Source organism: Stenotrophomonas indicatrix, assembly GCF_050573115.1.
Classification (GTDB): Bacteria; Pseudomonadota; Gammaproteobacteria; order Xanthomonadales; family Xanthomonadaceae; genus Stenotrophomonas; species Stenotrophomonas lactitubi_A.
In genome coordinates this window covers 54,303-111,973 of the sequence record NZ_JBNYZT010000002.1, presented here as the reverse complement: position 1 = coordinate 111,973, position 57,671 = coordinate 54,303, and the positions used below count along the sequence as shown (strand labels likewise).

The 57,671-nt window shown below is 65.4% G+C and carries 42 protein-coding genes, 11 tRNA genes and 1 other RNA gene (1 of these 54 only partly in view); 19 read left to right on the top strand and 35 right to left on the bottom strand.

All coding sequences use genetic code 11. The annotated features are described in order from the left end of the window. Window positions 1-31 precede the first annotated feature (31 nt). On the top strand, window positions 32-475 hold the full coding sequence (locus ACQ5SA_RS06375; RefSeq protein WP_499313516.1) for a GNAT family N-acetyltransferase: 444 nt from the start codon (window positions 32-34) through the stop codon (window positions 473-475). A 54-nt stretch (window positions 476-529) separates the two neighbouring features. On the opposite strand, the gene ACQ5SA_RS06370 is transcribed toward ACQ5SA_RS06375, so the two are convergent. Both ACQ5SA_RS06370 and sugE read right to left on the bottom strand, forming a co-directional pair. Then, window positions 530-9,787 (bottom strand): autotransporter-associated beta strand repeat-containing protein, encoded by a 9,258-nt coding sequence (locus tag ACQ5SA_RS06370; RefSeq protein WP_499313515.1) that lies wholly within the window; start codon window positions 9,785-9,787, stop codon window positions 530-532. Between the two features lie 368 nt (window positions 9,788-10,155). Next, on the bottom strand, window positions 10,156-10,473 hold the full coding sequence (gene sugE / locus ACQ5SA_RS06365) for a quaternary ammonium compound efflux SMR transporter SugE (protein ID WP_499313513.1): 318 nt from the start codon (window positions 10,471-10,473) through the stop codon (window positions 10,156-10,158). 299 nt (window positions 10,474-10,772) lie between these two features. On the opposite strand from sugE, the gene ffs reads away from it, so the two are divergent. Continuing rightward, window positions 10,773-10,869, top strand: an RNA gene (ffs, locus tag ACQ5SA_RS06360) — signal recognition particle sRNA small type. 78 nt (window positions 10,870-10,947) lie between these two features. Here ffs and ACQ5SA_RS06355 read toward each other — a convergent pair. The 3 genes from ACQ5SA_RS06355 to ACQ5SA_RS06345 are packed head-to-tail and all read right to left on the bottom strand — an operon-like array spanning window position 10,948 to window position 12,850. Further along, entirely contained in the window at window positions 10,948-11,337 is a 390-nt protein-coding gene (locus ACQ5SA_RS06355; RefSeq protein WP_478031698.1) for a nuclear transport factor 2 family protein, read from the bottom strand. After that, window positions 11,334-12,101: an MBL fold metallo-hydrolase gene (locus ACQ5SA_RS06350; protein WP_100463386.1), complete on the bottom strand. Its 768-nt coding sequence runs from the start codon at window positions 12,099-12,101 to the stop codon at window positions 11,334-11,336. Before ACQ5SA_RS06350 ends, ACQ5SA_RS06355 begins: the two co-directional genes overlap by 4 nt. After that, the gene (locus tag ACQ5SA_RS06345; protein WP_499313512.1) at window positions 12,101-12,850 is read right to left on the bottom strand and encodes a 3-deoxy-D-manno-octulosonic acid kinase; all 750 of its coding nucleotides are present in this window, start codon (window positions 12,848-12,850) and stop codon (window positions 12,101-12,103) included. Before ACQ5SA_RS06345 ends, ACQ5SA_RS06350 begins: the two co-directional genes overlap by 1 nt. A 20-nt stretch (window positions 12,851-12,870) precedes the next feature. Between ACQ5SA_RS06345 and ACQ5SA_RS06340 the strand changes: the two genes are divergently transcribed. Further along, the gene (locus ACQ5SA_RS06340) at window positions 12,871-13,917 is read left to right on the top strand and encodes a glycosyltransferase family 9 protein (RefSeq protein WP_230109579.1); all 1,047 of its coding nucleotides are present in this window, start codon (window positions 12,871-12,873) and stop codon (window positions 13,915-13,917) included. Window positions 13,918-14,035: 118 nt separating this feature from the next. Here the strand turns inward: ACQ5SA_RS06340 and ACQ5SA_RS06335 are convergent, their stop codons facing one another. After that, window positions 14,036-14,440: a DUF6165 family protein gene (locus ACQ5SA_RS06335; protein WP_049468383.1), complete on the bottom strand. Its 405-nt coding sequence runs from the start codon at window positions 14,438-14,440 to the stop codon at window positions 14,036-14,038. A 494-nt stretch (window positions 14,441-14,934) separates the two neighbouring features. Continuing rightward, window positions 14,935-15,025, bottom strand: a tRNA-Ser gene (locus tag ACQ5SA_RS06330). Window positions 15,026-15,193: 168 nt separating this feature from the next. On the opposite strand from ACQ5SA_RS06330, the gene ACQ5SA_RS06325 reads away from it, so the two are divergent. Then, window positions 15,194-15,898, top strand: coding sequence for a PP2C family protein-serine/threonine phosphatase (locus ACQ5SA_RS06325; protein ID WP_099819184.1), 705 nt, complete (start codon window positions 15,194-15,196; stop codon window positions 15,896-15,898). Window positions 15,899-15,997: 99 nt separating this feature from the next. Here the strand turns inward: ACQ5SA_RS06325 and dnaQ are convergent, their stop codons facing one another. From dnaQ to ACQ5SA_RS06310, 3 genes are read right to left on the bottom strand one after another with little or no spacing between them, the layout of a single operon-like run. After that, on the bottom strand, window positions 15,998-16,726 hold the full coding sequence (dnaQ, locus tag ACQ5SA_RS06320; RefSeq protein WP_499313508.1) for a DNA polymerase III subunit epsilon: 729 nt from the start codon (window positions 16,724-16,726) through the stop codon (window positions 15,998-16,000). Window positions 16,727-16,730: 4 nt separating this feature from the next. Then, window positions 16,731-17,183, bottom strand: a complete 453-nt coding sequence (rnhA, locus tag ACQ5SA_RS06315; protein WP_025878155.1) for a ribonuclease HI — start codon at window positions 17,181-17,183, stop codon at window positions 16,731-16,733. Window positions 17,184-17,195: 12 nt separating this feature from the next. Continuing rightward, window positions 17,196-17,840: a class I SAM-dependent methyltransferase gene (locus ACQ5SA_RS06310; RefSeq protein ID WP_229979223.1), complete on the bottom strand. Its 645-nt coding sequence runs from the start codon at window positions 17,838-17,840 to the stop codon at window positions 17,196-17,198. A gap of 11 nt (window positions 17,841-17,851) precedes the next feature. Here ACQ5SA_RS06310 and gloB point away from each other — a divergent pair, with 11 nt between their 5' ends. Then, a complete protein-coding gene (gloB, locus tag ACQ5SA_RS06305; RefSeq protein ID WP_108265121.1) occupies window positions 17,852-18,616 on the top strand; it encodes a hydroxyacylglutathione hydrolase in 765 nt (254 codons plus the stop codon). Next, complete coding sequence (locus tag ACQ5SA_RS06300; protein ID WP_089239116.1) at window positions 18,613-19,815, top strand: lytic transglycosylase domain-containing protein; 1,203 nt, start codon at window positions 18,613-18,615, stop codon at window positions 19,813-19,815. Before gloB ends, ACQ5SA_RS06300 begins: the two co-directional genes overlap by 4 nt. Window positions 19,816-20,179: 364 nt before the next feature. Here the strand turns inward: ACQ5SA_RS06300 and ACQ5SA_RS06295 are convergent, their stop codons facing one another. The 17 genes from ACQ5SA_RS06295 to ACQ5SA_RS06215 form a co-directional block, all read right to left on the bottom strand. Continuing rightward, window positions 20,180-22,135 (bottom strand): peptidyl-prolyl cis-trans isomerase, encoded by a 1,956-nt coding sequence (locus ACQ5SA_RS06295; RefSeq protein ID WP_499313501.1) that lies wholly within the window; start codon window positions 22,133-22,135, stop codon window positions 20,180-20,182. Window positions 22,136-22,319: 184 nt separating this feature from the next. Further along, window positions 22,320-22,396, bottom strand: a tRNA-Asp gene (locus tag ACQ5SA_RS06290). Window positions 22,397-22,503: 107 nt separating this feature from the next. After that, window positions 22,504-22,580, bottom strand: a tRNA-Asp gene (locus tag ACQ5SA_RS06285). A gap of 89 nt (window positions 22,581-22,669) precedes the next feature. Further along, window positions 22,670-22,746 (bottom strand) — tRNA-Asp (locus ACQ5SA_RS06280). 25 nt (window positions 22,747-22,771) lie between these two features. Continuing rightward, window positions 22,772-22,846, bottom strand: a tRNA-Val gene (locus ACQ5SA_RS06275). Window positions 22,847-22,857: 11 nt separating this feature from the next. After that, window positions 22,858-23,130, bottom strand: a complete 273-nt coding sequence (locus tag ACQ5SA_RS06270; RefSeq protein WP_004146343.1) for a non-specific DNA-binding protein Hbs — start codon at window positions 23,128-23,130, stop codon at window positions 22,858-22,860. Window positions 23,131-23,348: 218 nt separating this feature from the next. Next, the gene (lon, locus tag ACQ5SA_RS06265) at window positions 23,349-25,802 is read right to left on the bottom strand and encodes an endopeptidase La (RefSeq protein WP_089239112.1); all 2,454 of its coding nucleotides are present in this window, start codon (window positions 25,800-25,802) and stop codon (window positions 23,349-23,351) included. Window positions 25,803-25,944: 142 nt separating this feature from the next. Further along, a complete protein-coding gene (gene clpX / locus ACQ5SA_RS06260) occupies window positions 25,945-27,234 on the bottom strand; it encodes an ATP-dependent Clp protease ATP-binding subunit ClpX (RefSeq protein ID WP_099819177.1) in 1,290 nt (429 codons plus the stop codon). A 126-nt stretch (window positions 27,235-27,360) separates the two neighbouring features. Next, window positions 27,361-27,987 carry an ATP-dependent Clp endopeptidase proteolytic subunit ClpP gene (gene clpP / locus ACQ5SA_RS06255; protein WP_025878142.1) on the bottom strand — a complete coding sequence of 209 codons (627 nt, stop codon included), beginning with the start codon at window positions 27,985-27,987 and terminating at the stop codon, window positions 27,361-27,363. 76 nt (window positions 27,988-28,063) lie between these two features. Further along, window positions 28,064-29,359, bottom strand: coding sequence for a trigger factor (gene tig, locus ACQ5SA_RS06250; RefSeq protein WP_089239108.1), 1,296 nt, complete (start codon window positions 29,357-29,359; stop codon window positions 28,064-28,066). Window positions 29,360-29,550: 191 nt separating this feature from the next. Beyond that, a tRNA-Leu gene (locus ACQ5SA_RS06245) sits at window positions 29,551-29,635 on the bottom strand. Window positions 29,636-29,758: 123 nt separating this feature from the next. After that, window positions 29,759-30,088, bottom strand: coding sequence for a hypothetical protein (locus ACQ5SA_RS06240; protein ID WP_230112917.1), 330 nt, complete (start codon window positions 30,086-30,088; stop codon window positions 29,759-29,761). Between the two features lie 252 nt (window positions 30,089-30,340). Beyond that, window positions 30,341-30,416 (bottom strand) — tRNA-Lys (locus ACQ5SA_RS06235). A 150-nt stretch (window positions 30,417-30,566) separates the two neighbouring features. Further along, a tRNA-Lys gene (locus ACQ5SA_RS06230) sits at window positions 30,567-30,642 on the bottom strand. Between the two features lie 79 nt (window positions 30,643-30,721). Further along, window positions 30,722-30,798 (bottom strand) — tRNA-His (locus ACQ5SA_RS06225). A gap of 173 nt (window positions 30,799-30,971) precedes the next feature. Next, a tRNA-Arg gene (locus ACQ5SA_RS06220) sits at window positions 30,972-31,048 on the bottom strand. Window positions 31,049-31,086: 38 nt separating this feature from the next. Then, window positions 31,087-31,163 (bottom strand) — tRNA-Pro (locus ACQ5SA_RS06215). Between the two features lie 181 nt (window positions 31,164-31,344). Here ACQ5SA_RS06215 and ACQ5SA_RS06210 point away from each other — a divergent pair. After that, entirely contained in the window at window positions 31,345-32,103 is a 759-nt protein-coding gene (locus ACQ5SA_RS06210; RefSeq protein WP_353100058.1) for a Bax inhibitor-1/YccA family protein, read from the top strand. 95 nt (window positions 32,104-32,198) lie between these two features. Continuing rightward, a complete protein-coding gene (locus ACQ5SA_RS06205; protein ID WP_499313490.1) occupies window positions 32,199-32,831 on the top strand; it encodes a flavin reductase family protein in 633 nt (210 codons plus the stop codon). Window positions 32,832-32,835: 4 nt separating this feature from the next. On the opposite strand, the gene ACQ5SA_RS06200 is transcribed toward ACQ5SA_RS06205, so the two are convergent. The 7 genes from ACQ5SA_RS06200 to grxC form a co-directional block, all read right to left on the bottom strand. Next, window positions 32,836-33,597 (bottom strand): sulfite exporter TauE/SafE family protein, encoded by a 762-nt coding sequence (locus ACQ5SA_RS06200; RefSeq protein WP_363730099.1) that lies wholly within the window; start codon window positions 33,595-33,597, stop codon window positions 32,836-32,838. Between the two features lie 26 nt (window positions 33,598-33,623). Next, window positions 33,624-34,532, bottom strand: a complete 909-nt coding sequence (locus tag ACQ5SA_RS06195) for a LysR family transcriptional regulator (RefSeq protein ID WP_499313482.1) — start codon at window positions 34,530-34,532, stop codon at window positions 33,624-33,626. Window positions 34,533-34,585: 53 nt separating this feature from the next. Further along, window positions 34,586-35,329, bottom strand: coding sequence for a cysteine hydrolase family protein (locus ACQ5SA_RS06190; protein ID WP_499313480.1), 744 nt, complete (start codon window positions 35,327-35,329; stop codon window positions 34,586-34,588). A gap of 122 nt (window positions 35,330-35,451) precedes the next feature. Next, window positions 35,452-35,862 carry a hypothetical protein gene (locus ACQ5SA_RS06185; protein WP_499313476.1) on the bottom strand — a complete coding sequence of 137 codons (411 nt, stop codon included), beginning with the start codon at window positions 35,860-35,862 and terminating at the stop codon, window positions 35,452-35,454. 131 nt (window positions 35,863-35,993) lie between these two features. Then, entirely contained in the window at window positions 35,994-36,998 is a 1,005-nt protein-coding gene (locus ACQ5SA_RS06180) for an isocitrate dehydrogenase (protein WP_230112922.1), read from the bottom strand. 327 nt (window positions 36,999-37,325) lie between these two features. Then, window positions 37,326-37,718 (bottom strand): carboxymuconolactone decarboxylase family protein, encoded by a 393-nt coding sequence (locus ACQ5SA_RS06175; RefSeq protein ID WP_005408260.1) that lies wholly within the window; start codon window positions 37,716-37,718, stop codon window positions 37,326-37,328. Further along, entirely contained in the window at window positions 37,715-38,005 is a 291-nt protein-coding gene (gene grxC, locus ACQ5SA_RS06170) for a glutaredoxin 3 (RefSeq protein WP_025878124.1), read from the bottom strand. Before grxC ends, ACQ5SA_RS06175 begins: the two co-directional genes overlap by 4 nt. A gap of 146 nt (window positions 38,006-38,151) precedes the next feature. Here grxC and ACQ5SA_RS06165 point away from each other — a divergent pair, with 146 nt between their 5' ends. The 10 genes from ACQ5SA_RS06165 (at window position 38,152) to lpxH (ending at window position 55,205) form a co-directional block, all read left to right on the top strand. Beyond that, a complete protein-coding gene (locus ACQ5SA_RS06165) occupies window positions 38,152-39,798 on the top strand; it encodes a M48 family metalloprotease (protein ID WP_499313468.1) in 1,647 nt (548 codons plus the stop codon). Window positions 39,799-39,914: 116 nt separating this feature from the next. Beyond that, entirely contained in the window at window positions 39,915-40,604 is a 690-nt protein-coding gene (phoB, locus tag ACQ5SA_RS06160; RefSeq protein ID WP_089239076.1) for a phosphate regulon transcriptional regulator PhoB, read from the top strand. Window positions 40,605-40,709: 105 nt separating this feature from the next. Continuing rightward, entirely contained in the window at window positions 40,710-42,041 is a 1,332-nt protein-coding gene (phoR, locus tag ACQ5SA_RS06155) for a phosphate regulon sensor histidine kinase PhoR (protein WP_089239075.1), read from the top strand. 4 nt (window positions 42,042-42,045) lie between these two features. Continuing rightward, entirely contained in the window at window positions 42,046-44,133 is a 2,088-nt protein-coding gene (gene ppk1, locus ACQ5SA_RS06150; protein ID WP_499313466.1) for a polyphosphate kinase 1, read from the top strand. A gap of 367 nt (window positions 44,134-44,500) precedes the next feature. Continuing rightward, window positions 44,501-46,027 carry an exopolyphosphatase gene (gene ppx / locus ACQ5SA_RS06145; protein ID WP_353102082.1) on the top strand — a complete coding sequence of 509 codons (1,527 nt, stop codon included), beginning with the start codon at window positions 44,501-44,503 and terminating at the stop codon, window positions 46,025-46,027. A gap of 313 nt (window positions 46,028-46,340) precedes the next feature. Next, window positions 46,341-49,310 carry a TonB-dependent receptor domain-containing protein gene (locus ACQ5SA_RS06140; protein ID WP_108267916.1) on the top strand — a complete coding sequence of 990 codons (2,970 nt, stop codon included), beginning with the start codon at window positions 46,341-46,343 and terminating at the stop codon, window positions 49,308-49,310. A gap of 332 nt (window positions 49,311-49,642) precedes the next feature. Further along, the gene (locus ACQ5SA_RS06135) at window positions 49,643-52,567 is read left to right on the top strand and encodes a TonB-dependent receptor plug domain-containing protein (RefSeq protein ID WP_499313464.1); all 2,925 of its coding nucleotides are present in this window, start codon (window positions 49,643-49,645) and stop codon (window positions 52,565-52,567) included. A 166-nt stretch (window positions 52,568-52,733) separates the two neighbouring features. After that, complete coding sequence (locus ACQ5SA_RS06130) at window positions 52,734-53,879, top strand: glycosyltransferase family 4 protein (protein ID WP_499313462.1); 1,146 nt, start codon at window positions 52,734-52,736, stop codon at window positions 53,877-53,879. Beyond that, window positions 53,860-54,399, top strand: coding sequence for a phosphatase PAP2 family protein (locus ACQ5SA_RS06125; protein WP_180163719.1), 540 nt, complete (start codon window positions 53,860-53,862; stop codon window positions 54,397-54,399). The genes ACQ5SA_RS06130 and ACQ5SA_RS06125 overlap by 20 nt, the downstream gene beginning before the upstream one ends. A gap of 59 nt (window positions 54,400-54,458) precedes the next feature. Next, complete coding sequence (gene lpxH, locus ACQ5SA_RS06120; RefSeq protein ID WP_353101443.1) at window positions 54,459-55,205, top strand: UDP-2,3-diacylglucosamine diphosphatase; 747 nt, start codon at window positions 54,459-54,461, stop codon at window positions 55,203-55,205. Window positions 55,206-55,292: 87 nt separating this feature from the next. Here the strand turns inward: lpxH and ACQ5SA_RS06115 are convergent, their stop codons facing one another. After that, window positions 55,293-56,546, bottom strand: a complete 1,254-nt coding sequence (locus tag ACQ5SA_RS06115) for a zinc-dependent metalloprotease (RefSeq protein WP_499313458.1) — start codon at window positions 56,544-56,546, stop codon at window positions 55,293-55,295. 220 nt (window positions 56,547-56,766) lie between these two features. Here ACQ5SA_RS06115 and ACQ5SA_RS06110 point away from each other — a divergent pair, with 220 nt between their 5' ends. Then, window positions 56,767-57,671: the 5' portion of a T6SS phospholipase effector Tle1-like catalytic domain-containing protein gene (locus tag ACQ5SA_RS06110; RefSeq protein ID WP_353101447.1), read on the top strand. Its footprint extends 568 nt past the window's final position; only the first 905 of its 1,473 coding nucleotides appear in the window; it begins with the start codon at window positions 56,767-56,769; its stop codon lies off the right edge, out of view.

Here is a 57,671-nt window from a genome sequence, read left to right as displayed (position 1 = left end):
AATGTGTGGACCACCGCGATGACGCTTCTTCATGACACCCCGCCCCTACCGCTGCAGCGACATCACCGCCTGCCTGTCGATCTTCGACAGCAACGTGCCCACCTACTTCGCCCCCCAGGAGCGAGGAGACTTCGAGCGCTTCCTGCACGAACATGCCGTGCAGCGCGCCTTCCAAGTGATCGAGGTCGAAGGCCAGGTGGTGGCCTGCGGCGGCCTCTGGCACTGCGGCAATGGCAGCGCCAGCTTCTGCTGGGGCATGGTTGAACGACATCGCCACAAACAGGGGCTGGGACGCGCGCTGGCAGTGGCCCGCTTGCATCAGGCTGCAGCAGACCCGTCGATCCGATGCATCACGCTCAGCACCAGCCAGCACACGCAGGGCTTCTATGCCGGCCTCGGCTTCCAGGTGGTACGCGTGGTGGCCGACGGCCACGGCGCCGGGATCGATGCCGTGGAGATGGAGCGGGTGCTGTAGCCCCCGCTCCTGACGGATCCACGCTTGGCGTGGATCTACCGTTGGCACGCCGGCTTAGAACCCGACGCGCAGGTTCAACTGGCCACCGATATCCTTGCGACCGTCGCCATGCTGGCCCTGCACGAACAGCGACAGCTGGCTGCTGCGTCCCAGGCCGACCGCTACGCCGACCTGGCTGACCAGCGCGTTGCGCGCCATCACGGCACTGTAGGCATCGAACGCATTGCCACCGACGGCGAAACTCTGCCGGCTGGCTACGTCGGTGTCACCAGATGCGTGCTGCCAGCCCAGCCCGACCGTCAGCTGTGCCGGATAGCGCTCGCCGCTGCCCACGTCCCAGCGGCCGCGTACGCCGACGGTGCTGACATTGAGCGTGTCCTTGCCGCCCTCGAGCACCAGCGCTGCGCTGCCGCCCTGCTCCACCGCGCGATCACTGTCCACCCAGTGCTTGGTGAACTGCACGTACGGCTGCAGCTGCGTACTGCCATGGGTCCAGGTCCAGCTGCCTTCGATCTGGCCGATGGTGACATCCGAGTCCTGGCGGCTGTGCAGGGTCTGTGCCAGCAGCGGCACTTCACGCGTGGTGCGCGTGCGGTAATCGCCGCGCGACACACTGCCACCAACCGCAAACCCGTTGTTCCACTCACCCTGCGCATACAGTCCATAGGTGTTGCCACGCAGGTGTGCACGCGACTGGCGATCGTACAGCCGTGTGTCCAGCCGCTCGCTGCCCGCCGCCGCACCCAGCACCACATGCTCGCCGAGCTTCCAGTCGACGCCGGCCATCAGTGCATTGCGGTTGGCACGGATCTCGTCACCGTTGCCATCGCCATCCTGCTTGAACACCTTGCCGCTACCGGCCAGCCATGCCGAAGCGCGTTCGCCACGCACGGTCGGCAGCTCGCTGCCCAGACGCTGGCGGATGCCCTCTTCCAGGTAGTTGTCGTACAGCAGCACTGCACGGCTGGCCGCATGCACTTCACCGGAGAGCTGGTTGAAGGCGTTGCGCGCGGTGGCGGTGTCGTAGGCCAGCAGCGTGTTGTACAGGCCCAGCGCCGCACCGGTCTGCGGCAGGCTGTCCAGCGCCGATGCCACGCCCAGCTGGTTGCGGGTCTGCGCCGCCGTGACGAAGGCCGCTGTCTGCTTCACATCGATCTTCAGCTGCGCGGCATTCGGTGTGTAGACCGGGCTCAGTGAGAGGAACGCAGAGGTGGTGGTGGGCGGCACGAACTGCCCGCTGACGCCGCCGCCCGCATTGATGATCGTGTACTGCTGGCCCTGCTGGTAGCTGGTGTTCGGGTCGATGGCGTTGACCACCACCTTTGCACCACCGATGTTCGCGCTGCCACCCACCTGCACCACGTCACTGCCGGTTGCACCCAGGTCGACCGACAGCGTGCTGCCCGGTGCCAGGGTGAGATTGCCACCCACGGTGATCGTGCCCGCACCGTTACCGCCACTGCTGCCATTGCCTGGGCCGTTGCCCGGCGACAGCACGCCGCCATTGCTCACGGTGACGCCGCCAGCGCTGCCACCGATGGTGCCGGTACCTGACAACGTGGTGCCGCTGCCGATGGTCCATTGGCCACCGATGGTGCCGGTGACATTCAGGCCACCGCCGGTGACCTGGCCGGTACCGGTGAATCCACCACTGTTGCCGCCCAGGTTGAGCGGACCCGGGCCGGCCTGCACGATGCTGCCCGTGCCACTGATGCTGCCACCCAGTGTCGTGGTGCCGCCGGTATTGACCACCAGGCCACCGTTGTTGGTGATGTTGCCGGTGATCGCGCCGCTGGCGCCGCCGTTGCCGACCTGCACGGTACCGCCAGCGTTGATCGTGGTGCCACCGGTATAGGTGTTGTTGCCGGTCAGGATCAGCGTGCCGCTGCCTGCCTGGGACAATCCGCCACTGCCACTGACCACGCCGCCAAGCGTGGTGTTGCCGCCGACATTGAATACCAGGCTGCCGTTGTTGTTGACGTTGCCGGCGATCGCGCCGCTGGCACCGCCATTGCCGACCTGCAGCGTACCGCCGGTGTTGATGGTGGTACCGCCGGTGTAGGTGTTGTTGCCGGTCAAGGTCAGCGTGCCGGTACCGGCCTGGGTCAATCCGCCGCTGCCACTGACCACACCACCGAGCGCGGTGTTGCCTCCGACGTTGAACACCAGGCTGCCATTGTTGCCGACGTTGCCGATGATCGCCCCCGTGGCACCGCCGTTGCCCACCTGCAGGGTGCCACCGCTGTTGATGGTGGTACCGCCGGTGTAGGTGTTGTTGCCGGTCAGGGTCAGCGTGCCGCTACCCGCCTGGGTCAGGCCACCGCTGCCGCTGACAGTGCCGCCGAGTGTCGTGTTGGCCGACAGGTTGACCACCAGCGCGCCGTTGTTGGTTACGTCGCCGACGATCGCACCGGTCGCGCCGCCATTGCCGATCTGCAACGTGCTGCCACCGTTGATGGTGGTGCCACCGGTGTAGGTGTTGTTGCCGGTCAGGGTCAACGTGCCGGTACCGGTCTGCACCAACCCACCGCTTCCACCGATGGTGCCGCCGAAGGTGGTGCTGGCATTGCTGCCGCCAGTGGTCAGGGTGGAACCACCCAGCGCCACGTTGCCGCTGGCAACACCGGCCAGGCCACCGATGCTCTGGTTGCCGGCCGCACTGATGTCCAGCGTTCCGGCGCCGGCCAGATTCACCGTGCTGGCCAAGGACAGGCTGCCACCGGCGGCGACTGCCAGGGTGCCGCTGTTGATCGTCGTGGTACCGGTGTAGCTGCTGGCGCCGCCCAGGGTCACCGTCGCTGCGCCATCCTTGAGCAGGCTGCCACTGCCGGCGATATCGCCGTTCAGCGTCAGCGGCGTGCCGCCCAGCAGGGTCAGCGTGCCGCTTGCCAACTGCACATTGTTGCCCAGGGTAAGCGGCACAGTGCCGTCCAACGTGGCATCGCCGCCTACGGTCAGCGCGCCGGTACCCAGGGCACCATTGCTGCCCAGCGACAGACCACCGGCATTGAGCGCCACTCCACCACCGAAGGTGTTGCTGCCGGTCAGGCCGAGCACGCCCGCACCGTTCTTGACCAGGCCACCGGTGCCGCTGATATCGCCGGCAAACGTGCTGTTGCCCGCTGCGTTGGTGGTCAGCGTGTTGCCGCCAAGGCTGATCGTGCTGCCGGCAACGCCGGACAACGTACCGATGGCCTGATTGCCACCGCTGGAGATATCAAAACCGGTACCGGCGTTGGCCAGGTTCACCGCGCCTGTTGCGGCCAGGCTGCCACCGGCACCGATCGCCAGCGTGCCGGCGTTGATGGTGGTACCGCCAGTGAAGGTGTTGGCGCCGGTCAATGTCTCGGTACCCGTACCTGCCTTGATCAGGCCACCGGTACCGCCGATCGAACCACTGAACACCCCATTGCTGGCATCGCCGATGGTCAGCGTGTTCGCGCCGAGGTTGACCGTACCGTTGCCGATCAGCGTGCCGAATACCTGCGTGCCACTGCCCGCTGAAAGATCGAAGGTGGCACCCGTGGCCAGATTGACGATGCCACCTGCGCTGAGGCTGGCACCGGCACCGAGGGCGAGCGTGCCCGCGTTGATGTTGGTCCCGCCGGTATAGGTGTTGGTGCCGTTCAACGTAAGGGTAGCCACGCCGTCCTTGGTCAGGCTGCCGGTGCCTGACAGGTCGCCATTGAGCGTGAGATCGTTGCTGCCCAGTACGGTCAGGCCGGCGTTGAGCACCATGTTGTTGGCCAAGGTCACCGCGCTGCTGGAATCGAGCGTGGAAGCGCCGCCGACCGTCAGCGCACCGGTTCCCAGCGCAGCGGTGTTGCCCACCACCAGGCCGCCTGCATTGAGGCTGACGCCACCACCGAACGTACTGGCACCGTTGAGCGTCTGCACGCCCGCGCCATTCTTGACCAGCCCACCGCTGCCAGTCAGCGCGCCGTTGAAGGTCGCATCGGTGGCGCCTCCCAGGGTCAGGCTGTTGCCACCCAGCGATACCGTGCTGCCAGCCACGCCCGCCAGCGAACCGATGCTCTGGTTGCCACCGGCAGAGATATCGAACGTGCCGGTACCGGCCAGGTTCACCGCACCGGTCGGCGCCAGGCTTCCGCCCGCGCCGATCGCCAGCGTTCCGCTGTTGATGACGGTGCCACCGGTGAAGGTGTTGCCGCCGGTCAGGGTGACCGTTGCCGCGCCATTCTTGATCAGGCCACCGTCGCCGGAGATCGCTCCGCCCAGCGTCAGTGCATTACTGCCGAGCAGGTTGAGCGTAGCGCCTGCCAGCAGGCCAATGTCGTTGCCGAGGTTCGCGGCGATGCTGCTGTCCAGCGACGCGTTGGCGCCCACGGTCAGCGCGCCGGTACCCAGCGCACCATTGTTGCCGACCACCAGGCCACCGCCATTGAGTGCCACGCCGCCACCGAAGGTGTTGGCACCGCCCAGCGTCTGGATACCGGTGCCGTTCTTGACCAGCCCACCGGTACCACCGATCACGCCATCGAAGGTGCCGTTGTCGGTGCCGCCGAAGGTCAGCGTATTGCCACCCAGTGCCACCGTGCTGCCGGCGACGCCGTTGAGCGCGCCGATCGCCTGGTTGCCCGCGGCCGAGATGTCGAAGCCGGTGCCCGGCGCGGAAAGCGTCACCGCGCCTGTTGCCGCCAGGCTGCCGCCGGCACCGATCGCCAGCGTGCCCGCATTGATCAGCGTGCCGCCGGTGAAGGTGTTGGCGCCGGTCAGTGTTTCAGTGCCGGTGCCCTCCTTGATCAGGCCACCGGTACCAGCGATGGAGCCGCTGAAGACACCGTTGGTCGGTCCGCCGACAGTGATCGAATTCGCGCCAAGGTTGACCGTACCATTGCCGGTCAGGGTGCCGAAGGTCTGGGTACCGCTGCCCGCAGAGAGATCCAGCGTAGCGCCGGTGGCCAGGTTGACGATGCCGCTGGCGGCCAGGCTTGCACCTGCCCCCAGTGCCAGCGTGCCGGCATTGACGTTGGTGCCGCCGGTATAGGTGTTCACCCCATTGAGGGTGAGCGTGGCAGCACCGTTCTTGGTCAGGCCACCAGCGCCGGAGATCACCCCGTTGAGCGTCAGCGCGTTGCTGCCCAGCACCGTCAAGCCGGCGTTGAGTGTGATGTTGTTGACCAGCGTCGCTGCCAGGCTGGTGTCGAGCGTTGCCGCACCACCCACGGTCAGCGCACCGCTGCCCAGCGCCGCGTCATTGCCGAGCACCAGGCCACCGGCATTGAGGCTGACGCCGCCGCCGAAGGTGTTGGCACCGGACAAGGTCTGCACACCTGCGCCCACCTTGACCAGACCACCGCCTCCGCTGATCACGCCGTCGAACACCGCATTGCTGGCGGTGCCGAAGGTCAGTGAATTTCCACCCAGCGCGACCGTCGTACCGAGCACGCCATTCAGCGCACCGATGGTCTGGCTGCCGGTTGCCGCCGATATGTCAAAGCCCGCGCCGGCACCACCGAGGGTGACGTCACCACCGACAGCCAGGCTGCCGCCGGTGCCAAGCGCCAGGGTTCCGGCATTGATCGTGGTACCGCCGACGTAGGTGTTCGCATTGATCAGGGTCAGCGACGCCGTACCGTTCTTGACCAGTGCACCATTGCCGGCCACCACGCCGCCAAGCGTCAGCGCATTGCTGCCCTGAAGGGCAAGCGTGGTACCCGAAGCCAGGTTGATCGCGTTGCCCACGGTGTAGGCTGCTGCAGTATCCAGCGTTGCATTGCCGCCGACGTTGAGCGCGCCCGTTCCCAGAGCGCCGGCATTGCCCAGCTGCAGGTTGCCACCGTTCAACGCCAGGCCGCCACTGAAGCCGTTGGCGTTGCCAAGGGTCAAGGTACCGGCGCCGTTCTTGACCAGACCGCCGGTACCGGACACCACGCCACCGAGCGTGAGTGCGTTGCTGCCGATCAGCGTCAGGGCCGAGCCTGCACCAAGGTTGACTGCGTTGGTCAGATCAAGCGCAACGCTGCCATCCAGGCTGGCGTTCGCAGCAACGTTCAGCGCGCCAGTTCCAAGCGCTCCGCTGTTGCCCAGGACCAGGCCGCCGCCCGCCAGGCTCAGGCCGCCACCGAAGGTATTGGCACCATTGAGCGTCAACACCGTGGCGCCGCTCTTCACCAGGCCACCGTCGCCGGACACCACGCCGCCCAGGGTGATGGCCTGGCTGCCGGGGAGCGTAAGGATCGCACCGGTAGCCAATGCAACGTTGTTGGTCAGGTTCAGCGCGGTCGATCCGTCCAATGACACGTTGCCACCGATGTTCAGCGCTCCGTTGCCGGCCGCTGCACTGCTGCCCAGCACCACGCTGCCGGCATTGAGGTTCAGACCTCCGCTGAAACCATTGGTGCCGTTCAAGGTCAGCAGCGAGGCGCCGTTCTTGGTCAGGCTGCCGACGCCGGAGATGTCGCCGGTCAGGGTGATGTTGTTGCTGCCGCCCAGTGTCAGTGCGGCACCAAGATTGACCGCGTTGCTCAGGTTGAGCGCGGTGGTTCCATCCAGCGTCGCGGCACCGTTGATGCTCAGCGCACCGGTTCCCAGCGCACCGCTGTTGCCCAGCAGCAGACCGCCGGCATTGAGCGCGACGCCGCCGGTAAAGGTGTTTGCGCCGGTCAATGTCTGTACGCCACTGCCGTTCTTTACCAGGCCTCCGCCGACGCCACTGATCACACCGGCAAAGGTCTGGTTGGTCGCGCTGCCAAAGGCGAGCGTGTTGGCACCCAAGGCCACGGTGGTACCTGCCACGCCGGACAGTGCACCGATGGTCTGATTGCCCCCCAGGGAAAGATCCAGCGCCGCCCCGGCGCCCGACAGGCTTACAGCGCCGGTCGCGGCCAGGCTGCCGCCACTGCCCAGCGCCACCGTACCGGCAGCAACGTTCAAGCCGCCGTTGAAGGTATTGGCGCCGGTCAGCGTCAGGGTCGAAGCGCCGCTCTTTATCAGGCCGCCATTGCCACCCAGGACGCCGCCCAGCGTCAGCGGCTGGCCGCCCAGCACGTTGAGCGAACCACCCGCGGCAAGGTTGATGTTGTTGGTCAGGTTCAACGCCGCGCTTGCATCCAGCGTGGCGGCATTGTTGATGTCCAACAGGCCGGTACCCAGTGCCGTGTTGCTGCCCAGCAGCAGGTTGCCGCCATTGACGACCACACCGCCGCCGAATGTGTTGGCGCCATTCAACGTCAGCAGTGCGGCGCCGTTCTTGACCAGGCTGCCGTCGCCGGAAATCACACCGTTGAATACCAACGGCTGCCCGCCCTGCAGCGCCAGCGAACCTCCGGTGCCAAGCGACACGTCGTTACCCAACGAAAGCGCGGTTGTGCCATCCAGGGTGACTTCAGCACCGACGCTCAACGTACCTGTGCCCAGCGCATTGCTGTTGCCCAGCAGCAGCCCGCCGCCATTGAGGGCCACGCCGCCGGTAAGCGCGTTGCTGCCCAACAGGGTCTGTATGCCGGTACCCACCTTGATCAAGCCACCCGTGGTGCCGGTGAAGTTGCCGGCGAAGGAGGTGTTGCCGAGCCCGCCGAGGGTCAATGTGCGGGTGCCCAGGTTCACCGTGCCGCCGAGCCCTGCCAGCGAACCCACTGTCTGGTTGGCTGCAACGGTGAGGTCCAGCGTCGTACCGGTGGCCAGCGTCAACGCACCGGTGGACGACAGATTGCCACCCGCGCCGAGCGCCAGCGCGCCTCCGGTGATCGAGAAGCCACCGGTCAGCGAATTCGCGCCACCCAGGGTCAGTGTGCCCGCACCGCTCTTGATCAGGTTGCCCGCACCCGACAGCGATCCGTTCAAGGACAGCGCATTGCTGCCCAGTAGATTCAGATTGCCCCCGCCGTTGACGACGATGTTGTTGGCAAGGTTGAAGGCACCGCTGGTATCCAGCGATGCGGTCCCGCCTACCGTCAGGTTGCCGCTGCCCAGTGCGCCCGCATTGCCGAGCAGCAAGCCACCGGCGTTGAGGTTGACGCCACCCGAGAACAGATTCGCGCCGCCCAGGCTCACCACACCGGCGTTGGTCACGGTGAGGCCGCCGGCACCGGAAAGCACGCCAGTCAAGCCAAAGGCGTTGGTGCCGCCCAGCGTCAGTCTGCCCGTGTTGAGCGCGAAGGGATTTGCAAGGGTGAGCCCGGCCGTCGATGCTGCAATGGCACCGCCATTGACGTTGAAGGTACCGGTACCGAACGAAGCTGCGTTGTTGAAATTGACCAGGCCATCGTTGATCGTGGCGCCGGTTCCGTTCCAGGCACCCAGCAGGTTCCAGGTGCCGCTGTTTACGGTCAGGTTTTCGAATCCGGTGTAGGTGCCCCAGTTGAGGTTGGTCACCGCCCCGCCGGTACCCGTGCCAGGGCCCAAGGCGTTGTTCTGCAGCAGCAGACGATCATTCAGGCTGTTGCCACCATTGACGATACCGGCAGCCGCCAGGTTGACGTTGATACCCGAGATCACACCTGCCGTTCCGATACCGGCATTGACCACACTGGAGCCCGACACTGCGGTAAAGCTGTTGCCTCCGGCAGAGTTGCCCAGGTGCGCACTGCCGTTGAGGGTACCGGCGTTGATGAAGGTGTTGCCGGTCGGCGCGCTGGTGGCTTCGAATCCGATACGGCCGGTGATGGTGCCGGTATTGGTGAAATGGGTCTGCGCACCGCCATAACTGACGATCGCGGTGGCATCGGCAGTGGTGAACAGCCCCACTCCAAGAATGGACATGTCCACGATGCCGTCGTTGCTGATGTTGGTGACGCCACCGGACGCGTTCTGCACCACCAGTGCCTGCCCACCAACACCCAGCAGCGTGCCGATGTTGACCAGGCCCTTGATGCTGCCGCCAGCCTGGTTGTTGACGTTGATGGTGTTGCCACCAGCGGTGTTGTTGCCCAGCGACATACCTGCTGCCGCCAGGCTCAGGCCGCCGTTGAGGGTGGGATCGATCGTGCCCAGGTTGTTCACGGTGATGCCATTACCGGACAGCGTTACCGCCGTGCCCCCCAGCAGCGGCGGCACGCTGAGCACCGCGCCAGTCTGGATGTTGAGGGTCACGCCACTGGTATTGTCGTTCAGCACATTGGTATTGGACCCGGTCGCACAGGTAATCACCGTACCTGCGGGGGTGCATGCCGCGAATGCCGACCCACTGGCCAAAGTCGCGGTCAACGCCAGCGCCAACCGGTGCGCTTTCAGACCCGGCAGCTGTCGTTCTGTTGATTTACCGCCTCCCGTCGGATTCTGGGTGATTTCCGAGGCCACCTGCATCACGCCAAGGGCACGGTTGAAGACCAGACGGTAAATGCGGTTCATCGGTAAATCTCCATGAAATGACCGGTGGCACAGCAGGCAGGTTTTTTTGAGGTGATGTCGTCCCGCCCTGCTCCACCTTGGGAACAAGACCTGCGGTAACAACCTTGGAAAACAATCACACTTTCACGTCAGAGCGCTGCAGGAACTGCGTGCCCCTGCACATCCGTCATCGCGAAAACTCCCCGGTTTCGCTTGACGAATGGGCGCACTGTGCGACCGCCACCGCCAGCACCACGTGAATCCGGCACGTTATTTTCATGATGGCCGTCAAATAATCACGGCAGTCGTCACGACTTTGCCGAAAATGCATATTCTCTTGTTCTGGCAAAACGGGAATATCCCTATTCCCGTCGTACCCGTTACCGGCCTCAGCTGCTGGAGAGTTTCATCAGCACCAGGCCAGAAACGATAAGCGCCGCTGCGCCAATCCGCATCGGGCTGACCTGCTCGCCCAGAAACACGATGCCGACCACGAAGGCACCGACCGCGCCGATGCCGGTCCAGATCGTATAAGCGGTGCCCAGCGGCAGGCTGCGCATGGCGACAGCCAGCAGCCAGAAGCTGGCGATCATGCCGACGATGGTGATGACGGTGGGGGTGAGTTTGGTGAAGCCTTCAGACTGCTTCATCGACACGGCCCAGACGATTTCCAGCAGGCCGGCAAACAACAGATAGATCCAGGCCATGACAGCCCTCCTTTGGTAGGGCCAGGCCGTCCTGGTCATTGAATCCCGATGTGGGGGAGGTCGTTCCTCCTGCGGCCGGATTCTAGCAACGGCGGCAGCCACGGGCCGATGCCGCGGCCAGAGGGTTACATCAGATTCAGCGCGTGAAGCTGGCGTCAGCACCCCTGCCTGCGCTAGAATGCGCGTCTGCCATCGGTCAACTGATGCGCAGTCCGGCTGTGGTCTCCGGCGCACGACGCGCTGCTTCCCCTGATCCGTGAATCGGCCGCCTCCGGGCGGCCAACGTCTCTATGGTGGCCCCGTCGGCCCCTCGCGACGCTAGGTCGAAAACTCCGCCAGGGCCGGAAGGCAGCAACGGTATCGATCGACGCGGGCGCCGAGGTCAGCCGGCGGGGCCACCGCCTTTTCAGGCGATACCCCGCCCCTGCTAGATGCCAACCTTGGTTGGCGTCCTTCGCCGGGCATGGCCGGGCGCTACCGTGCCTCGGGCGTCCCCTGATGGAACACCAGACGCCACCCGTGCGCATGCAGACGCCACAGCGAGCTGCGCAGCACCCAGCGCTGCGGTTGGCCATCGACGTGATAGCGACTGCGGTAACGCACCTGGGCCAGCCCCTCTGCCAGCATCCACACGGCGTACTGATCCGACTCGATCACCACCTGCGCACGCTCCAGCGGGATCTCTTCCAGCGCGGCCTCACGGCCGTAGCACTGGCCGGAGCTGCCGATCTCGCTGAAATCCTCATCCAGCAATGCCGCCAAGCGCTCATGATCTGCACGCACCTGGGGGGAGTGCAGCGCGCGTTCCAGCCCCTCCAGTTCGGCGGCCAGCGCCGGCGTTGCGGCGTGGCCAGCGTTGTTCACGGCGGATCCTGCGCCAGTACGTGCGGGGCAGTCGGCGTGGCCAGCACTACGCACTGGCCGGGCTGTGCCACCCGGTGCCCGCGCGCGGCCAGAGCCTGGCCATCGGCCACGCTGGCGTAGTGGTACAGCATCATCCGTGCCTGCAGCTCGGCGCTGTACTCGCGTTCCAGGTCATCCACCCCGGTGTGCGAAGGATTGCCATGCAACCCGCAATCGTGGGCGATCAGCTCATTGTCATTGGCAAAGCGCGCCAGCATTTCCGGAATCGGCCGGGTATCGCCGCTCCAGGTCAGCGCGCCCTGCAGGCGCAGGCCATAGGCCGTCTCCGGCCAGTGGTGGCGCACCGGGAACACTTCCAGGCGCACGCCCTCGTGCCAGAACGCATCGCCCACCACGATCAGCTGGAAGGCATCCCAGAAGTTGGCGCCGCCCTCGGCCAGCACGTTCGGGTAATCGCCGATGCGCTTGTGCAGCAGCGGCACCACGGTGGCCGGCACGTACAGGCGCACCTTGCCGCGCCGTTGCGCGCTGAAGAAGGTGTCCACGAACAACCGTTCGAAACCCGCCACGTGGTCCAGGTGTACATGGGTGACGAACAGCGCCTGCGGCATATGCCCGTAGTGCGCCTTGAAGGCGGTCAGGCCTTCACCACCACAGTCGATGGTCAGCCACGGCCGACCATCACGCTCGATCACCGACATCGGCGAACCCAACTCGACCGCCGACGCATTGCCGACGCCGAGGAAACGCAACGACCAGTCCATCAGGTGCCCCGGTTCCAGGCCATGTCATAGGCGCGACGCAGGCGCGCGTAGTCTTTTTCCACGTCTTCCACGCTGCGTTCGCCGCGCAGCTTGATCAGCGAGCGCAACAGGCGCTTGAGATTGCGCTCGCGCCAGGCCGTGGCCGGGATGCGGATCACCCCGCGATCGAAGTCGATCAGCCAGCCGTGGCCGTTGCCGTCGAACAGGATGTTGTGCGCATTGAGATCGGCATGGTCCAGGCCGGCACGGTGGAAGCGCGCGATCATCCGCCCGGTTTCCTCCCACGGCGCACCGCGCCCAGCCACCAGTGCGCGGTCGGCCAGCGAGCGTACCCCTTCGATCCGTTCCATCAGGATCGCGGCGCGGTAGCGCAGCCCCTCACGCATGTAGTAGGCGGCAATCGGCCTGGGCACCGGCAGTTTCTTCTCGCGCAGTGCGCGCATCAGCCGGAATTCGGCAAAACTGCGGGTCCGGTCTGCCCCCCGCCAGATGTACTGGTCATGGCTGATCCGGGCCGCCAGCCCCCCGCGCAGGTAGTGCCGCAGCACGCTGGGACCGAACGGCGCATCCACGAACCAGGCGCTGCCGCGGCCGCCTTCACCCACCGGCCGGGCCTTGCCGGCCCAGTGCTGTGGCGAGAACAGACCGATGTCGGCTTGCCGCAGCCGCTCGCGGTCGAACAGAATGGCCCCGATGCCGCGACCCTCGCGGCATGGCGTCAGCGCTTCATTGGCGTCGAATGCGACCATTCCTTTGAGTCTAACAACACATGGCATCAGCGTCCTCCTCCTTGTGTCTTCTGCGCCTGTCCGCTCTTGGCGATGTGACCCACGTAGTGCCGCTGGTGCGCACCCTGCAGGCCGCGCGCCCGGATACGCCGATCCACTGGATCATCGACAAGGTCGGGCAGAAGCTGCTTGATGGCCTGCCGGGCGTCATCTTCCATGCCTACGACAAGAAGACCGGCATGGCCGGGGTGAAAGAACTGCGCAAGCAGCTGCCGCCCGGGCGTTTCGAGGCCCTGCTGCAGATGCAGGTGGCGTTCCGCGCGAACGTGCTGTCCGCCTTCATTCCTGCCGAGCGCCGCATCGGTTACGACCGCAGCCGCTCCAAGGACCTGCACGGCCTCTTCATCAACGAACGCATCGCTGATCGCCCGGGCATCCATGTGCTCGATGCCATCGGCAGCTTCTGCGAGCCGCTGGGCCTGCGCCAGACCGACGTCAGCTGGGACCTGGCCGTGCCGCAGGCAGCCTATGACTGGGCCGCTGCGCAATGGCAGGACGACGGCCGGCCGGTGCTGATGATCTCGCCCTGCTCCAGCCACGTGCGCCGCAACTGGTACGCCGACCGCTATGCCGAGGTGGCCAACCATGCCGTCGCGCGCGGCTGGCGGATCGTGCTGTGCGGTGGTCGCAGCGAACTGGAACGCAGCATGGCCGACGCCATCCTGGCCCAGCTGGACGTTCCGGCGCTGGACCTGGTCGGCAAGGACACGCTCAAGCAGTTGCCGGCATTGCTGGCCCGCGCCAACCTGGTGATGACGCCGGACTCGGGCCCGATGCACATCGCCAACGCGATGGGCACCAAAGTACTGGGCCTGCATGCGGCCAGCAACCCGAACCGCAGCGGCCCGTACTCGGACCGCCGCTACTGCGCGGACCGCTACGACGACGCAGCGCGCAAGTACCTGGGCAAGCAGGCAGCCGACCTCAAGTGGGGCACCAAGATCGAATTCGATGACGTGATGGAATTGATCACCGTCGAGGACGGCATTGCCGCGTTCGAACGCTACGTGGCCGACCATCTGGGCTGAGTGGCGGACCGGGCGGCTGAGCCGTGTCTGATGGGCGCGGACCTTGGTCCGCGCCGTCCCGCAGCCCGGTGGCTGCATCCACGCATGGCGTGGATCTACGGCATCGGGTTACGTGGGATTACGCGCGCTGCGTGTAGTCCTGGTAGGACTTCTCTTCCACATAGGCCGAGCCCAGCGCCAGGTTGATCGCCTTCTTGATCCGCGCGCGTTCGTCGTTGCGCAGGTACACGCTGCGCGCCAGGTCGATGAACCCCTGATCGAAGGCCTGCGCCTTGTCCTTCAGGCGGATGTCGTCCTCGATCTCCCACAGCTGCTCGTTGACCGTCTTCAGCTCAGCACGCAGCTTGGCGATGTCCTTCACTGCCGCCGGGTGCGCCATCCAGGTGGTTTCCAGCGCGGACAGCTCCTTGCGTACGTTGGCCAGCTTGCCTTCGTCACTGATGCGCTCGGACTTGATCTGCAGGATCGAGATCTTGTCCAGCAGCTCGCCGAATGAAACGGGGACGAGGATTTCAGCGGTCATCGAGGGAGCTCCAGCAGGTGATGGGATACATGGTAACCCGCCGCATGCAAACGGCATCCACGCATGGCGTGGATCTACTGATCTGCCTGGAGGACCAAGCCCCTCTGTTGAGGGGCTGCCCCGACAGGGGCGGGGAGAGGCCGGCAAAGGGAGGGGCCCATTCGTTGCGCAGCAACGTATGGGGCGAAGCGCGCAAAGCGCACTTCGCATCCCCGCGCCAGATTAAAAAAGAAGGGCTGCCTTTCGGCAGCCCTTCTTTTTTAATCTGGCGGAGAGGGGGGATTGCGGGGTGCATCCATGCACCCCGCCCTTGCGCGCTGCGCGCTCCAGGGCCAGCCTGCGGCTGTCCGGTTCTGCTCCTGCAGAACCGTCGAACCCCGTCGGGCCTTCTCATCCCCCCGCAGGGTCGGCGCAGATCATTGCTGCATGCGTGTGCACTGCGCGAACGCGGGCCATGAAAAAAGCCGCCCCATGGGACGGCTTTTTTCTTTATCTGGCGGAGAGGGGGGGATTCGAACCCCCGAGGCGCTATAAACGCCTGCCTGATTTCGAGTCAGGTACATTCAACCGCTCTGCCACCTCTCCAGATGTTCCCCGGCGAACCGGGGACGCGCATCATACGAGGAAGCGCGGCTGACGACAAGTCATTACGCCCGATGAAGTGAAATTTTCCTGACTGCATGGCTTGCCGGATGTCCGCTTGGCCGTGATGATGCCGTTCTCCCCGGCATTACCCCGTCCCCAGCAGCCACCATGATCGAATTCGGACATCTCACCCACCCCGGCCTGCGCCGCGAGCTCAACGAGGACACCTATTACGGTGACGGCGAGCTGGCCCTGTGGCTGGTGGCCGACGGCATGGGCGGGCACGCCTGCGGCGAGGTGGCCAGTGCACTGGCGCGCGAGACCATCGTCCGCGAGATCCGCCGTGGCGCGCCGTTGGCGCAGGCGATCCGCACGGCCGATGAAGAGATCATCCGCGCCTCGCGCCGGCGCAACGACAGCCTGCCGATGGGCACGACCGTGGTCGCTGCACGGGTACAGGGCAATCGCTACGAAGTCGCCTGGGTCGGCGACAGCCGCGCCTATCTGTGGCGCGATGGCCAGCTTGCCCAGCTCAGCCAGGACCACAGCGTGGTGCAGGAACTGGTCGCGCAGGGCAACCTGACCGCCGAGCAGGCGCGCGCCCATCCGCACCGCAACGTGGTCACCCAGGCACTGGGCGTCACCGACCCGGCACACCTGAACGTGGCAACCACCAGCGGCGAGCTGCGGCCGGGCATGCAGTTGCTGCTGTGCAGTGATGGCCTGACCGAGGAAGTGGATGATCGCGGCATCGCCCGCACTCTCGCCTTCGACGATGCCAGCGCGCAGGAATGCGTGGACAGCCTGGTCGCCACCGCCCTCGACGGCGGTGGTTCGGACAACATCACTGTGATCCTGGTGAGGTGCCACTGAGCAACGGCATCCACGCATGGCGTGGATCCGGTAGTGCCGGCCGCTGGCCGGCAACCTCAAGAACCGCAGCGTATCGAAAATTCCGGCCAGCGGCCGGCACTACACGCTAGCGGCCTCTTCCACCTTCGGGCCGTCCCACAATGCGTGGCCGGCCTTCTTGCGCAACCGCTCCAGACGCGCCGCATGCGCTTCCTGTTCCGACGGCGTGGCCACCACGCGCGGGCGCGGCAGCAGCTTGGACGCATCGAACGCCTGCAACGCCGCGGCACCGCCGGCATCGTCATCGCCCAGCCCGAAGCCGATCTCCTCCTGGCCCGAGGTCAGCGCGATGTACACATCGCCCAGGATCTGCGCATCCAGCAGACCGCCATGCAGGGCGCGGTGCGAGTTGTCCACGCCCAGCCGCTTGCACAGGGCATCGAGCGAGTTGCGCTGACCCGGGAAACGCTCGCGCGCCAGCGCCAGGGTATCGATCACCGTGCAGCGGTCGGTGATCTTCCCGTACTGCTCGCCGAGCAGGGACAGCTCGTTGTCGAGGAAGCCCAGATCGAACGCCGCGTTGTGGATGATCAGCTCGGCGCCATCGATGAAGGCCAGGAACTCCTCCACGACCTGCGCGAACTCCGGCTTGTCGGCCAGGAATTCCAGGGTCAGGCCGGTGACTTCCTGCGCGCCCTGTTCGAATTCGCAGTCAGGCTTCAGGTACTGGTGATAGGTGTTGCCGGTCGGGCGGCGCTTGAACAACTCGACGCAGCCGATTTCGACGACGCGGTTGCCCTTCTTCCACTCCAGGCCGGTGGTTTCGGTATCAAGGATGATCTGACGCATGGGCTCAGTTTACCGGGCTGCCGTCGCGGATCTGGATCGCGGCGTTGCGGGCCAGGGTATCCACGCGTTCATTGTCCGGGTCGCCGGAGTGGCCTTTCACCCAGCGCCAGTCGATCTGGTGTCGCAGCGTGGCTGCCTGCAGGCGCTCCCACAGTTCACGGTTCTTCACCGGATCACCGCCGGCGGTCTTCCAGTTCTTGCGGATCCAGCCCGGCAGCCACTGGGTCAGGCCCTGCCGTACATACTGCGAATCGGTGTAGAGGACGATCTCGCAGGGTTCGGTCAGCGACTCCAGGCCGGAAATGGCCGCCATCAGCTCCATCCGATTGTTGGTGGTATGCGCTTCACCACCGCTCAGTTCGCGCTCATGCCCCTTGTAACGCAGCAGCGCCGCCCAGCCGCCGGGGCCGGGATTGCCGAGGCAGGAACCGTCGGTGTGGATTTCGATGGTTTTCAATACAACTCCAGATCAGGTAGCAACGGTGCCGTGCCAGCGCACGGGCAACGGGGTTGGCCCGGGCAGGGCCAGCGTGCGTTTTTCGGCGTGGAACAGACAGGCCGCGCGCAGGGGGGCCCAGCCGCCGCGACGGCGGCTGCCGGCACCCTGCCACATCGGCCCCAGGTAGCGCGTGTCCTCGCATTCCAGCCCGTGGCGCTGCAGCAGCTGGCGGATCCGCTGCGGCGTGCGCACCGCCAGCCCGTGCTGGCGCCAGCGGGTGCGGAACGGGCTGAACGGATTGAGGCTGGTCAGCCACAGATGGCCGCCGGGCATCAACACGCGCTCGCATTCGTCCAGCAGATGGTCGGCATCACCGACGGTCACATGCTGCAGCACGATGGCGTTGACGCTCTCGTTGGGCAGCGGCAACGGCAGTGCGCAGCGGGTATCGCCAGCGTAGCCAGTGCCCTCGCGATGCAGGCGCAGGCCACGCCCGCCCAGCTGCGCATCAGCCAGCCAGGCGGCGCTGGGGGCGATCCACAACCAGGGCCGGGTCGGCAGCAGCGACAGCTGCGGCAGCAGCAGTTGCCGTTCGAGCACGCGCAAGGCCTCCGCCGGTTCGCTGTCGAACCACGGGGCCTGGCTCGCTTGACGGGTGCTCTGCAGCGCGGGCATGGTCCAATTCTATGCGACTGACTGCCCTGCCCGCATTTGCGGACAACTACATCTGGATGCTGATCGCCGACGACGGTGCTGCCGTGGTCGTCGATCCCGGTGACGCTGCGCCGGTACTGGCGCTGGCTGCGCAGGGGGTGCGCGTGGACACCATCCTGCTCACCCACCACCACGACGACCACATCGACGGAGTGCCGGCATTGCAGGCGCGTTTCCCCGGCGTGCGCGTGGTTGCACCGGTCGAAGAGCGCATCCCGATGGCCACCGAGCGGGTCGGTGAAGGTGAACGTGTTCAGGCACTGGGCCAGATGTTCCACGTACTATCCGTCCCCGGGCACACCCGCAGCCACATCGCGTTTCACACCGCTGAACAGCTTTTCAGCGGAGATTCGTTGTTCAGCCTGGGCTGTGGACGCCTGTTCGAAGGTACGCCGTCCCAGCTGCTGGCATCGATGCGCAAGCTGGGTGCCCTGCCCGCGCAACTGCTGCTGTGTTGCGCTCACGAGTACACCGTGTCAAATGCCGTCTTCGCGCGGCATGTCGACCCCGCCAACGCTGCCTTGTTGCAGCGCCAAGAGGAGGCTTTGGCCATGCGCCGCGATGACCGTTCCACCCTGCCAGTATCCCTGGCCGATGAAATTGCCTGTAATCCGTTCCTGCGTACCCACACTGCGCCCATCCGCGCGGCCGTGTCGGCGCACCTGGGGCGCGAGGTCGTGGACGACGTCGACGTCATGGCCGGTCTCCGGCACTGGAAAGACGGCTTCCGCGCATGAGTCGCCGAAGTCTGCCGCTGGCCCTGGGTCTTGTCCTGGGGTTGGCCGGAACTGCCGGCGCACAATCGCTGGGCGCCGGCATCAGCCAGAACCTGACCGCCGCCTCGGCCCTGCCGCTGGATCCGTCGACGCTGCCGGCCGCATCGGTACGCAACGGCCAGGAGATCTTCTCCAGCTTCCGCGACGGCCTGGCTGAACCGAGCTGCGACGCCGAGGCCACCAGCCCGCGCTGGCAGAAGCAGTTCGCCCACGCCCCTTCGCGGCTGGCCAACCAGGATGACGACGCGCTGGTGCTGTTCGGCTATGTGGTCGAAGAGCTGCGCAAAGCCAACCTGCCCACCGAATTCGCCCTGATTCCGTTCGTCGAAAGCGGCTACCGGCCCAATGCCCGCAACGGCAGCGGCCCAACCGGCCTGTGGCAGTTCATCGCCACTACCGCTCGCAACCATCGCGTGCCGATGAGCAACAACTACGACGGCCGACTGTCGGCAGTGGAGTCCACCCAGGCTGCCGTGCGCTACCTGAAGACCCTGCATGGCATGTTCGGCGGCGACTGGCGCCTGGCCACCATGGCCTACAACGCTGGCGAGTACCGCGTGCTGCAGTCCATGCGCAAGGCCGGCATGAACGCGCAGAACGCCAAGCCGGCCGGCTTGCCCGGACTGTCGCCGGTCACTCACGCCTATGTCGAGAAGCTGCATGCCCTGGCCTGCGTGCTGGAAGACGTGGAAGACCAGCCGGGCGTGATGGCCTCGCTGGACCGCACCGTACCGGTGCTGAAGGACCACACCCTGCCGGCGGGCACCAGCGTCCAGCAGTGGGCCGCCCAGCGCGCCCTGGACCCGGCGAAGATCGCCCGCTTGAACCCGGCACTGGCCGCCGGCAACCGTCCGTCGGGCACCGCACGCGTACTGGCCCCGGTCTCAGCGTCCAACGCGGACGTTGCCGACATCGCCAGCACGGCCGTGGCCACCGCACTGGCCAGCACCGCCAGCGCCGCGCCGAGCCCGCAGGTGGCAAAGGTGGTCGCGTCGGCTGCTGATCGCCCGCGCAACCGTCGCCACACCGTGCGCAACGGCGAATCGGCCTGGACCATCGCCCGTCGCTACGGCATGCCGGTCAAGGCACTGCTGTCGCTGAATGGCTTGAGCGGCAGCAGCGTGCTGAAGCCAGGCGCGGTACTGCGCGTCGAAGATTGAGGTCGGTGCGGCGCTGACGCGCGGTTTCCGGCCAACGGCGGAGCCCCTCGCGGGTGGCCGCAACAGCAATCATGAGTTGGGACGAGCGAGGTGGGCCCACGGGGGACGCCGTGAACCCATCCTTGGGGGCTTGGCCGCGGCATCCATGCCGCGGACACCCCCGCGCGCCCACCCCGCCCGTCCCCTGATAGTTTCTGGTGGCACCCACGGATTAGAAGATGAAGAGCAGGAGCAGACGCGTGTCACTTCTGGTAGCGGCCGACCTTGGTCGGCACTCATTGCTCGGGTCACGGTTTGATCGAGGTTGCGACAACAAAAAAGGCCCGGCAATGCCGGGCCTTTTTGTTCCTGCTCACCAGAGGGCTTACAGGTTCGCTTCGGTGGTCTGGATCAAGAACTGCTTGCGCATCGCCTCGATGTAGGCCTTGGCCGCAGCCATGCCGTCGATCTGGCTCAGCTGGTCCTTCAACTGCTTCTGCTGCTCGGCGGTCACTTCCTTGATGTCGCCCGGGTTGACCTTGTTCACCGCGAAGACCAGTGCATGGCCATTGACGTCGATCTTGCCGTAGCTCGGCTTGCCTTCGGCAGGCAGCGGGGCGCTGAAGATCGCGCGGTTGATCTCCGGGGTCGGCACCGGCTGGCTGCGCGGCAGGCCCGGCATCGGGCTCAGCTGCAGCTTCTCGCTGGCAGCCAGCGACTGCAGAGTCGCGCCCGCCTTCAGCTTGGCCAGCAAGGCATCAGCGGCCTTGTCACCGGCCTGGCGCTGGCGGTCGGCACGGATCGCGGCGATCACCTGCTCACGCGCCTTGTCCAGCGGCATCGCCTGCTCGGGGGTATGCGCGGCAACACGGATCACCACGCTGTGGTTGCTGCTGCCACCCAGCGCGATCGGATCGCTGGCGGTACCGTCCTGCACCAGCAGGTCAGAGAAGGCGGCACGCAGCACCGCCGGATCCGCGGCAATGCCGGTGGCGGTGGTGCGCGTGATCGGGCCCAGCGTCTGCATGGGCAGGCCGACATCCTTGGCGGCTGCAGCCAGGTCGCTCGGGCTCTTGTTGATGGCATCAACCAGGCGACCAGCCAGATCGTTGAAGCCGCGCTCGCCGTCGGCCTTCAACTGCTCGGCAGCCAGCGTGTCACGCACTTCCTCGAACGACTTGCCCTGGCCACCACGAACCGCAGCGACCTTGATGATGTGATAGCCGAAGTCGGTCTTGACCGGGCCGATCACTTCACCGGCCTTGGCGCCAAACAGCGCGTCTTCAAACGGCTTGACCATCGCGCCACGTTCCACCCAACCCAGGTCACCGCCCTGCGCCTTGGAACCGGGATCTTCCGAATTCGCCTTGGCCAGCGCGGCAAAGTCGGCACCTGCCGCCTTCGCTTCGACAGCCAGCTTGGCGGCCTTGGCTTCAGCACCGTCGCCGGTGATCAGGATGTGCGCCGCCTGACGCTGTTCCGGCGTGGTGAACTTGGCCTTCTCGTCGTCGTAGCGCTTGCGCAGGGTCGCCTCGTCGGCCGCGGTCGGCGCCGGCAGGTTCGCACCGTTGAGCTCGACATATTCCAGCGACACCGACTCGGCCTGGCGGAAGTCCTTGCCATGGCTGTCGTACCACTGCTTGATCTGCGCATCGGTCACCGGCGCGGTATCCACCGGAACTTCCGGAAGCGCGGCCAGTTCCACATCGCGGGTTTCGCCCAGCAGCTTCAACAGACGCTCGGTCTCGGCCTGGGTGACAAAGCCGGAATTCTGCAGGCCCGACGGGATCACCGACTGCTGCAGGCTTTCACGCACCAGTTCCTGGAACTGCGTCGGCGTGCGCGGCGGATTGCCACCGGCCAGGGCCAGACGGTAATTGCTCTCGCTGAACTTGCCATCGGCGCCCAGGAAGCCCGGGATGGTGGTGATGTATTCGCGCACAGCGCCGTCGCCAATCACGACACCGGCCTGCTCACCGACCAGGCGCACGACCTGCTCGTCGATCAACTGGTCGAGTACGGCCAGCTTGTTCTCGGTGCTTTCGAACGCGCGCGGGTCGAAGTTCTCGCCCTGCTGCTGGCGTTCGCGCATGCGTTCCTGTTCGAAACGGGTGCGGAAGTCCTGTGCGCTGATCTCATGGTGCTGCCACATCATGCGCACCGGCCACCAGGACGGTGCCGAGCGCCACCAGGTCGGCGGTGCCGAAACCTTGGCGACGTTCTGTGCGCCGACGCCACCGAGGTAGCTGTTGTCGATGACGAACAGGAACGGAATCATCAGCAGCCCCAGGATCACGGTAACGATCCAGCCTGAGGTCTTGTCGCGGAGTTTCTGCAGCATGGTGAGGAATCACAAGGCTTGATTGGCGAGCCCGGCAGTGTAACCCGCTTCGCGGCGTGGACCAAAAGCAGTGCCGGCGGGGCCTGGCGCCACCCTGGCCAGGCGATCGACACGATCGCGCGCATCAAACGATGAAAACGACGCAAAGAAAAAGCCCCCGACTTGCGTCGAGGGCTCTTAGAGTTGGCGGAGCGGACGGGACTCGAACCCGCGACCTCCGGCGTGACAGGCCAGCATTCTAACCAGCTGAACTACCGCTCCGCGCTTGAAACTTTGCAGGCGCTCAGTATATCCGAAGACTTCCTGAAAACCTACCCCGCTGAACACTTTTTTCAAAGTTTTTTCACGAGGATTTAAGAGTTTTGCAATGGCGGAGCGGACGGGACTCGAACCCGCGACCTCCGGCGTGACAGGCCAGCATTCTAACCAGCTGAACTACCGCTCCGTATTGCAGACCTCTTTGTTTTCTCTGCAACCGGGTGGTTGGAGAGAAAACAAGGCCCCCAGCTTTTCGGCCGGGGGCCTCGTTGAAAATGGCGGAGCGGACGGGACTCGAACCCGCGACCTCCGGCGTGACAGGCCAGCATTCTAACCAGCTGAACTACCGCTCCACATTTCAAACTTACCGCGGTGCTGTGGTGGGTGCTGAGGGTTTCGAACCCCCGACCCTCTCCGTGTAAAGGAGACGCTCTACCGCTGAGCTAAGCACCCCAGCGAGCCGCTTAGTTTACAGCATCCTTCAGGGCCTTACCAGCCTTGAACGACGGATTCTTCGAAGCAGCGATCTTGATGGTGTCGCCGGTCTTCGGGTTGCGGCCGGTGCGGGCAGCACGGTCGCGGACCTGGAAGGTACCGAAGCCAACCAGGGTGACCGCATCGCCGTCCTTCAGCGCCTTGGTGACGGCAGCAACGACGGCATCGACAGCGCGGCTGGACTCGGCCTTGGTCAGGTCGGCAGCTTCAGCAACGGCATCGATCAATTCGGTCTTGTTCATTCTTTACAACTCCTTTGGCGGTGGGTTCCGCGTATTCGACAGGGAAGCAACCGCACGACGTCTGCATGCGGTTGCCATGTGGAAACGGTTCGCCGAATTCAGTGAGCGCTGACTGCGATCACTCATTCGCGAGTGCTGCTTTTATACCAGCGGCCCTACCCCCACGCAAGCTGGAAAGCCAGCAACGACGCGGGTTTCAAGCATTTCGACAGGACGCATCAATGCTTGACGCGGGCGTTTCCACTCGGTTTGGCCTTGCTGCGCACCGTGACGCGCTGCGCACTCTTGCGCGTCTTCTTCGGTGCCAGCGGACGTTCCAGTGCCAGATCGAGCACTTCATCGATGTACTTCACCGGCACGATCTCCAGATCGCGGGTGACGTTGGCCGGAATGTCAGCAAGATCCTTGCGGTTCTCATCAGGGATGATCACCGTGCGGATTCCGCCGCGCAGGGCCGCCAGCAGCTTCTCCTTCAGGCCGCCGATCGCGGTGACGCGACCACGCAGGGTGATTTCGCCGGTCATCGCCACATCGGCGCGCACGGCCACCTTGGTCAGCATCGACACCAGCGACGTCACCATCGCCGCACCGGCGCTGGGGCCATCCTTCGGCGTCGCACCATCGGGCACATGCAGATGCACGTCGTGCTTCTGCAGGAAGTCCGCGTCGATACCGAAGCGCTCGGCGCGCGAACGCACCACCGACAACGCCGCCGACGCCGATTCCTTCATCACGTTGCCGAGCTGGCCGGTCAGGATCAGCTGGCCCTTGCCCGGTACCAGCGTCGATTCGATCTGCAGCAGATCGCCACCGACTTCGGTCCACGCCAGGCCCGTGACCAGGCCGATCTCGTTCTCTTCTTCGGCGCGGCCGAAGTCGAAGCGACGCACGCCCAGGTACTTGTCCAGGTTCTTGCTGGACACGCTCACCAGCGCCTTGGACTTGCGCGCGCCCTTCTTCGCCTTCGCCACCGGCTGCGGTCCACCCAGCGCGATCTCCTTCACCACCTTGCGGCAGATCTTGGCGATTTCGCGTTCCAGGTTGCGCACGCCGGATTCGCGCGTGTAGTAGCGCACGATGTCCTGGATCGCATCGCTGCCGATCTCCAGCTCTTCCGGCTTCAGGCCATTGGCCTTGATCTGCTTGGGAGCCAGGTAACGGGTGGCGATGTTGAGCTTCTCATCCTCGGTGTAACCGGGGATGCGGATCACTTCCATGCGGTCCAGCAGCGGACCCGGAATGTTGAGCGAGTTCGAGGTGGCCACGAACATCACTTCGGACAAGTCCAGGTCCACTTCCAGGTAGTGGTCGTTGAACGCGTTGTTCTGCTCGGGGTCGAGCACTTCCAGCAGCGCCGAAGACGGATCGCCGCGGAAGTCCATCGACATCTTGTCGATCTCGTCCAGCACGAACAGCGGGTTCTTGCTGCCAACCTTGTTGAGGTTCTGCACGATGCGGCCCGGCATCGAACCGACATAGGTACGACGGTGGCCACGGATCTCGGCTTCGTCGCGCACGCCGCCCAGCGACATGCGCACGAACTTGCGGTTGGTGGCCTTGGCGATGGACTGGCCCAGCGAGGTCTTGCCCACGCCCGGCGGTCCGACCAGGCACAGGATCGGGCCCTTCATCTGCTTCACACGCGACTGCACCGCCAGGTATTCAAGGATGCGTTCCTTGACCTTCTCCAGACCGTAGTGATCGGCATCGAGGGTGTCCTGCGCGGCCTTGAGGTCCTTGCGCACCTTGCTGCGCTTCTTCCACGGCACGCCCAGCAGCCACTCCAGGTAGTTGCGCACGACCGCTGCTTCGGCGGACATCGGCGACATCTGCTTGAGCTTGTTGAGCTCGTTGCGCGCCTTGGTTTCCACCGGCTTGGGCATGCCCGCTTCGGCAATCTTGCGCGCCAGCTCTTCCAGCTCACCCGGCGCGTCGTCAAGGTCACCCAGCTCCTTCTGGATGGCCTTCATCTGTTCGTTGAGGTAATACTCGCGCTGGCTCTTTTCCATCTGCGACTTCACGCGGCCGCGGATGCGCTTTTCCATCTGCTGCACGTCGATCTCGCCGTCGACCAGACCAACCAGCATCTCCAGGCGTTCGCCCACGGCCAGCGTTTCCAGCAGGCGCTGCTTGTCCGACAGCCGCACGCTGATATGCGCGGCGATGGTGTCGGCAAGGCGCGTCGGCTCATCGATGCCGGCCAGGGTCTGCAGCAGCTCCGGCGGCAGCTTGCGGTTGGTCTTGACGTACTGCTCGAACAGCGACATCAGCGAGCGGGCGATCGCCTCGATCTCGCGCGGCTCACGTGCATCGGTAGCGTCGATTTCCACGGCCTGGCCGTGCAGCGATCCATCACGCTCGCTGACGCTGGTCACCTGCACGCGTGACAGGCCTTCGACCAGCACCTTGATGGTGCCGTCGGGCAGCTTCAGCAGCTGCAGCACCTGCGCCAGGGTGCCGACCTGGTAGAGGTCGGCGGCCTGCGGGTCATCGGTCTCGGCCGACTTCTGCGCCAGCAGCAGGATGCGCTTGTCCGCTTCCATTGCCTGTTCCAGCGCATGCATGGACTTGTCGCGGCCGACGAACAGCGGGATGACCATGTGCGGGAATACCACTACGTCGCGCAGCGGCAGGACCGGCAGGTCGAGGGTCTCACTTGGGGAACGGGCCATGGGGGCTCCAGGGAAGGGGAAAACCGTCTCCGGGAGGGCATCTTCCGGAGACAAAAAAAGCCGATGGCCCCGTTATGGGGCCATCGGCTTTCAGATGCAAGACGTTCCGAGAAAATTCTTTCTATTCAACAAGTTGAAAGGATCATTCGGCGCCAGCGGCCTTCTGTTCAGGGGCCGGCGGGGTCTGGTAGATCAGGTACGGCTCAGACTTGTGCTCGATCACCGATTCATCCACGACAACCTTGCTGACGTTTTCCTGCGACGGCAGGTCGTACATGGTGTCCAGCAGCACCGATTCGACGATGGTACGCAGGCCACGTGCACCCGTCTTGCGCTTGAGCGCCTTCTTGGCGATGGCCGACAACGCGTCCGGACGGAACTCCAGCTCGACGTTCTCCATCTCGAACAGCTTCTTGAACTGCTTGGTGATGGCGTTCTTCGGCTCGGTCAGGATGCGGATCAGGGCCGGCTCGTCCAGCTCCTCCAGGGTCGCGACCACCGGCAGGCGGCCCACGAACTCGGGAATCAGGCCGAACTTGATCAGGTCTTCCGGCTCGACTTCGGCCAGCACCTTGCCCACTTCCTGCTTGCGCTCGCTGCTCTTCACCTTGGCACCGAAACCAATGCCGCCGGCGTCGTTGGAACGCTGCTGGATCACCTTGTCCAGCCCGGCGAACGCGCCGCCGCAGATGAACAGGATGTTCTTGGTGTCCACCTGCAGGAATTCCTGCTGCGGATGCTTGCGCCCACCCTGCGGCGGAACGCTGGCCACGGTGCCTTCGATCAGCTTCAACAGGGCCTGCTGCACGCCTTCGCCGGACACATCGCGGGTGATCGACGGGTTCTCGCTCTTGCGCGAGATCTTGTCGATTTCATCGATGTAGACGATGCCCTGCTGTGCCTTCTCGACGTCGTAGTCGCACTTCTGCAGCAGCTTCTGGATGATGTTCTCCACGTCCTCGCCCACGTAACCGGCTTCGGTCAGCGTGGTGGCGTCGGCCATGGTGAACGGCACGTTGAGCAGGCGGGCCAGTGTTTCGGCCAGCAGGGTCTTGCCCGAACCGGTCGGACCGACCAGCAGGATGTTCGACTTCGCCAGCTCGACTTCGTCGTTCTTCTGGCGGCTCTCGATGCGCTTGTAGTGGTTGTACACGGCCACGGCCAACGTCCGCTTCGCGCGGTTCTGGCCGATCACGTACTGGTCGAGCACCTCGAGGATCTCGCGCGGCTTGGGCAGCGAACTGCGCGCCGACTGCGCCTTTTCCTCAAGTTCTTCACGGATGATGTCGTTGCACAGCTCCACGCACTCATCGCAGATGAACACGCTCGGACCGGCAATCAGCTTGCGCACTTCATGCTGGCTCTTGCCGCAGAAAGAGCAGTAGAGGATCTTGCCGGTGTCCGTGGAACGACCTTGGCGGTCTTCGCTCATGCTTCGCTTACCCAGTTACGCCGCCCGCTGAACGGGGGTTCGATTCGAGAATAACACAGGGCCGGAAGGACATCAGTCCATCCGACCCCGCAGGAACGGGGCCTGCCATGGCCCCGTGAGTGCCGGTCAGCCGGCCTGGATCGACTCTTCCGGACGACGCTCCAGGACCTGGTCGACCAGGCCGTAGGCGACCGCATCGACCGCGCTCTTGAAGTTGTCGCGCTCGGTATCACGCGCGATGGTCTCCAGCGACTGGCCGGTGTGCTTGGCCAGCACTTCGTTCAGGCGCGCACGCAGGGTCAGGATCTCGCGTGCGTGGATGTCGATGTCGGTGGCCTGGCCCTGGAAGCCGCCCAGCGGCTGGTGGATCATCACCCGCGAGTTCGGCAGCGCATAGCGCTTGCCGGCTGCACCGGAAGCCAGCAGCAGCGCGCCCATCGAGGCGGCCTGGCCGACGCAGATGGTGCTCACGTCCGGCTTGATGTACTGCATGGTGTCGTAGATCGCCATGCCGGCGGTGACCACGCCACCCGGCGAGTTGATGTAGATGCTGATGTCCTTTTCCGGGTTTTCCGCTTCCAGGAACAGCAGCTGCGCCACCACCACGTTGGCCATGTGATCGTCGATCGGGCCCACCAGGAAGATCAGGCGCTCCTTCAACAGGCGCGAATAGATGTCGTAGGCACGCTCGCCGCGGCTGGTCTGCTCGACCACCATGGGAACCATGTTCAGGGCTTTGGTTCGGTTGTCCATTTCGTGAGGTACCTATCTTGGGGGGAAACAACCCCGCGCCAGGGCTGGCGCGGGGCATCCGGGGATCCGCCCGGGATTACTGGCGGATCGCGTCCTGGAACGACAGCTTTTCTTCAGTGTGCTGGGCGCGCTCGGCGATCCAGTCGATCACCTGCTCTTCCATCACGCGGTTCTGCAGGCCAGACATCAGCTGGGGGTCGTTGCGGTACATCTCAATGACCTGTTCCGGCTCTTCATAGGTCGAGGCGATCAGGCGCATCGTTTCATTCAGGCGCTTCGGCTCCAGGCGCAGGTCGTTGCTGCGGGCCACTTCGCCGACCACCAGACCGACCAGCACGCGCTTGGCAGCAGCGTCCTTGAAGCCTTCGTGGGCATCGGCCGGGATCTCGCCCGGGTTGCGGCCGCTGCGGCGGATCTGCTCGACCTGCTGGGCCAGCATGGCGCGGGCTTCGTTCTCGACCAGGCGCGGCGGCATTTCCACCGAAGCGTAGGCCGCGATCAGCTGCTCGCCGACTTCACGACGCAGGCGATTCATCAGCGCGCCCTTGAGCTCGCGCTCGAGGTTGGCACGGATGTCGCTGCGGAACTGCTCGACGTCGCCGCCCTTCACGCCGAAGCTCTTGATGAAGGCTTCATCGACCGCCGGCACGACCGGCTCGGAGACGTCGGTGACCTTGACGGTGACCTGCACGGTCTTGCCCGCCAGCGCCGGCACGCGCCAGTCAGCCGGGAACTCGACGTCCAGGGTCTTCTCTTCGTCCTTGGTCATGCCGACCAGGCCCTGCTCGATGGTCTCGAACATCATGCCCTGGCCGAGCACGATGCTGCCCTTCTCGGTGCCTTCCGCCGGCAGGCGCTCGTCACCGGCCTGCGACCAGGTTTCCAGTGCAACCAGGTCGCCGTCCTGCGCGGCACGGGTAACCGGCGACCAGCTGCGACGCTGGGTCTGCAGGTTCTCGATCATCTGGTCGATGTCGGCATCGGTGATCTCGGCGGTGTGGCGCACGACGGTCAGCTTGCTGACGTCGATGTCACCGAAGTCCGGCACCACTTCGACGGTGGCCACGAAGGAGAACTCACCCTCGTCACCCTTGTCGATGCGCGGGCTGCCGACGATGCGCAGGTCGTGCTCGCGCACGGCCGCGTCGAAGGTTTCGCGCAGCAGGCCATCCAGCGCCTCGCCACGGACCTGCGCGCCGAAGCGCTGCTCGATCACCTTGGCCGGCACTTTGCCCGGACGGAAACCCTTGATACGGGTGGTGCGGGCGATTTCGCCCAGGCGGCCGTTGATGTGGCTCTGCAGACGGTCTTCCGGCAGCGAGAAGCTCAGGCGGCGTTCCAGGTTGCCGATGGTTTCGATCGAAGCTTGCATGTTGACTCCTGCCACCGGTGGCGCCCTGGCCCCCGGCTCGATGATGGATGAAACGGTTGTAAGGACACGACGTCGATGACGCGCCTGCTTGCCGCAGCCCTTTAGTTTCGCCCAATTCGGGCGGCGCCGCCAGCATGGCGGGGCGCAGGGGTTGACGCGGAATGCCCGACTGGGCGGGGGACGGGCCGGCCTGGTGCGAAAGGGGGGACTCGAACCCCCACGCCTTGCGGCACTGGAACCTAAATCCAGGGCGTCTACCAATTCCGCCACTTTCGCGTGGCCGGCTCAGGCGTTCATTGTTGCAGGCGGGGGCGGAAAGCGGAAGGCTTCCACAAAACTGAATACGACAAGAGGCGATGAAAGCGGCCCGGGCGGCGAATGCCGGCCCGGACCATCGGATCAGTGCGCGGGTTGCGCCGGCGCCGACGCCGCACCGTCGCTACCCTGCGCCGCATCACGCTTGCGGATCTCAAGCGTCGAGCCATCGTCGGAGCGCCTCAATTCAACCGCATCTGCGGGCACCCCCTCCCCCGTCGCCTGGGCTGGACGCATTGCCGTCGCTGCGTCGACCGGTTGCGCGGGGACATGCTCGGCATCGGCCGCGCGCTCCACTGTCTGCGCGTGATCCGGCGCGGCCCCGGCAGTGGCGGCGTCGTCCGCCCTGCAGCCCGACAGGGCGACCACCACCACGCTGGACAGGATCACGCCCACGCTCTTGTTGACTGCCATCGAAGCACTCCTCATGCATGCGCCTTCGGCGCGGAACACCTATTGGGAGCGATGCCGGCGGCAACCGGTGAGAAGCAGCTCACAGCATTGAACATGCCGATGACGCATTTGACGCTGATTTCAGCCGCGCTTCAGTAGATCGACGCCATGCGTGGCGTGTGTGCTTCGTGCGGTCTTCCACGCATGGCGTAGACCTGCCGATGCGGTCGCAGGCAAGAAAAAAGCCACTTGGCGGACCAAGTGGCTTTCGTCTGGTGGGCTGTCAAGGATTCGAACCTTGGACCTATTGATTAAGAGTCAACTGCTCTACCAACTGAGCTAACAGCCCGAAATCGGGGGGCGAATTATGACCCGATCCGCGAGGGCGTTGCAAGTACTTTCTTCAACTTCATTGAAACAAGCACTGCAACCGGCGATCCATCGCGAAGGGTTACATCTGAAGAAAAAAGCCACCGGGCGAACCCGATGGCTTCTGTCTTGGTGGGCTGTCAAGGATTCGAACCTTGGACCTATTGATTAAGAGTCAACTGCTCTACCAACTGAGCTAACAGCCCTTGAAACTCAGACGCACATTGTAGCGTGCACTCTGTTTATTGCAATACCGTTTCGGCGCTGCCGATGCGGTTGAATCAGTGGGGTGGCTGAGGGGATTCGAACCCCCGACCACCGGAATCACAATCCGGTACTCTAACCAACTGAGCTACAGCCACCACTGAAACTTTCGCTTCACCGTCGATGCTGCCGACGCTGACGCTTTATACATTGCCCGAGGACTGTCACCGAAGTTCCGGTCCGCCGAAGCGAGTCCGACATTCTGGTGGAGTCGCCAGGCTTTTGCAAGCACTTCTTCACATCCGCCAGCTGCGTTCCGGTGTCGCACCAATGGCGCGCCCGACAGGAATCGAACCTGTAACCGCCGGCTTAGAAGGCCGGTGCTCTATCCAGTTGAGCTACGGGCGCCCGAACCGGAACGGCGTCCAATCCGACGTGATGTGGATTGGTCGGGGTAGAGGGATTCGAACCCCCGACATCCTGCTCCCAAAGCAGGCGCGCTACCAGACTGCGCTATACCCCGGTGTTGCAATCCCCTCGGGCCTGGACCCGGGGAGCTGACCATTGTGGCCAAGCGCCGTGCGAACTGTCAACGCGCAATCCCCGCCCTGCCCCGCCATGACCACAGCGTACGCAGCCATCGGCTATGCTCGCAGCCATCGGCCGGATGGCCGAATCGCCCCCTTTTCGCACGGAGAACTCGCATGCGCAGCGGCAACCCGGCTCTTTCAGAGTCGACCTTCCTCGATCTGGCCAGTGGTTCGGTGGTATCCAGCCCCGGCCAGGTAATGACCCTCAACGGCACCGTCAACAAGACCGGCTTCCTGCTGCTGCTGACAGTGCTGACTGCAGCGTTTGCCTGGAACCAGACCGTAGACGACTATGGCCAGGTGATGGCCGGCGCCAAGCTGTACGCCATGGGCGGGGCTATCGGTGGCCTGGTGCTGGCACTGATCACCGTGTTCAAGAAGGAATGGTCGCCGGTCACCGCACCGATGTATGCGCTGGTGGAGGGCCTGTTCCTGGGCGCCATCTCGGCCGTGTTCAACATGAAGTTCCCGGGCATCGTGTTCCAGGCGGTGCTGCTGACCTTCGGCACCTTGTTCGCGCTGCTGTTCGCTTACCGCAGCGGCCTGATCAAGGCTACCGAGAACTTCAAGCTCGGCGTGGTCGCCGCCACCGGCGGCATCGCCCTGCTGTACCTGGCCTCGTTCGTGCTGGGCTTCTTCAACATCAACGTGCCGGTGATCCATGACGCCAGCTGGCTGGGCATCGCCTTCAGCCTGTTCGTGGTGGTCGTGGCCGCGCTGAACCTGGTGCTGGATTTCGACTTCATCGAAACCGGCGTGGCCCAGCGCGCGCCGAAGTACATGGAATGGTATGGCGCATTCGGCCTGATGGTGACCCTGGTCTGGCTGTATGTGGAGTTCCTGCGCCTGCTGTCGAAGATCCAGCAGCGCTGATCCAGTCCATGCCGTAAACGACAAGGCCGCGGTCCGTCGGGATCGCGGCCTTTTTTGTAGCGTCGAGCACGCTCGACTCCCGCGGAAACACGCCCATGGCAGACCCCACCCCTCCCCGCTTCCACAGCTATCGCCCGGCCGATGGCCATCGCCTGCCACACGATCCGTTCAACGCCATCATCGGCCCCCGCCCCATCGGCTGGATCTGCAGTCGTGATGCCGACAGCAATGTGAACCTGGCGCCCTACAGCTTCTTCAACGCGTTCAACTACACGCCGCCGATCATTGGTTTCAGCAGCCAGGGCCGCAAGGACTCGCTGCGCAACATCGAAGCCACCGGCGAGTTCGTCTGGAACCTCGCCACATTCGACCTGGCCCAGGCAATGAACGAGAGCTGCCGCGCAGTCGCGCCAGACGTGGACGAGTTCGTCCTGGCCGGGCTGACACCACTGGCCTCGGAGCAGGTTGCTCCGCCGCGCGTGGCGCAGAGCCCGGTGAGCATGGAGTGCCGCTGCACGCAGATCGTGCGTCTGCGTGATGCGGCCGGCAATGACACCGATGGCTGGCTGGTACTGGGAGAAGTGGTCGCCGTGCATATCGATACGCGGTTGCTCGTCGACGGCATCTACGACACTGCAGCGAGCGACACCATCCTGCGCGGCGGCGGACCGGCCGACTATTTCCGGATCACCGCCGAGCAACGCTTCCGCATGCTGCGGCCCGCCTGAGCCCTCATCCCGCCGCCCCGCGGGACAGCAGCAACGGCAGCGACGAGGCCAGCATGGCAACGCCGGAGGCCGTCAACAGCCCCAGCACGATCTGCCGGAAACGCACTTCACTGATACCGACATACAGCTTCGCTCCCAGCAGCGTTGGCACCAGCATCGCCGGCGCGACGATGGCGAAGTACGGCAGCATCTGCAGGGTGACCATGCCGGTACCGACATAGGTGGCCATGGTCACCGCCAGCATCGCCAGGTTGAAGTTCTGGATGACCGCGCGCTGCTCGTCCTTGCCGAAGCCACGCAGCGTGCTCCACAGCGTCGGTACCGGTCCGGCGAAGCCACCGATGCCACTGAGCACACCGCCGGCCATACCGGCCAGCGCGTCGCCGAACCGGCCGCCAACGGTGACCCGTGGCAACGAACGCGCCATCAGCATCACCGGGCACCACAGCGCAAGGAATCCTCCCAGCAGCGCCTTGAACCAGACCATGTCCAGCTGCGGCAGCACCAGCACGCCAAGCGGAATGCCCGCCAACCCACCGAGCACGAACGGCAGCAGCAGGCGCAGGTTGAAGCCACGGCGCACGGTGAACACCGCCAGCAACTGGCCGACCAGCGCGCCGAACACCGAAAGCGTCGCCGCAAGCCGGGGATCCAGCCCCCACGCCCAGAACGACATCGCGACCATGCCGAACGCGAAACCCGACAGGCCCTGTACGAAGCCCGCGACGATCGCGCCCAACGCGACCAGCAGATACACCGACTCCATCCCCACTCCTCACCGCTGCCGTGCGACTACCCTGCCGCACCCGACGCTGCAGCGTAATGCGCGGCCAGATGATCGACCAGCGCCCGCACCTTCGGCGCCAGCGCGCGTGCATGCGGGTACAGCGCGAAATAGCAGCGCGGGCCGCCGTGCCACTGGGGCAGCACGCGGATCAGGCGACCACTGCGCAGATCCTCCTGCACGGTAAGTGCAGTGAACAGGGTGATCCCCAGACCGGCCAGCGTGGCGGCGTACAGCGCGGGTGTCGCGTCTACGCGCAGGCGTTGGCCAGCCTCGACCGTGGCGATGACGCCCCTCGGCCCGTGCAGGTGCCACGGCGCGATCGCCGCGGTCGGACTGAATGCCAGCAATGCGTGCCGCTGCAGATCGGCCACCTGCCGCGGCAATCCATGGCGCGCCAGATAGGCCGGTGCGGCGACGAGAATGCGCGGGCAACGGGCGAGTTCCCGCGCGACCAGCTGACTATCCGGCAGTGAAGGCGCGATGCGCAGGGCGAGATCGAAACCGCCTCCGACGACATCGACGAGCTGATCGTCAGCGGACAGATCCAGCGCCACCTCGGGGTAGCGTTGCAGGAAGGAGGGCAACCAGTGCGGCAGCTCCTGGCTGGCGACGACCTGCGGCACGCTGATCCGCAACCGACCACTGGGCTGCGCCTGGCCGGCGCGTGCGCGATCGTCGGCGGCCTCCAGGCGATCAAGCAGCGCCACGGCCTCCCGATGGTAGTCGCGCCCGGCCTCGGTCAGCGACAGCCGCCGGCTATTGCGATCCAGCAGCCGCACCTGCAGGTGCTCTTCAAGTTGACGCAACTGCCGCGACATCGCCGAATGGGTGGTCCCCAGGCGCTCAGCGGCCGCGGTGAAGCTGCCGGCGTCAACGATCGCGCGCAACGCACGCAGGGCAACGAAATGATCCATCGGCGGGCAACTCCGGTTGGCGGGACCCGCTGGGTGCGGACCCCGCCAGCTTATCAAGCACCATCGCCCGCCTTGTGCACCGGCAAGGCGAGCAGCGCATCGGTGGTCACGACATCACCAAAGGCGTCCTCGATCTGCGCCAGTGATGCCTCGTGCAGCGCCCGATGCCCGATCTTCTGGCCGCTGGCCAGATCCAGATCGCGGCTGGCCGTGGCATCGGAGGCGACGATCACCCGATAGCCGCGCGGAGCTGCAGCGGCATCACGTGCAGCACCGGCAACGCAGGCATGGGTCTGCAGGCCAGTGACGATCAGGGTGTCGATACCGGCGTCCTTCAGAGCCTTGTCCAATACCGCTGCCGAGGCACCCGCGAACACGCTGACGTTGTCCTTCTGCACCACGGCCTCGCCCTTGCGCGGTTGCATGTCACGGTGGAAGGCGGCATTGACGCTGCCCTGCGCGAACAGCGGCGCGCCGGCCGGCAGCACGTGCTGCACATGGATCACGCGGATGCCGTTGGCATCGGCGAACTGCACCACGCGGCGCGCCTGATGCAGCGCGGCCACGCCATCGGGAATCACCATGCGGCCGCCAGCAAAACCCTGTGCAGCGCCGGCATCGAAGTACTCGTTCTGGAAATCGATCACCAGCACGGCAGTCTTCGCAGCATCGAGCGAAGCCAGCGATGGCGCACCGGCCATGTGGCGGATGGTGGGATGGGCCGGTTCGGCGGCGATGACGGGGGCAACGGCGGCCATGCCGATCAGACTGGCCAGGCCAAAGGCGGTGAGGTTCATGGGAGAGCTCCTGTGCGGTGGAAAGTGGGCACAGGATGCGGAGCACAGGACGCACGAACCAGCCATGTACGGGAACATGATCTGTGCGGAACATGCACAGACGATTGGTTGTGGCGTCGACGCTACGGGGTCAGCTTTGTCCCATTGAGCCGCACGATCATCGCGTGGTCGCGGCCCAACACGACGTCGGCGGTGTTGCGGCCAGCGCGCTTGGCATGCTCCAGGTTTGCCGGATACTTCACCGGTACTCCGGCCAGCGTATGGACGTGCTGGGCAGGAGGATGCCGGCTCCTGATGATGAACTCCGCGCAGGAGCCTTCCAACAGATACACAGGTGCGCCTGGCGGGAACTCGATCAAGCGCAGTGCCCGCGCCTCGGACTGGCGCAGGGTCCGGACCGCCGCCGCATGCTGCCGCAGGCGACGCAGCGCGCGCTGCGCACGGGACCAGGGCCAGTAGAAGACGAAGTAGATGGCCACAGCCAGAACGTAAACGGCAGCAGCCGCCAGGATCCACACAGCCGTCTCAGGCATCCATAACATCCTGTCGGTGAAAAATGCGCAGCTCAAAACGCAGACGGGCCGTACAAGGACGGCCCGTCTGCAACTACCCGAGGCCCTGCGGGAAATCGCCTGCGACGATCTCCAGCAAGACAGCCGGCCGCTTACAGGCGGCTGGCGATCGCCTTGGCGAAGCCCATCGTGTTGCCGGTACCGCCGAGGTCGCCGGTCAGCGAATCCTTGGCTTCCAGCGTGGCGACGATGGCCTTGCGCAGGCGCTCGGCATTTTCCGGCTGGCCGACATGGTCCAGCATCTGTGCCGCTGCCAGCAGCAGGGCGCACGGATTGGCCTTGCCCTGGCCGGCGATGTCCGGCGCGGTGCCGTGCACGGCTTCGAAGATCGCCGCGTTCTCACCGATGTTGGCACCCGGGGCCAGGCCCAGGCCACCGACCAGACCGGCACACAGGTCGGAGATGATGTCGCCGAACAGGTTGGTGGTGACGATGATGTCGAACTGTTCCGGACGCATCACCAACTGCATGCAGCAGTTGTCGACGATCATTTCCTGGAACTCGATGTCCGGATACTTGGCCGCCACTTCGCGCGCCACGGCCAGGAACAGGCCCGAGGTCGACTTGATGATGTTGGCCTTGTGCACGGCGGTGACCTTCTTGCGGCCGGTGCTGCGGGCCAGCTCGAAGGCGTAACGCACGATGCGCTCGGAGCCCTTGCGGGTGATGCGGGTGCCGGAGAACGCGGTCTCGCCGTCGGCCGACACTTCCTGGCCTTCGGCCAGGTACGCGCCTTCGGTGTTCTCACGAACGGTGATCAGGTCGACGTTGCTGAAACGCGACTTGGTGTTCGGGAAGGTGTGGGCCGGACGCACGTTGGCGTACAGGTCGAAGTGGCGGCGCAGGCTGACGTTGATCGAGGTGAAGCCACCACCGACCGGCGTGGTCAGCGGGCTCTTCAGCGCGACCTTGTTGCGCGCGATCGATTCCAGGGTCACCGCCGGCATCAGATCGCCGTGCTTCTCCAGGGCCACCAGGCCGGCGTCGGCGTCTTCGTACTCCAGGCCAGTCTTGAGCTGGTCGAGCACGAACAGGGTGGCGTCCATGATTTCCGGGCCAATGCCGTCGCCGCGGATGACCGTAATTTTCTGCGTCATTGATCGATGTTCCGAACAGGGGGAAAAACGCCGTCCGGACGTGCCCGGAAACGCCGGCGCAAAGGAAGTTTCACCCGCAATTATGCCTGAGCCGGGGCCGAGGTCCCAAATAGACCATGGTCCCAGTCCCCGGCTCAGGCAGAATTGCCCTCGCATTCCTCCTCTACCCCCACCTGTCGGCGCGCCCCTTCAACAAGAAGGGGCTCCTGGGCGGGAAGATCGCGGGTAGTGCCGGCCGCTGGCCGGCAACCTCGGCCGATTTGGGTCCACTGGATGCCGGCCAGCGGCCGGCACTACCAGATAGCCCGGTTCCGGTAGCGTCCGGGCTCAGTGTTCGTGCGCGGCCGGGGCGGCGGCGCCGCCTTCCAGCTGGTCGAGGAAGTCCACGGCGCGGCGCAGGTGCGGGATCACGATCGAACCGCCGACCACCAGGCCGACCGAGAAGGTCTCGAAGAACTCTTCACGGGTGACCCCGGCGTCCTTGCACTGGGCCACGTGGTAGCTGATGCAGTCGTCGCAGCGCAGCACCATCGAGGCCACCAGGCCCAGCAGCTCCTTGGTCTTCACATCCAGCGCGCCGGCCTGGTAGGTCTGCGTGTCCAGCGCGAAGAAGCGGCGCACCACCTGGTTCGGCTCGCCCAGGATGCGTTCATTCATGCGCTTGCGGAAGTCGGTGAACTCGGCGATACGGTCCTTGCTGCCGTCGTCGGCCGCGCTCATGCCTGGCCCTGCCCGGCCAGCAGCGGCTCGAGCTTGCCTTCACGGTGCAGGGCCATCATGTCGTCGTAGCCGCCGACATGGACGTCGCCCACAAAGATCTGCGGGACGCTGGTACGGCGGGTCTTGGCCATCATCTTCTCGCGCTCGACCGGGTCCAGGTCGATGCGGACCTCGGTCCATTGCTGGCCCTTGCTCTTGAGGAAGTTCTTGGCGGCCACGCAGTACGGGCAGACGGCGGTGGAATAGATGGTGATGGCGGGGGTAGCGCCGGCGGACTGGGCTGTCACGGGAAACTCCACGATGGATCGACGGTCCATATATGGTACCGGTGCGCTGGAATTTCCACGCCACGCCCGCAACACTGTGGATTGATTAACGAATGGTTGCCCCCTGCCCTGCCACGCTGGGCAAACTCTGCCCGAGGATCGATCGCTTGCGACCCCTGCTGCTCACCGCTGCCCTCACCCTGGCCCTGGCCGCCCCGCTGGCGCAGGCCCAGGAGAAGCTGCCGGACATCGGCTCCTCGGCGGGCGAACTGCTGACCCCGGCCCGCCAGGCCGAGTACGGCGCGATGATGCTGCGCGAGCTGCGCAACTACGGCTACCTGCTGGACGATCCACTGGTCAACGACTGGCTGCAGACCATGGGCACCCGCCTTGGCTCCAACAGCGACCAGCCGCGCCAGCCCTACACGTTCTTCGTGATGAAGGACCGCCAGATCAATGCCTTCGCCACCCTCGGCGGCTATATCGGCGTCAATGCCGGCCTGGTGCTGACGGCCGAGCGCGAGGACGAGGTGGCGGCGGTGCTGTCGCACGAAATCGCCCACGTCACCCAACAGCACGTGCTGCGCGGGGTCGAGCGCGCCCAGCGCGACCAGATCCCGATCCTGCTGGGCATGCTGGCGGCGGTGGTCGCCGCCCAGGCCAGCAACAGCTCCTCCTCGGGCAACGCCACCATGGCGGCGATCAGCTCGGGCATGGGCCTGATGCAGCAGCGGCAGATCGACTACACCCGCTCCAATGAATCCGAGGCTGACCGGCTGGGCATCCGTACACTGTCGCGCAGCGGCTACGACGTGGATGCGATGGCCGGCTTCTTCGAGCGCATGTCCTCGGCCATGCGCGGAAACGATGGCGGCTACAGCGTTCCCGACTTCCTGCGCACCCACCCGGTCAACACCACCCGCATCAGCGAGGCCAAGGCCCGCGCAGAACAGATGAAGAAGGACACGGTGCTGCTGACCACGCGCACGCCCAGCGGCGAGCGCAGGGAACGGGTGGACCCGGCCGACCCGACCCTGGGCGATCCGCTGCTGCGCGGCATCAACCCGCTGTTGCCCAGCAGCGTGCTGCGGGTTCCGGTCGGCCAGCTCAGCCGCGGCGCCAGTGGTGATTTCAACTGGGCCCGTGAACGCCTGCGCGTGCTCAGTGCCGACAGCGCCGCCGAACTGGAACGCGAGTACGCCGATCTTGCGCGGCGGCAGAAGGACGGCCTGGATGACGCCCAGCGTTACGGCCAGGCACTGGCCACGATGCGTGGCGGCCGCAACGGTGCCAGCCAGGCCCGGCAGACCCTCACCGATCTGCTGAAGACCCATCCGGACAGCCTGTGGGTCGCCCTGGCCCTGGCCGAGGCGGAATCGCGCACCGGCCAATCAGCCCAGGCCAACGTGCACTTCGAGCAGCTGCTGCACGAGCACCCCAACAGCCGGCCGGTGGCCCTGACCTATGCCGAGATCCTGAACGAGCAGGGCGGCCAGGCTGCGGGTCAGCGCGCGCAGGCGATGCTGCGTCCGCTGCTGTCGCAAAGCGGTAACGATCCGGTCTTCCAGCAGCGCTACGCCCGCGCCAGTGAACTGGCCGGCGACAGTGTCCGCGCCAGCGAGGCCTATGCCGAGGCGGCATTCCTGGGCGGGCGCCCGGAACAGGCCCTGATGCAGCTGCAGGCACTCAAGCGCAACCCCGCCCTGGACTACGTGGGCAGGGCGCGGGTGGATGCGCGGATCGAGTCGATCACGCCCACCGTCCTGGAGCTGCGTCGGCAGGGTGTGCAGGACCCGGACCTGGACCGCCGCTGAGTACGGCATGACCGGCAGATGGCAGGAATGCCAGATGCCGGCCAGGTAGTCACAAACATGTCATCAAACCGTAGTCTACTGGCACCACTCCAGTAACTGAGCCCTACGGTGCCCTCGTGCAGAAACGCATCCTGATCGTCGATGACGAGCCCGCGATCCGCGAAATGGTCGCTTTCGCCCTTCGCAAGGGCGATTACGAACCTGTCCACGCCGGTGACGCCCGCGAGGCCCAGACCGCCATCGCCGACCGCGTCCCCGACCTGATCCTGCTGGACTGGATGCTGCCTGGCACCAGCGGCCTGGACCTAGCCCGGCGCTGGCGCAAGGAAACCCTCACCCGCGAAGTGCCGATCATCATGCTGACCGCACGCGGCGAAGAGAACGACCGCGTCGGCGGCCTCGAAGCCGGTGTGGACGACTACGTGGTCAAGCCGTTCTCGGCGCGCGAGCTGCTGGCCCGGATCCGCGCGGTCATGCGCCGCGCCCGCGACGATGACGAGGACGGCAGCGTGGCCGTGGGCTCGATCCGTATCGACGGCGCCGCCCATCGCGTGTTCGCCAACGACCAGCCGGTGCCGATCGGCCCGACCGAATACCGTCTGCTGCACTTCTTCATGACCCACCCCGAGCGCGTGTACACCCGTGCGCAGCTGCTGGACCACGTGTGGGGCGGCAGCGTGTATGTGGAAGAACGCACCATCGACGTCCATATCCGCCGCCTGCGCAAGACGCTGGAACCGTTCAACGCCGAGAACATGGTGCAGACCGTGCGCGGCGCCGGTTACCGCTTCTCCACCGCAACCTGAGCCTCGTCGTGCCGGTGCCGTGCACCCCACGGTGCCGGCGTCGGCAACTCTGCTATAACCCTCGGTTCACCTGCGTGAACCGCCGCAACCCACGACGAGACCGCAATGCCCCGCCACATCCGCTCTGCCTGGTTGAAGACACTGGCCACCGTGGCCATCGTGTTGCTGTTGGCCGGTCTGGTCGGATGGTTCACTGGCCACCTGTGGCTGTGCATCGCGCTGGCGGCACTGGCGACGCTGGTCTGGCACTACTGGCGGCTGCGTCGCGTGCTGCGCCGCCTGACCGCGCGCCAGCGCTGGGATACCGCCGCCGAAGGCACCGGCGTCTGGAACGAGCTGGACCGCCTGCTGTACCGCAATCAGGTCGAGATGCGCGTGCGCAAGCGGCGCCTGCTGGACATGCTGCGCAGCTATCGCGCCGCCGCCGCCGCGCTGCCCGACGCCGTGGTGGTGCTGGACCGCAACAGCCAGCGCGTGCAGTGGTTCAACGAAGCGGCCACGGCGCTGCTCGGTCTGCACCATCCCGGCGATCTGGGTGAAGCCCTGGTCGAACGCCTGCAGCCGATGCCGCTTGCCCACTGGCTGGCCGGTGGCCGCAACGCCGAACCGATTCTGGACGTGCCTTCGCCGGTCGATCCTGCGATCCGCCTGAACCTGCGCCTGATTCCCTATTCGTCCGACTACTGGCTGCTGATCGCCCGCGACGTCAGCAAGCTGCTGCGCCTGGAACAGGTGCGCCGCGACTTCGTGGCCAACGTTTCACACGAACTGCGCACCCCGCTCACCGTGGTCCACGGCTACCTGGACATGATGGACCCGGAGGATTTCCCGGGAACTGGACCGATGCTGGAAGAAATGCGCAAGCAGAGCCAGCGCATGGCCCAGCTGGTGGAGGACCTGTTGACCCTGTCGCGGCTGGAATCGCAGGAACACAGCGAGGCCGAGACGGTGGCCATGCAGCCCATGCTGGCCACGCTGCGCCGCGAAGCCGAGGCGCACAGCCAGGGCCGCCACCAGATCAGCATCGACGACCTGGCCGGCGTGGACCTGCAGGGCTCGACCAAGGAACTGCACAGCGCCTTCTCCAACCTGGTCACCAACGCGGTGCGCTACACCCCGGCCGGTGGCCGCATCGCGGTGGAGTTCCGCCGCGAGGGCGACGGCGTGGTGCTGGCGGTGCGTGACACCGGCTACGGCATTCCTGCCACGCACCTGCCGCGCCTGACCGAACGTTTTTACCGTGTCTCCAGCAGCCGCTCGCGCGAAAGCGGCGGCACCGGCCTGGGCCTGTCGATCGTCAAGCACATTCTCGGTCTGCACCACGCACGCCTGGAAATCGACAGCGAGGTCGGCAAGGGCTCGGTGTTCGCCTGCCATTTCGATGCCGACCACGTGCGACCGCGTGAGTCCGCCCCCCTGACCTCCTTCGAAGAATGACGCCATGAGCAGCCTCGGATCCCTCCCCCTCCCCGTGAGCACGGACAGCGATCCGTTGCGCGACCCGGCGCTGTACATCAACCGCGAACTGTCGCAGCTGGATTTCAACTTCCGCGTGCTGGCGCAGGCGATGGATCCGCAGGTGCCGCTGCTGGAGCGCCTGCGCTTCATGTGCATCTCCTGCACCAACCTGGATGAATTCTTCGAGATCCGTGCCGCTGCGGTCCGCCATGCGCAGGAGTTCGGCCTGCCGCCGGCACCGGATGGCATGAGCCCGCAGGCCATTCTCAATGCCATCCACGAGCGCGCCGCCGAGCTGGTCGACCAGCAGTACCGCTGCTGGAACCAGACGCTGCGTCCGGCGCTGATGGAGGCCGGTATCGGCGTGCTCGGCCGCAACTCCTGGACCCACCGCCAGAAGCGCTGGCTGCGTGCCTACTTCCGCAACGAGATCATGCCGGTGCTGTCGCCGCTGGGCCTGGACCCGGTGCATCCGTTCCCGAAGATCCTCAACAAGTCGCTGAACATCGTGGTGGTGCTGAAGGGCACCGATGCGTTCGGCCGCACCGGCCACCTGGCCATCGTGCGTGCGCCGCGTTCGCTGCCGCGGATCATCCAGCTGCCGGAAAAACTCGGTGGCCCGCAGAACTTCGTGTTCCTGTCCTCGGTGCTGTCCACCTTCGTGGACGAATTGTTCCCGGGCCTGGAAGTGCTGGGCGCCTATCAGTTCCGTGTCACCCGCAACTCCGAGCTGGTGGTGGATGAGGAGGAAGTGGAAAACCTGGCATTGGCCCTGCGCGACGAGCTGGTGGACCGTGGCTATCGTCCTGCGGTGCGCCTGGAAATCGCCCACGACATGCCGCGCGACATTGTCCGCACCCTGCTGCAGAACTTCGGGCTGACCGAGAACGCGGTGTACCGCATCGATGGACCGGTCAACCTCAACCGCATCATCCAGCTGTACGACCTGATCGCGCAGCCAGACCTGAAGTATCCGCCGATGACCCCGCGCACCCTGCGCGATAGCGACGGCATCTTCGAGACCACCGCACGCAAGGACCTGCTGCTGCACCACCCCTTTGACGCGTTCGCTGCGGTGCTGGACCTGATACGTCAGGCCGCGCTGGATCCGAACGTGCTGGCGATCAAGCAGACCCTGTACCGCACCGGCAAGGACTCCTTGATCGTCGATGCCCTGATCCAGGCCGCACGCGCCGGCAAGGACGTGACCGTGGTGGTCGAGCTGCGCGCGCGGTTCGATGAAGAAGCCAACCTCGGCCTGGCCGATCGGCTGCAGGAAGCCGGCGTGCAGGTGGTATACGGCGTGGTCGGCTACAAGACCCACGCCAAGATGCTGCTGATCGTGCGCCGCGAAGGCCGCAAGCTGCGCCGCTACGTGCACCTGGGCACCGGCAATTACCACAGCGGTACCGCACGCGCGTACACCGACCTGAGCCTGATCACCGCCGATGCCGACATCGGCAACGACGTGCACCTGCTGTTCCAGCAGTTGTCCGGGCTGGCGTCGAAGATGAAGCTCAAGCGCCTGCTGCAGTCGCCCTTCACCCTGCACACCGGGATCCTGGCGAGGATCGAGCGCGAGACACGCGTCGCTGCCGCCGGGCGACCGGCGCGGATCATCGCCAAGATGAACGCCCTCAATGAGCCGCAGGTGATCCGTGCGCTGTACGCCGCCTCGCAGGCGGGGGTGCAGATCGACCTGATCATCCGCGGCGCCTGCACCTTGCGCCCGGGCGTACCCGGGGTGTCGGACAACATTCGCGTGCGCTCGATCGTTGGCCGCTTCCTCGAGCACAGCCGCGTGTACTGGTTCGGCAACGACGGTGCGCCGGAGCTGTACTGCGCCAGCGCCGACTGGCTGGAACGCAACCTGCTGCGACGTGTAGAGACCTGCTTCCCGATCCTTGACCCGGCGCTGGCAAAGCGGGTCTATCGCGAAGTGCTGCAGAACTATCTGGACGACAACCTCAACGCCTGGGAGCTGGATGCCGAGGGCATCTACCACAAGCGCACCCCGGCCCACGACGAAGCCCCGCATTCGGCACAGATGGCGTTGATGCAGGGACTTTGATCCGGTAGGTGCCGACCTTGGTCGACACGTTTCGATTCATCCACGCATGGCGTGGATCTACTGTGTCGACCAAGGTCGACACCTACCAAGAGCAGCCCACGCCATTCCGACAGATCGTGGAAATCTGTCGAAGGCGGGGTGGGTCCGGTTGCGGGGGCGTGAGCGCCATGGATGGCGCGACCGAGCTTACAGGGACGTACTTGCAGCGTCCCCCGCAACCGGACCCACCCCGCCCTCCCACGGATACCCCGCTTTTGACGTTGACGTTGATTCGGCGGGTGCAGGGCGCAGCCCTGCCGCACCCCCACCACAAAATGTGAAGGCCACGCGGTGACGAGTTCACCGCCCCTTCGGCTAACATTCGCCCATGCCGCATACCACCACGACTCCGCCCGCATTGCAGGATGGCGACCTGCTGGCCGCCATCGACCTTGGCTCCAATAGTTTCCACATGGTCATCGCGCGTTACACGCTTGGCCAGCTGCGGGTGATCGACCGCCTGCGCGAGACCGTGCGCATGGCCGACGGCCTGGACGGCAAGGGCGGACTCTCCGCAGCAGCGCGGCAGCGCGCGCTGGAGTGCCTGGCCCGGTTCGGCCAGCGCATCCGCAACGTCCCGCCACATCGCGTGCGTGCACTGGCCACCAATACCGTGCGCCAGCTGCGTTCGCCGCAGGCCTTCCTGATGCCGGCCGAAACCGCGCTCGGGCATGCCATCGAAGTGGTCAGTGGCCGCGAAGAGGCGCGACTGATCTATCTGGGCGTGGCCCATGCGCAACCGCCCAAGCCCGACCAGCACCGCTTGGTCATCGACATCGGCGGCGGCTCGACCGAGTTCATCATCGGCAAGGGTATGCAGACCCTGGAGCGCGAGAGCCTGCAGGCCGGCTGCATCGCCAGCACCCGTCGCTTTTTCCCGGGCGGCAAACTCAGCAAGAAGCGCTGGAAGGATGCACTGGCCGAGATCGGCCGGGAGTTCCAGCCCTTCGCCAGCAAATACCGCGCGCTGGGCTGGCAGGAGGCGCTGGGGTCGTCCGGCACCCACAAGGCCATCAGCGAAATCTGCGCGACGATGAAGCTGAGCAAGGGCGCGATCACGGCCGAGGCGTTGCCCCAGCTCCGCGATGAGCTGCTGAAGGCCAAGAAGATCGACGACATCGTGCTGCCCGGCCTGTCCAGCGATCGCCGCCCGATCATCGCCGGCGGCATCCTGGTACTGGAGGCCGCCTTCCAGGCGCTGGGCCTGGAGAAGCTGCTGGTCAGCAAGGCGGCGATGCGCGAGGGCATCCTCTATGACATCCTCGGCCGTGCCGGTGACAACGACCCGCGCGATGAATCGGTGGCCGCCCTCACCCATCGCTATGGCATCGATACGGTGCAGGCCGGCCGCGTGCAGGACACCGCACTGTCGTTGCTGGAGCAGGTGCAGGAACGCTGGAAGCTGGACGCCGATGATGCACGCATGCTCGGCTGGGCCGCACGCCTGCATGAGCTGGGGTTGATGATCGCCCACAGCGGTTACCACGTGCATGGCAGCTACGTGCTGGAGAACTCGGACATCGCCGGCTTCTCGCGGCAGGAGCAGCAGATGCTGGCGACGCTGGTACGCAATCACCGCCGCGGCATCAGCAAGACCGCCTTCGATGCCATTCCCGAGCGCCTGCTGCTGACGGCACGACGCCTGGTTGCCCTGCTGCGCCTGGCGGTACTGCTCAACCGCGCGCATGAAGACGCACCGCTGCCGTTGCTGGAGCTGACCGCCGACGACAGCCGCCTGTCGCTGATCGTGCCGCAGGCCTTCATCGATGCGCGGCCGCTGCTGCGCGCCGACCTGATCGGCGAGACCGAAGGCATCGCCGGGCTGGGCATCCAGTTCCGTCCGTTCGTGGTCTGAGCAGGACCGGGACGCCTGCCATCGGCCGACGGCGCCTGATTACATTTCGTTACAGTTCGCGCAATCGACCGCCAATTCCTGCTGCAACGCAGCAGTTGGCGGAGGCGGTGTGCGCCTCGCCCTGACGTAAACCCCTGCTTTTGTTCACGTTTGGTGAAAGCGCGCGATGCGTAACGACACAAACCGACACGCGCTCTTTACAGAGCATTAACCAACGAGACTACTATCGGGTCATCGGCTCGGTCTTGGACCTGCCGATTCCTTCGACGCCCGTTTTGGCGTCCTTTGCACGACCCGAGAGAGAGAGCTCGTCATGACTTCACGCACCACCGCACTGGGGCAGGCCATCCGCTACGCCCTGGCAACCACTGCGACGCTGGCTGCGCTGCCGGCGTTCGCCCAGAGCAGCAGCACCGCCTCGCCGACCAACCTGGACCGCATCGAAATCACCGGTTCGCGTATCCGCCAGGTGGACGTTGAAACGGCGCAGCCGGTGCTGGCCCTGAGCCGTACCGATATCGAACGCCAGGGCTTCAGCTCCGTTGCCGACATCCTGCAGAACGTGACGGCGATGGGCAGCCCGGCGATCAGCCGCGCAAACGCGCTGAGCTCGGGCGAGAACACCGGCGGCACCTACATCGACATGCGCAACCTGGGCGCGCAGCGCACCCTGGTGCTGGTCAACGGCAAGCGCCTGGGCATCAGCACCTCGGGCCTGCAGGACGTGTCCTCGCTGCCGGTGTCGGCGGTGGAGCGTATCGAAGTGCTGAAGGATGGCGCCTCGGCCATCTACGGTTCCGATGCGATGGCCGGCGTGGTCAACATCATCACCCGTTCCAACGTCAACGGCGTGACCGCCAACGTCTACCACGGCCAGTACAGCGAAGGTGACGGCGCGCGCGACCGCTTCGACGTGGTGGGTGGCTGGAGCAACGACCGCGTGTCGCTGACGCTGGCGCTGGAACACTCCGAAGAAAAGAGCGTGTGGGCACGTGACCGCTGGTTCAGCAAGTACGGTACCAGCGACCACAACCCCAATGACCCCTCCAACTGGACCACGCTGAGCCAGTACGGCCAGATCACCGGCCTGAAGGGCCGCCCCGGCTGTACCGATACCCGGCTGGGCTGCGGCTACTCGCTCAACCGTGGTGCCGACCCGACCAACCCGGCCAATTACCACCTGACCGATGCGACGCCGTTCACCGGTGACGTCAGCAATGCCAACGACCAGATGCACGTCATGTACCCGATCAAGCGTGATTCGGTGTACTTCGATGGCCGCTTCAAGCTGACCGATGACATCAACCTGCGCACGGAGTTCGGCTACAACAAGCGTTCTTCCGAGCGCCAGATCGCCGGCTACCCGACCCAGTCCAGCTCGGTGTCGATTCCCAATGACCCGAACGCCACGGGCCAGATGTCCAGGGACAGCTACTTCAACCCGTTCGGCAGCCAGCACGGTTACGCCAACCCGACCGCAGTGTCCTGGAACCGCCGCACCTGGGAAGTGCCGCGCGTGAGCACCAGCGAACTGAAGACCTATCGTGCGGTGGTGTCGCTGGATGGTGCCTTCGAGATCGGCGAGCGCTACTTCGACTGGGACGTGGGCTACCAGTACAACCGCAACGAGCTGACCGCCACCGCCACCGGCAACCTGCACAAGAAGCGCGTGCGTGATGCCGTGGGCCCGTCGTTCCTCGACCCGGCCACCGGCAAGGTGATGTGCGGCCGCCAGGGCGCGGTCATCGATGGCTGCAAGCCGTGGAATCCGCTGGTGCCGTTTGGCAAGAACGACCCGAACGGCCTGACCGGCAACGAAGAGCTGCTGTCCTGGCTGTTCCCGTCCGAAAAAACCACCGGCCGCACCACCACCAAGAATGCGTTCGCCAATCTGTCGGGCAGCATCATGACCCTGCCGGCCGGCGACCTGGGCTTTGCCTTCGGCGTCGAAAGCCGCAAGGAAGATGGCAAGTACACGCCTGACGCGCTGGCCCAGACCGGTGCCACCACCAACCTGGCCGCTGGCCCGACCGGTGGCAGCTACACGGTGAAGGAAGCGTACCTGGAGCTCAACGTGCCGGTGCTGGCCGACCTGCCGGGTGCCAAGGAACTGAGCTTCAGCGCCGCAACGCGTTTCTCCGAGTACAACACCTTCGGCAACACCCTCAACAGCAAGTTCGGCTTCAAGTGGAAGCCGATCGACCAGCTGCTGGTCCGCGGCACCTGGGCCGAAGGTTTCCGCGCACCGACCATCAGCGACCTGTACGGTGGCGGTTCGGAAACCTTCGCGCAGTTCAGCGATCCCTGCGACACCGTGTTCGGCGCTTCCAAGAACAGTGCTGAAGTCCGCGGACGTTGCGCACGCGATATCGCCGATGCCGGCAACTTCCGTCAGCTGCGCCAGGGCAACACGCCGGTGACCACCGCGCAGGACGCAACGCCGACGCCGTTCGTATCCGGTTCCAACCCGCAGCTGACCCCGGAAACCTCGACCAGCAAGACGCTGGGCCTGGTGTGGAGCCCGACCTTCGTCAGCAACCTCAACGTTGCCCTGGACTGGTGGAAGATCCGCATCGACAACACCATTGTCGATGACAGCCCGAACCAGATCCTCACCGACTGCTACGAGCAGGGTATCGAAGCGCGTTGCAGCCGCTTCACCCGTGATGCGGCCACCGGCATCGTCACCGGCCTGAAGTTCGGCAACCGCAACGCCGGCTTCGCCGAGACCGAAGGCTACGACCTGGACGTCAGCTACCGCGTAGATACCAGCTACGGCAAGCTGAGCGCCGGCTGGACCAGCACCTACGTCAGCAAGAACGTGTACCGTTCGACCAACGATAGCGGCGTGGTTCCCACCCCGATCAACGGTGTGGCCAACACCATTGGTACCAGCACCAGCCTGGCCTTCCGGGTGCGTTCGAACCTGGTGCTGGGTTGGGATATCGGTGACTTCGGCGTCAGCTGGACCGCGCGTTACTACTCCGGCGTGAAGGAGCGTTGCCTCAACGCCACCCGCTACGCGGATGAGTGCTCCGATCCGGGCTTCATGGCACCGTGGATCAAGGGTACCCGCGACTACAACCAGCGTGGCGCGGTCACCTTCCACGACGTGCAGTTCCGTTACAACCTGCCGTGGGATGCCACCGTGTCGGTTGGCGCCAACAACGTGTTCGGCAAGGAAGGCCCGGTGATGTACAGCAAGCCGAATTCGTCGTTCTCCTACTACGGCGGCTACGACATCGGTCGTTTCATGTACATGAAGTACCAGCAGCGCTTCTGATCCACGCGCTGGCGTAACACCATGACCACGGCCCTTCGGGGCCGTGGTTTTTTTGTGCCCGCGCAGGTTGTCGCCATCTACATCGCTGTTGACGCTTCCAATCCAGCACGCCATCCCGGGCAAACCTTCAGCCGGAACACAAAATGACCTGGCAATCGATTGATTCGATTCCGCTTTGTACAAAAGCGTCATCACCGATCCGGGCGCTTTCGTCGCTTTCCTCTACTTCTCCCTGCGGCCCTTCACTAGGTTTGAACGTCCACCGCCCGCGGTGGAACTGGCGCCGCCCTGCTTGGCCGCGCACCGATGAATTGGAAGAGAGAGAGAGACCCATGACCATCCGTATTCCCGAACTTGGGTTGGCGATCCGCCGCGCGCTGGCGATGACCGCAACCACCGCATTGGCTGTTCCTGCACTCGCCCAGCAGGCTCCGGAAGCCACCACCCTGGACCGCATCGAGATCACTGGCTCGCGCATCCGTCAGGTCGACCTGGAAACTGCGCAACCGGTGCTGACCATCAGCCGTGCAGACATCGAGCGACAGGGCTTCAACTCGGTTGCCGACATCCTGCAGAACCTGACCGCGACCGGCAGCCCGGCACTGAGCCGCGCCAGCCCGCTCAGCGCTGGCGAAACCGCCGGTGGAAGTTACGTGGACATGCGCGGCCTTGGTGCACAGCGCACGCTGGTGCTGATCAATGGCAAACGCCTGGGTATGACCACCTCTGGTTACCAGGACATCTCCAGCATTCCTGCCGCTGCCGTGGAGCGCATGGAAGTACTGAAGGATGGCGCCTCGGCCATCTATGGTTCCGACGCCATGGCCGGCGTCATCAACATCATCACCCGCCGCAACGTCGAGGGCGTGACCGCCAGCGTCTACCATGGCCAGTTCAGCGAAGGCGACGGGGCCCGCACCCAGTACGACGTGGTTGCAGGCTGGTCGAATGAACGCGCCTCGATCACCCTCGCTGCCGAGCATGTCGAAGAAAAGGGCGTGTGGGCGAAGGACCGAGGGTTCAGCGCCCATACCTACACCGATCGTCATCCGGACGATGGCTGGACCACGGTCGGCCAGTGGGGACGCATCACCGGCTTCAAGGGCCCGGGCTGCAGCAACAGCCGTGGCTGCAGCTATTCGCTCGACCGTGGCAGCCAGCCGGGAGGCCCGGACAGCTTCCATCTCAGCGACAACACGCCGTTCACCGGTGATGTCAGCAACAGCAACGAGCAGATGCACCTGCAGACACCGATCAAGCGCGACTCGATCTTCGTTGACGCACGCGTGGATCTGAACGATCAGGTCCGCTTCAACACCCAGCTGGCTTACAACCAACGCACCACGAGGCGTCAGGTCGCCGGCTACCCGTTCCAGTCCGGCGCAGCCGGCATCACGCCGATGTCTGTCGACAGCTGGTTCAATCCGTTCGGCAGCCATCACGGCTACGAAACGCCCAGCGACGTGCACTGGAACCGCCGTACCTGGGAGATTCCGCGCGTCAGTACCAGCGAACTGACGTCCTGGCAGGGCGTGGCGGCATTCGAGGGCAACTTCGAGTTCGGCGGTCGCGATTTCGACTGGGAAGCCGGTTACCAGTACAACCGCAGCGAACTGACCCAACGCGCCACCGGCAACCTGCACAAGCAACGCGTCGCCGATGCTACCGGGCCGTCCTTCTACAATCCGGCAACCGGCAAGGTTGAGTGCGGCACACCGGATGCGCCGATCGCCGGTTGCAGACCCTGGAACCCGCTGGTGCCCTATGGCCAGGATGATCCCTATGGCCTGACCGGCAACCCGGAACTGCAGGACTGGTTGTTCCCTGAGGAACTCACCCGCGGCCGTACCACTACCCGCAACCTGTTCGCCAACCTCAGCGGCAGTCTCGCCACCCTGCCTGCAGGTGAGCTGGGCTTCGCAGTGGGTGCGGAGAGCCGCCGCGAAGATGGCCGCTTCATCCCCGATGCGCTGGCACAGACCGGTGCCACCACCAACCTGGCCGCAGGCCCCACCGGCGGTGGCTACCGTGTAGACGAGGCTTATCTGGAGCTGAGCGTACCGGTGCTTCGCGACCTTGCCGGTGCGCGTGAGCTGAGCCTGAGCGCCGCTACCCGATACTCGGACTACACCACCTTCGGCGGCACCCTCAACAGCAAGTTCGGGTTCACCTGGAAGCCGATCGACCAGCTGCTGGTCCGTGGCACATGGGCACAGGGCTTTCGCGCACCGACCATCTCCAATCTGTATGGCGGTGGTTCTGAAACATTCACCACCGGCTTCCGCGATCCCTGCGACACCGTCTACGGTGCTGCGGCGAGCAGTCCGGAAGTGCGTGCACGCTGCGCCGCCGACATCGCCAATGCCGACAGCTACCGACAGCTCGGCCAGGGCAACGAGCCGATCACCGGCAGCAGTGGACAGACACCCCTTCCCTTCACCAACGGCTCCAATCCGGATCTGGAACCGGAGACCTCGACCAGCCGCACACTGGGACTGGTCTGGAGCCCAACGTTTGCCGAAGGACTTCACATCGCACTGGACTGGTGGAAGATCCGCATCGAGAACACCATCGTTTCTGATCATCCCAATGACATCCTCCGCGACTGCTACGAGTTGGGCATCGCCGAGCGCTGCGGCAGCTTCACCCGCGATCCGGAGTTGGGCATTGTCAACAAGCTCAACTATGGCAGCCGCAACAGTGGCTTCCGCCAGGCAGAAGGCTATGACCTGGAGATCGGCCACAAGGTAGAAACCCGCTGGGGCACGCTGCGCGCCGATTGGAAGACCACCTATGTGGTTGCCGCCGAGGAACGAACCACCGACGAGGCGGATGTGCCGCCGATACCCAGCAATGGCATCGCCACCAACGATGGCATTGGTTTCCGGGTCCGCTCCAACGCGTCACTGGGCTGGGAGCAGGGCAACGTCGGCCTCAGCTGGAGCCTGCGTTACTTCTCCGCAGTCAAGGAACGCTGCCTGGACGCAAGGGACCATCCGGATGAATGTTCCCACCCGGACCAGCGCGCGCCCTGGTACAGCGGCAGCCGCGACTACAACCGACGCGGTTCGGTCACGTTCCATGACGTACAGGCGCGTTACAACCTGCCGTGGAGCGCCACCGTTTCGATCGGCGCCAACAATGTGTTCGCTCGCCAGGGCCCGATCCTGTACAGCCAGCCAAGTTCCAACTTCTCCTACTACGGCGGCTTTGACATCGGTCGCTTCGTCTACATGAAGTACCAGCAGCGCTTCTGATCCATGCGTTGGCGCAACACCATGACCACGGCCCTTCGGGGCCGTGGCTTTTTTGTGCCCCTGAACTACGCAGGCATCGCCTTGCCTGGCCGTCATCACGCTGTCGCAAAGCGGTCATGTCGGCTACATCGCCAGGCCTGAGCATGCGTAAAACCGGAGGCCCGCCATGCGCTATGCCATCGTCACCGAAACCTACCCGCCGGAGATCAACGGCGTCGCACTGACTGTGCAGGGCCTGGAGCAGGGATTGCGCGCCGCCGGCCACGAGGTCGACCTGATACGCCCACGACAGGCCAGCGAAGCGCTGGATGCGGCACCGGGCACCCTGCTGGTACCGGGCGCGGCCTTGCCACGCTATCCCGGCCTGCGCTTCGGCCTGCCGGCACCGATCCGGCTGGGCAGGCATTGGCGGCAGCAGCGCCCGGATGCGATCTACGTGGCGACCGAGGGCCCGTTGGGCTGGTCGGCACTGCGCACCGCGCGCCGTCTGGGCATTCCGGTAGCCACCGGGTTCCACACCCGCTTCGACGAATACCTGCCCGACTATGGCGTGGCGTGGCTGCAGTCGGCGGCAATGCGCTGGATGCGCCGCTTCCACAACCAGGCCGATGCGACCCTGGTGCCCACCCGCGAACTGCAGGAATTCCTGACCGATCAGGGCTTCGAGCGTGTGCGCCTGCTCGCGCGGGCGGTTGACAGCCAACAGTTCGACCCGTCGCGCCGCGACCCGGCGCTGCGTGAGGAATGGGGCATCGATGGCACAGGCCTGGCAGCGATCTATGTAGGACGCATCGCCGCCGAAAAGAACCTCGGTCTGGCGGTGAAGGCCTTCCGCAAGCTGCAGCAGGTGCGCCCGAAAGCGCGTTTCATCTGGGTCGGCGATGGCCCGGCGCGCGAGAAGCTGGCCCATGAGAATCCCGATTTCATCTTCTGCGGCATCCAGCGCGGCGATGCCCTCGCCCGCCATTTCGCCAGTGGCGATCTGTTCCTGTTCCCCAGCCGCAGCGAGACATTCGGCAACGTGACCCTGGAAAGCATGGCAAGCGGCCTGGCTACGGTCGCTTTCGACTACGGCGCGGCCCGCGAATACCTGCGCAACGGCGAGAACGGCGCGGCGGTGGATGACGACGAGCAGTTCGTGCAGGCAGCGGTTCAACTGGCTGCCGATGATGCCCTGCGCCGCGAGTCGGGCGGCAATGCGGCACGGGCGATGAAGCGGCTGCACCCGCAGCAGGTGGTGGCGGAGTTTGAAAACCTGTTGGCGGAACTGGCCAGCGCGCGGAGGAGCGGACATGCGCACCACGCCGCTTGAGCTGCTGGCCGGTCGCGAAGCTCGGTTGTGTCGCCGTGCCAACCACTACTGCCGACGTCGCCGCGTGCGCCGCGTCTTCTCGATCATCAGCCGGCTCGGCGATGGCGTGTTCTGGTACATGTTGATGGGCGCGCTGGTGCTCATTGATGGCTTCGATGGCCTGCGTGCATCGGTGCACATGGCCGCCACCGGCCTGGCCGCACTGCTGCTGTACAAGGGCCTGAAGCGCTGGACCCGGCGACCACGGCCGTACGCGGCTGACCTGCGTATCCGCGCCTGGGTGGCGCCGCTGGATGAGTTCAGTTTCCCGTCCGGGCATACCCTGCACGCGGTGTCGTTCACCATCGTCGCGCTGGCCTACTACCCTTGGCTGGCACCTCTTCTGGTGCCCTTCACCTTCGGCGTCGGCCTGTCGCGCGTTGTACTGGGCCTGCACTACCCGAGCGACGTTCTGGCGGCCACCGGCATCGCTGCACTGCTGGCCTCGGCCAGTCTGGCCTGGCTGCCGCTGCCGGTGTGACGCCCTGCGGTGGGGCAGAGCCCTGCGCTACCGGCGAAGCGATGCCCTAGAATATCGTCATGACCACGCTGTTCATCTCCGATCTGCATCTGGACCCCAGCCGTCCGGCCATCACCGACCTGTTCCTGCGCTTCCTGCGCGAGGAGGCGCCCGACGCCGACGCGCTGTACATCCTTGGCGATCTGTTCGAAGCCTGGATCGGCGATGACACGCCCTCGGCCGCAGCCGATGCGGTGGCCGATGCACTGAAGGTACTGTCCGACAGCGGCGTGCCGGTGTTCTTCATCCGCGGCAACCGTGACTTCCTGCTCGGCGAAGACTATGCCCGCCGCGCGGGCCTTCGGATCCTGCCGGACCCGTGCATGATCGAGCTGTACGGCCGCCCGGTGCTGCTGCAGCACGGCGACCTGTTGTGCACCGATGACATTCCCTACCAGCAGTTCCGCGCCCAGACCCGCGATCCTGTCTTCCAGGCGCAGTTCCTGTCGCAGCCGCTGGCCGCGCGCATCGCCTTCGCGCAGAAAGCGCGTGATGCCAGCCAGGCGCGCCAGTCGGAAATGAAGCAGGGCGATCGTGCACAGTTCGAAACCGTCACCGACGTAGCCCCGGCCGAAGTGGAAGCCACTTACGTGCGCCACGGCGTGGACACGATGATCCATGGCCACACCCATCGCCCGGCGATCCACACCCTGCAGGCCGGCGGACGCAGCTGCACCCGCATCGTGCTGGGGGACTGGTACGAACAGGGTTCAGTGCTGCGCGTGGATGCCAACGGCTGGACCCTGGATACGCTCAGCCGCGAATGATGGATCGCAGGGTGCCAACCAAGGTTGGCATCTACCAGAGCAGGTGCACGCGCGCTGGTAGACGCCGACCCTGGTCGGCGCCTGGCCTCAGCGGAAGGCCGCGATGGTGGCCTTGGTATTGACCAGCACGCGCTGGTTGTCGGCACTGCTGGCAATGCCCATCGGCACGCCGTTGTAGCTGATGTTCGGGTTGGACCAGTAGTTCAGCCGCGGGCAGCCGGCCGAGCAGTCGTAGGCCATGATCGTGCGCCAGCGCGATCCGCTGGCCGGCTCATAGCGATAGCCATGGCCATAGGCATACGGTGACGTGCTCGGATCACTGGCGATATCGTGCCGTGCGCTCTGCAGGTGGCCGATTTCATGGGCGAACGAGTAGTAGCCGGTGGCGCAATCCCAGTACACCGCGGCAAACGCGGTCGATGCCGTGGAGCCAATGCCCGAGGCCAGCCCGCAGTAACTGGTGTTGTTGATCAGCAGTACGCCGACGTCGGCGGCCGTGTTGTTGCGGCTGGTGTGGATGCTGTCCATGTAACCGTCGCTGGTGCCACGGAAGCGCGACAGGTCGGTGGTGAAATTGCCCGACTCGGTGTAGCTGGTGGTTTCATAGCCGGCCAGCTGCAGGGTCAGGCCCACGTTGCTGTTGGTGTACCCCTGGTTGGATTCGGCAACGGCCAGCTGCACCAGCGACTGCATGTTGCCACCGTAGGCGGTCACTGCAGCATTGGTTGCCACCACCAGCACGCGGATGGTCGCCGGGCTTCCCGACGAGGCCTGCGCGGCGCCGAGGCGATCATTGGCCGGCATCGCGATCTTCGGCAACTGGTTGTAGTCGGCCGGATGGTCGGCCGGCATCCGCGATTCATCCACCTCGACCAGCACATGACGATTGCCCAGCGGACGCAGGCGATACAGTTTGCCGTCCTTGCGGATCGAACCGGTGAGGGTATTGCCCGAGCGCACCAGGATCAGCGAGTTGCCCGGATCATCCTGGCCATTGGACGTGGCCGCCTGCAGACGATCGGACGGCGAGCGCAACTGGCCGTACCAGACGCTGCCGCCATCCGGTAGCGCCTCGACCTTGCTGCGAACGGCCTGCACCTTCTGCCCGAGCAGCTCGAATTCCAGCTGTGGCTGCGCGATTGCGGCGGCATCGACACGCACTTCCTGTACGGCGGCGGTGGACGGGGTGGCCAGCAATCGCCCCAGTGTCGGCTCATTGGTGGCCGATGCACGGCTGAGCACGGTGACCGGCTCGAACAACGGGGCCGCGCTGGCGGCGGCCGCTACCGACAATCCCAACAACAGACCACCTGTCGCTTTACCTATCGATCTGGACATCATCTTGTCGCTCCTTGGAGTGAAGTAGACAGCGTTGATGCAGCACGACCCGGGGTGCCGGGTTCGGCCATCAGGCCTGCGCAGGGCATGTGAATTCAATAGATGAGGGGAATGAAAATCGCGATCTGTGATCGACCGCATCTGCGTTCAGTGAGGTCAAAAGCGTCACTGCACGTCGCCAATACACAGCTTTCGCGCTACCGTGACGTGGCCGCGACGGGGAATGCACATGGCACCAGGGCAGCACAGCAGTGACGTGACGGCTGATCCGGGCCTGCTGCGGATCGGCCTGTTCTTCGACGGCACCCGCAACAACGCGCACAACCTGGCGCAGGGTCACCGGCAGGCGCCGCGACCGCGCCCTGCCCTGCTCAGAGCCGATGATGACTCCACCTACCAGAGCCGGCTGACCAGCAGCTACGACAACGGCGCCACCAACATCGCGCGCCTGCACCAGTTGTATCCGGACAGCCGACGCACACCAGGCAGCGCACCTTCGCTGGCGATCTATGTTGAAGGTGTCGGCACCCGCGACAATGCCGAGGACGACCTGATCGGTCTGGCTTTCGGGATTGGCGCCAGTGGCGTGCAGGCGAAGGTGCAGCGTGCATTGCAGGCGCTGCTGCCGGCGGCACTGTCGGCACTTGCCTCGCAGTGGCGCTTGCCGCTGCACAGCGTGCAGCTGGATCTGTTCGGCTATTCGCGGGGCGCGGCCGCCGCACGCGATGTGGCCAACCATCTGCGCGGGTGGGATGCCGCGCGCTGGCGGCAGCTGCTGCAGCAGGCGGGGCTTTCGTGCAGCCCCGACTTTGCCCTGCCGCGGCCGGCACTGCGCTTCATCGGCCTGTTCGATACGGTGGTCGCCGTCAACGGCGGCCGCGCCGACGAGCACCCCCGCATCGCCCTGCCCGCGGGCATCGCCGAGGCCGTACTGCAGCTCAGCGCGCGCGATGAGCATCGCCAGCACTATGCGCTGACCACGGTGGCGCCGACCCATCCCGAAATCGCACTGCCCGGTGTGCATGCCAACATCGGCGGTGGCTACGACCAGGTGGAGGAAGGGCCCAAGCTGCTCAGCCGGCCGCGACGGCAGCAGCTGCGCCAGCCCGGCGTGGAGGACTACCAGAC

Excerpts from the sequence above, each read along its gene's own strand:
- ACQ5SA_RS06175 (WP_005408260.1), bottom strand. The coding sequence starts at position 37,718 with ATGAGCGCGGCCGACGACGGCAGCAAGGACCGTATCGCCGAGTTCACC.
- ACQ5SA_RS06180 (WP_230112922.1), bottom strand. The coding sequence starts at position 36,998 with ATGACGCAGAAAATTACGGTCATCCGCGGCGACGGCATTGGCCCGGAA.
- ACQ5SA_RS06200 (WP_363730099.1), bottom strand. The coding sequence starts at position 33,597 with ATGGAGTCGGTGTATCTGCTGGTCGCGTTGGGCGCGATCGTCGCGGGC.
- ACQ5SA_RS06190 (WP_499313480.1), bottom strand. The coding sequence starts at position 35,329 with ATGAACCTCACCGCCTTTGGCCTGGCCAGTCTGATCGGCATGGCCGCC.
- ACQ5SA_RS06325 (WP_099819184.1), top strand. The coding sequence starts at position 15,194 with ATGATCGAATTCGGACATCTCACCCACCCCGGCCTGCGCCGCGAGCTC.
- ACQ5SA_RS06240 (WP_230112917.1), bottom strand. The coding sequence starts at position 30,088 with ATGGCAGTCAACAAGAGCGTGGGCGTGATCCTGTCCAGCGTGGTGGTG.
- ACQ5SA_RS06135 (WP_499313464.1), top strand. The coding sequence starts at position 49,643 with ATGACCATCCGTATTCCCGAACTTGGGTTGGCGATCCGCCGCGCGCTG.
- ACQ5SA_RS06295 (WP_499313501.1), bottom strand. The coding sequence starts at position 22,135 with ATGCTGCAGAAACTCCGCGACAAGACCTCAGGCTGGATCGTTACCGTG.
- sugE (WP_499313513.1), bottom strand. The coding sequence starts at position 10,473 with ATGGCCTGGATCTATCTGTTGTTTGCCGGCCTGCTGGAAATCGTCTGG.
- dnaQ (WP_499313508.1), bottom strand. The coding sequence starts at position 16,726 with ATGCGTCAGATCATCCTTGATACCGAAACCACCGGCCTGGAGTGGAAG.
- ACQ5SA_RS06345 (WP_499313512.1), bottom strand. The coding sequence starts at position 12,850 with ATGGTCGCATTCGACGCCAATGAAGCGCTGACGCCATGCCGCGAGGGT.
- ACQ5SA_RS06195 (WP_499313482.1), bottom strand. The coding sequence starts at position 34,532 with ATGGATCATTTCGTTGCCCTGCGTGCGTTGCGCGCGATCGTTGACGCC.
- tig (WP_089239108.1), bottom strand. The coding sequence starts at position 29,359 with ATGCAAGCTTCGATCGAAACCATCGGCAACCTGGAACGCCGCCTGAGC.
- ppk1 (WP_499313466.1), top strand. The coding sequence starts at position 42,046 with ATGAGCAGCCTCGGATCCCTCCCCCTCCCCGTGAGCACGGACAGCGAT.
- ACQ5SA_RS06300 (WP_089239116.1), top strand. The coding sequence starts at position 18,613 with ATGAGTCGCCGAAGTCTGCCGCTGGCCCTGGGTCTTGTCCTGGGGTTG.
- ACQ5SA_RS06205 (WP_499313490.1), top strand. The coding sequence starts at position 32,199 with ATGGCAGACCCCACCCCTCCCCGCTTCCACAGCTATCGCCCGGCCGAT.
- lon (WP_089239112.1), bottom strand. The coding sequence starts at position 25,802 with ATGGCCCGTTCCCCAAGTGAGACCCTCGACCTGCCGGTCCTGCCGCTG.
- ppx (WP_353102082.1), top strand. The coding sequence starts at position 44,501 with ATGCCGCATACCACCACGACTCCGCCCGCATTGCAGGATGGCGACCTG.
- ACQ5SA_RS06210 (WP_353100058.1), top strand. The coding sequence starts at position 31,345 with ATGCGCAGCGGCAACCCGGCTCTTTCAGAGTCGACCTTCCTCGATCTG.
- ACQ5SA_RS06340 (WP_230109579.1), top strand. The coding sequence starts at position 12,871 with ATGGCATCAGCGTCCTCCTCCTTGTGTCTTCTGCGCCTGTCCGCTCTT.
- ACQ5SA_RS06125 (WP_180163719.1), top strand. The coding sequence starts at position 53,860 with ATGCGCACCACGCCGCTTGAGCTGCTGGCCGGTCGCGAAGCTCGGTTG.
- ACQ5SA_RS06370 (WP_499313515.1), bottom strand. The coding sequence starts at position 9,787 with ATGAACCGCATTTACCGTCTGGTCTTCAACCGTGCCCTTGGCGTGATG.
- ACQ5SA_RS06130 (WP_499313462.1), top strand. The coding sequence starts at position 52,734 with ATGCGCTATGCCATCGTCACCGAAACCTACCCGCCGGAGATCAACGGC.
- clpP (WP_025878142.1), bottom strand. The coding sequence starts at position 27,987 with ATGGACAACCGAACCAAAGCCCTGAACATGGTTCCCATGGTGGTCGAG.
- ACQ5SA_RS06270 (WP_004146343.1), bottom strand. The coding sequence starts at position 23,130 with ATGAACAAGACCGAATTGATCGATGCCGTTGCTGAAGCTGCCGACCTG.
- ACQ5SA_RS06140 (WP_108267916.1), top strand. The coding sequence starts at position 46,341 with ATGACTTCACGCACCACCGCACTGGGGCAGGCCATCCGCTACGCCCTG.
- ACQ5SA_RS06310 (WP_229979223.1), bottom strand. The coding sequence starts at position 17,840 with ATGCCCGCGCTGCAGAGCACCCGTCAAGCGAGCCAGGCCCCGTGGTTC.
- clpX (WP_099819177.1), bottom strand. The coding sequence starts at position 27,234 with ATGAGCGAAGACCGCCAAGGTCGTTCCACGGACACCGGCAAGATCCTC.
- lpxH (WP_353101443.1), top strand. The coding sequence starts at position 54,459 with ATGACCACGCTGTTCATCTCCGATCTGCATCTGGACCCCAGCCGTCCG.
- gloB (WP_108265121.1), top strand. The coding sequence starts at position 17,852 with ATGCGACTGACTGCCCTGCCCGCATTTGCGGACAACTACATCTGGATG.
- ACQ5SA_RS06335 (WP_049468383.1), bottom strand. The coding sequence starts at position 14,440 with ATGACCGCTGAAATCCTCGTCCCCGTTTCATTCGGCGAGCTGCTGGAC.
- ACQ5SA_RS06375 (WP_499313516.1), top strand. The coding sequence starts at position 32 with ATGACACCCCGCCCCTACCGCTGCAGCGACATCACCGCCTGCCTGTCG.
- ACQ5SA_RS06115 (WP_499313458.1), bottom strand. The coding sequence starts at position 56,546 with ATGATGTCCAGATCGATAGGTAAAGCGACAGGTGGTCTGTTGTTGGGA.
- ACQ5SA_RS06350 (WP_100463386.1), bottom strand. The coding sequence starts at position 12,101 with ATGGACTGGTCGTTGCGTTTCCTCGGCGTCGGCAATGCGTCGGCGGTC.
- phoR (WP_089239075.1), top strand. The coding sequence starts at position 40,710 with ATGCCCCGCCACATCCGCTCTGCCTGGTTGAAGACACTGGCCACCGTG.
- ACQ5SA_RS06185 (WP_499313476.1), bottom strand. The coding sequence starts at position 35,862 with ATGCCTGAGACGGCTGTGTGGATCCTGGCGGCTGCTGCCGTTTACGTT.